This is a genomic window from Pseudundibacterium arcticum (assembly GCF_042646465.1).
Lineage (GTDB): Bacteria > Pseudomonadota > Gammaproteobacteria > Burkholderiales > Burkholderiaceae_D > Undibacterium_A > Undibacterium_A arcticum.
On record NZ_JBHRTP010000008.1, the window covers coordinates 226,481 to 284,151 of the forward strand.

Below are 57,671 nucleotides of genomic sequence, written 5' to 3' on the forward strand. Positions count from 1 at the left end.
CATTGTTGGCGAGACCTTATCTGAGCATGCCGGAATCATGTCGGGCCGGTCCACGCTCAGCCCGTAGCTAGAACGACCAGGTGATAGATCGCGGTAATGAACAGAAATGACAATAATAGCGCTTCTCATACCGATGACCCCGGTCAACCGTGTGTGTCAAACCAGCACAAAGACAGGTTCCCAGCCGTCCTCGAAAAAAATATCACGCGCAGGGAAAGCGCAATCATTGACGATGAAGCAGCCGTGCTAAGCCGCGAGAAATTGGCCACGGCACGAGAAGATGCCGCCCATTTGCGTGAAAATGCTGCCGACTTGCGTGACGACGCTGCTTATCTGCGCGAAGGAAAACTCACCTCGCGCGAAGACGCTGCCGATTTGCGCGAAGGGAACGCCACCTCGCGCGAGCAGGAAATTCGCGCGGCAGGCGCAATACAGGCAACGTCCGACGATCACATGATTATGTTGCAGCAAGCGAACACGCACTTGGTCATCGCTACAGTTGAAGCACACAAACTAGCCGAAACGGCGACAGCCCAGCTGTATCACTTGGCCCATCACGATGTTCTCACCGGTTTGCCTAATCGCATGCTGCTGCAATACCGGCTCAGCCAGGCGATCAAGTTGGCTCGTCGTCAAGGCGGGCAACTTGCGGTGATGTTCATGGACCTGGATCGATTTAAAAACATCAACGACTCCCTGGGGCATGCGGTGGGCGACCAACTGCTGCAGTCGGTTGCAAAACGCCTGGTGGGTTGTGTGCGTCACTCGGACACCATCAGTCGCCAGGGGGGCGATGAATTCGTGCTGCTGCTTTCCTCGATTGAGCATGCAGAAGACGCGGCGCTCTCTGCGCAAAAGATACTCGCGGCGCTCTCGCTGCCTCATCACATCGACCGGCACGATCTCCATATTGGCGTGAGTATTGGTATCAGCATCTACCCCGACGATGGTCAGGATGCGGAAACCCTGATCAAGAGTGCGGATACCGCGATGTACTATGCCAAGGAAAACGGCCGCAACAATTGCAAATTCTTCGAGCAGGACATGAATGCGCGGGCCGTCCAGCGGCAATCCATTGAAGCCAGTCTGCGCCGCGCCCTGGAACGGCAGGAATTTGTGTTGCACTACCAGCCGAAGATAAATCTGCAGAGCGGCACGATTGTCGGCGTTGAGGCGCTCATCCGCTGGCAGCATCCGGAGCGAGGGCTGTTAGCACCAGCGCAGTTCGTGTCCATCGCCGAAGACTGTGGCCTGATCCTGCCGATTGGCCGCTGGGTGCTGCGCGAAGCCTGTCTCCAGGCCAAGGCTTGGCAGCTGGCTGGCTTGGCGCCGATCATCGTCGCCGTCAATACCTCCGCGCTCGAGTTTCGCGCCAAGGATTTTCTTGAAAATGTACGTGCGACCCTCGCGGATACGTGTCTGGAGCCGCGCTATCTGGAACTCGAACTGACCGAAAGCGTCCTCATGCGGGATGCCCAGTCTACCAATTGCGTGCTGCATGCGCTCGCAGACATGGGTGTAAAGCTGGCGGTCGATGACTTCGGCACCGGCTATTCCAGCCTAAGTTATCTGAGGCGGTTTCCGATCGATACGCTGAAGATCGACCAGTCGTTCGTGCACCAGATGACCAGCAACCCGGACGATGCCACCATCGTCAGTGCCGTGATTAGCATGGGTAAGAGCCTCAAGAAACGCGTCATTGCGGAGGGCGTGGAAACACCAGAACAGTACGCATTTCTTCTGGCCCAGCATTGCGACGAGGGCCAAGGCTACTATTTCGGCCGTCCGATGGTGGCGGAGGCGCTCGCCACCTTACTGCAAACTGGCATATCACTCACCCTTCCCGATTGACCCAAGCATTTCCCATGCCGATCGGATTGCGGCCTGCAGTGCCCCGACAACTAGCGTGACGCCCGGCGTGTGGCGCATCATTTTTGACAAGGGCAACGAAGTCTGCGATTGCGTCAAACCCTGATCCCATTTCAATCACGATTTAACAACGATGTAATAACGCAGTAATAACGATCCACCAACGATGACCACGACCACCATGACAGTACTTGAAACCGAGCGACTCATTTTGCGCCGCATCACGCAGGGCGATGCCGAGTTCTACCTCGCCCTGTTGAACGAACCGTCGTGGCTGCGCTTCATCGGCGACAAGGGTGTGCGCACGCTGGAGCAGGCGCACGCCTCGATTGTGAATGGCCCGCTGGCGATGTACGAGCGCCACGGCTTCGGCCTGTATGTGACCGCGCTGAAAGCCGATGGCACGCCGATCGGCATGTGCGGCCTGATTAAACGAGACGGGCTCGATGATGTCGATATCGGTTACGCCTTTTTCCCGCGCTACCGGGGCCAGGGCTATGCGCTGGAAGCCGCTGCAGCGGTGCAGGCACACGGCAAGTCGGCGTTTGACCTGAAACGACTGGTCGCCATCACCAACCCCGACAATCACGGTTCGATCAGGCTGCTGGAAAATATCGGCATGAAATTCGAGAAGATGATCAGTCTGAGCGAAGACAAATCAGAGATCAGGCTATATGCCTATCAATATTGACCAGGAGCCTGTCGAAGTTAGGGAAGCGGAGCCGCGTCGCCAGCTACTCGGTATGGCGCCCGGCCAATTCGGGGATCGGCCGACAGACCCGGAGGGCGCACAGCACTGGTCGTCGCCGTGCCCCTGATGTGTCTGATGTGCCTGGCGCCAATGATGCTGTCGAGCGGTGGCCAGCGGCAAATCCAGACCACGTCGCGTAGCGATGCCTGCGACTGCTTCAGCCGCAGAGCGTCGGCCGGCGCACTTACTTTGGCATCGACCCGATCAGACCATAGACGCTGTAACCGATCATATAAGGCAGGCGATAGTCGGGAAAATCGGTCACAAAGCGCTGTTCGATCGCCTGATAGTGGGCGCCGGCTGTCCGCGGATCGTCCAGCTCGTTTTGGCGCGGGCCCAGTTCCTTGACATAGGATTTCACCAGTTGGTCGGCACGCGCCAAATAGCGCTCCTCCTCCCGTACTGCGTCGCCCACCGCAACAAATGCGCCGCGGCCGCCATACACCTTCGCGTCTGGCTTATCGCCGGCCAGGGCAGGCAATTCGGCTACCGCTGCGCTCCATTTGCGCAGATCGGCGTTGGGCTTGCCGTCCACCAGTCCGCCTTCGATCCACAGGTGGGCCTTGTTATGCACCAGGTCGCCGACGATCAGGTCGCCCGTCTTGTCGACGCGCACGACCACCTGCTTATTGGTCACGCCGGGATTTTTCAGCTCGAACAGGCTCAGCGTTTCACCCGACTGCAGGGAAATCGTAGTCTGACCAATGAAGGTTTTTTTGACATTCTCGAATGCCGGATAGGTGCCGGGCTTGAACATCTTTGCCACGTTGACCCAATAATTTTCCTTGTACGCATGCACCACGGGCATTTCGCGCGACACTGCAGCGCTCGTGATCGACTCTACACCGAGCTTGTGGAGGTAGGCCAGGCCATTGTATTTGTCCGGATTGGCGTGGGTAACGATGACGCGCGTGATCGGCGATGCGGTGCTGCTTTTGACTTGCTGCACCATCGCTTCGGTCAGCTGCGGAACGAACTGCGTGTCGATCAGTGTCACTTCCTTGCCGTCGTCGTACCAGAAGGTGTGGGTGTCAAAGCCTTTCTGGTCGGAAGTATAGACGCCAAGCGTGCCGCATTGTGCATCAAATGACGCGAGTGCGATGAGTACGGCAACGGTTTTCGAAATTAGATGGTTGGTGATCGGTTTCATGCGGGTTTCCTGTTTGTTGTCCGTGCACTACCGGACGCGATGTTGAAATGGTAGGGACTGCTTGCATGTATTCGCGCCGCCGGCAGCGACGACGCATATACCGCCGCGGTCCCCCGAATATCGCAGCCATGGATTACCGGCCGCGACCGGTGCAGCCGGGATCACGCAGGCCGTGGTCGTGTCAGGCGCGCCTGAATCAGGAGCGCACAGACCACCAGAAGCGTGCCGGCAATTTCCATTGCGTGCGGCATCGAGCCGCGGAACGCGCTGATCGCCAGCGCCGATACCGGCACAAAATTGATGAAGACAATGCCTTGGGTGGCGCCGAGCTGGCGTACGCCTTTGTTGAATGCCAGCGCGGCCAGCACGGTGGCAACAACGACGATATATGCCATCGCAGGTGCCACGTGTACCAAGTTATCGACGCTGGGTTGATGTGCCCAGCCAATCATTGTTGCCAGTACGGCCAGCAGGAAGAGTGCGGGCAACGCCAATACTGCAGTAAAGGCGGTGTATTCGATCACGCTTAGTTGCGGCAGCTTCCCTTGGCCTCGGGTATAGGTAACCCAGCCCAAAGTCCCGAACAGCGCCACCAGATCGCCGTAAATGGTGGCCGTGTGACCGCCGGACGCGGTCGGAGCGGAAAGAACACCTGAGACCAGGACGACACCGACAATCGTCAACGACACGACGCCCCATGCCCACCACTGCGGCCGCTGGCGCTCGAAGGCCCAGCGCAGGAACAAGGTAGTCACCGGCATCGTCGCCATGATGACGGCGCCATGCGACGGCACCGAATGATCCAGTCCGACAAACACCAAGATCCCAAACATGCCGTATCCGAGAATTCCGTAGTACAGCAAACGAACCCAGTGTTGACGCAACAGCTGCCAGCGCACCTCGCCGCGGCTATACAGGATCACGAGCAGGAGCGCTGCGGCCCCTGTGTAGCGGATCAGCGTAAACCAAAACGGGTCGAGATTGGTCAGTGCCAGTTTGCCGACATGAAACAGCCCGCCCCACGCCGCCGTCGCTAATACCAGTGCAAACGCCGCACTCCAGCGAGAATATTTTTCCATTACTTGTTCCAATGATGTGATTGATAAATTCCAGCGCCTACATCCTGCTGTCGCGACCTATTTGACATTGGCGACTGATGGTCGATGTGAACTCCGATCGTCATGCATGCGCGAGATCCGCGGCATGGAGAGCGTTCATGGCATCCAGGACCGGCCAATTGCGTATGCGCGCGACCTGCTCCAGCGCGCTATCACCGGCCACCACATACGACATGCCCACCGCCTCCAGCATCGGCAGATCGGTGATGTGGTCGCCGCAGGCCACGCAGTGCTGCAGCTCGAGAGAGTGCGACCGCGCGTATTCCAGCAGCGCCTGCGCCTTGCCGTTGCCGATCACTTGCGGGGGCAGGATTTTTCCGGTATAGAGTCCGTGCTGCACCTCGAGCCGTGTCGCCAGGCAATGATCGAACGCAAGGTGCCGCAGCACAGGGGTCAATATTTCGTGGCAAGAGCCGGACACGGCAACCAGCAGGTATCCCCGGGCCTTCAGGCGGCGCGCCAAATCGAGCGCGGCGGGCAGCCACAAGCGGCCGCCGTGTTGCTGCAGCAGACTGGCAAACCAACGTTCGGCAAGCGCGCTCACATCCGCCTGGCGCCTGCCTTCATAGCTCTCATAGAAAAATCTGTTCAGCGCCAGCCGGTCATCCCGTTGCGGATAGCTGTGCAGCAGTTCGACGAAGTGGGCATAAGAGTCGCCCCGGCCGCGCCACTGTTGCGGCGCGTGGGCATAAAAATACTCCTGGAACGAAAACATCGATTTCAGATTAAGCAGGGTATTGTCGATGTCGAAGAACGCGGCGCGTGGCTTAGGCTGCATACAATAGTTTCTCTTCCTGCGTGGACACAGCGGATATGGCGCTCTGTGCATCGAAATGGCAATTTGCAAAATAGCGGACGATGTCGTCGAAGGACCAGGATTTCGACGACAACGCGCAAAATCCGTCCGGCCGAACCAGAATCATGGCTTCCCGGTATTCGTTCAATGCATTGAATAGGCTGCCCAGCCGATCGTCAATCAGGTCGCAACCGGCCGGCATCCTGTCTTGCCACAGTGCCGTTTCGCGTGCGATCACGGTCAGTTGCAGAAACGGGAAGCGACTCCTGTTGCTGGCATTCCAGAACTGCCCGAGCGCTGAAAGCGATTGCTCGTCAAGCCGATTTATCACGAGAAGCAACGTGAACCTGGTGCCATGGATCAAGCTTGCCAATGGCCTTTGCGCCTGCCCGCTCGGCAGCCAGGCATGCGGCAAACGACTGCCGGCCTGCGGTAATCCGGCCGCGGATAGGCCGGACAGCGCGGCGTCCGCACCATAGCTTTGCATCAAACCGGCGAGCATTCGCGGCAACGCCGTTTGAACTCGTTCGGTACGGTTGTACCAGGTGGTGGCGTAGCGACGCAGCAGCCGTTGCGGCAGCGATGTCGCGGTAATGTAGCGTGTGGTCTTCGTGGTGACTGCTGCGATCCGGCGCGCAATTGCCTCGCGCTCGTCCTTGTAAGAGTGAAGCAGCTGGGGATCGGCCCAGCCCTTTTCGATAAATGCCAGCTTCCAGCCCAGATTGAAGGCGTCCTGGAAGCCGGTATTCAACCCCTGCGCTCCGAGCGGACTAAATAAATGGAAGGCATCGCCGACCAGCACTATCCGGTCTTTGACCGCCGTGTCGGCCAGCCGGTGATAAAACGGTGCGCACGTCAGCCATTGCGGCGAATGCACGCGCAAGTTGCCCGGCCCGTTCCGATTGACGATTTGTTGGAGTTCCTGCAGCGTGGTCGCGGGGCGCTCACCTTGCTGGAAGTCCTCGTAAGTCTGGTCGGTCTGCGCGATGATGCGGTGCATCCCATTGGGCATGGGAATCAGCAACAAATATCCTTTGCCGGACAGGAAAAACTGAAGATCATATTTTGGGCCATCCCAGTCAATTTTCACGTCGCCCAGAATGAACGCATTGCCGTAGTCGCCACCGGGGAAGGCAATCTTCGCCATCTCTCTCACGGCACTGCGGCTGCCGTCCGCGCCGATGAGCCAATTGCATGAAATCGTTTGTTCGACGCCATCGGCGTCTTGCACGCGCACGACAGCCGGTGCGTCCGGCATGCCGGGGTTGCCGCAGCTGGTGATGCCTGTCAGATGCGTGCCCCATTCAACGCTGCCTCCGAGCTCTTGAAAACGCGCCAGCAAGTTCTGCTCGGTACGGCTTTGCGGCAGACCGAGCACGAAGCTATACGGGGACCCGATGTTGCTGAAACCGGCCGCCATGATGGTGCGCCCGTCTTCCACCAATCGAAACTTGTGCATCGGATGGCCATCGGCAATCAATTGCTCGGTCAGTCCAAGTGCATGCATGCTCTCCAGCGTACGGGCGTGAATCCCGATCGCCTTCGAATACGGAGTCGGGCCCTTGTTCTTTTCAATGATGCGGACTGCGACACCGTGCTGGCGCAATAGAGCTGCAGTCGCCAGTCCGACCGGGCCGGCTCCGACGATCAGTACGGACACGTGGTTTGTCTTCATATCAAGCTATCAACCTTAATCATGCGATAATTTTCGCGGCCGGATTTCGGGACGTCGGCGCCGACGCCACAACGACCGGATGGATCAATCTTCCGGATCAGTTTCTTCAAATTTCAGTTCATTTCACATGAAAACAACCAGGCAAAAATCCATTGATTTGAATCTATTCAAGGTTTTCTCGGCCGTCTACAGCCTGAAAAATCTGACACACGCCGGCGACAAGTTGGCAATGACACAGCCCGCCGTCAGTCGCGCGCTCGATCGGCTCTATCATCTTTTCAACGAGCGCCTGTTCTACCGGACCGAGGGCGAAATGCGCCCCACTCGCACCGCGGAAATCCTGGCGCCACTGATCCTTGAAGGACTCGCTTTGCTGGAAACCGCGACCCTGACGACGAGCGACTTCAATCCCGCGGAGCTGGCAGTACAATTTAAACTTGGCGCGAACGATTACGTCTCCGCCGTCATCCTGCCGCAATTGGTCGCCCTCATTAGCCGGCGCGCCCCTTCGATCTTTTTGTCGACTGCCGCCTGCACCTACCTGGACGCGGCCCATCTGATCGAACATACCGTGATCGATTGCGCGATCATTTCTTCGCTGCCAACCGATGAGCAGATCGCCGCGCACCCGTTGTTTCGCGAGGACTATGTGGTCATCAGCGCGCGCGACCATGTGCTAATCCGGGAGCGACTGACGCTGGACGCGTATCTCGCGTGCGATCACGTCCTGGTTTCATACACTGGCAGCAAAGACGGCTGGGTCGACGAGCGTCTGGCGGAGATGGGGCACCAGCGCCGAGTCATTGCGGCCGTACACATGTTTCTGGCGGTTCCGCAGATGATCATCAATCAACCGTATCTATGCACTTTGCCGCGCCGCCTGGCCCGACAATTTGCACAGGCTTACGCTATCCGGATTCACGAACTCCCTTTCGAGAGCCAATCGCATCTATTTCATCTGGTCTGGCCTCGCCGTCAGTCCAAGAGTCCTATCTCGGCCTGGCTGCGGAGCCAGATCATTGAAACCTGCCAGGATCTGAGCCCCTCGCAGTCTGCAGAAGCGTGCGAACTCAGGCGACCAGTGCACCTTCTGCCGACTGCCGCATTGCGTTCGACCTGATCTGGCTCAGGATGCCCTGCGCCAACTTCTTTTCCTTCGCTGACAGAATGGTTTCGACGATCGCCATATAACTGACGTCGACCTCGCACACGCGCTCCCCGGCCTGATAGAACGCGATCTTCGCGCTCGCCGAAAGGCGCTCACTGCGGCTGTCATCCGCTTCAAGCAACTCAAAGTGGATTTCGGTCGGCAATGGGAATACGAATTTCAGATAAGTGACATCGAATTTGTTGATCGCGAAGTAGTATTTCCCGGTGTCAGGCAGCAAGAACCGCTCCGTCACCGCCAGGAAGGCCTGGCGTGCCGCCTCGATCAACACCATGCCTTGCAAATGATGTCCGCTCACGTGATCCGACATGATTTCGCAATCATCATCGACCGACAGCAACATCCGGTAATCCTTGGGTCCGACGTGTTGCGGATCGGTAATCAGCACATTGCGCCGCTGCCATTTGTGGCAAAAACGACGTCCAGTACGCTCGCTGATTTGCCGCTCTCCGGAAAACTGGATGGGCAAACTATGCGTAGCCACCCGGTTTTTTAAATAATTCAGCCAGCTCTCCGAAATACCCTGTCCAAAAATGACATGCCGCGGCATTTCATTCTCGGGAACCAAGCCATCGATCATGTTGGCCAGTTTCGATACCGTAATCGCACCGTCCAGTGCGCCAAATTCCGAAAATTTATCGCCAACCACGACAACTGTTCTGTGTTCCATGTTCATCCCTTTGCTCGTATTTTGCTGATTGGACCGGCCCTGACCTGGTCCGAGCCTGGGCGTCTATGCCGCTTTCAATTCGCCGAAAACGGATTTGTGCGTGTTCATGAACGCTGCAAAGTTGTTGGCAGGATGTCCCGTCACCTGCTTTACCGTGTCACTAAACACGGCCGCGCCGTAGCCGGCCCGATAAATGGAAAACAGCTCCAGAAAAGCCACCACCAGCCAATCGCCCATACCGCTCGCGCGCATCGAATCACGAGCCACCTCCAACGAAACATCGATGTACTGGACTGGCGCATTCAATGCATTGCCAATCGTTTCTGCCATCTGTGCGTAGGTCAGCGCCTCCGGTCCGGTGATGTCGTAGGCCTTTCCTTCGTGGCCAGCCTGGCTGATGGCAGCGACGATGACGCTGGCAATGTCGTTGACATCGGTGAGGCTGATCGCACCATTGCCGGCCGGGGCGTAAATCGCACCGTCGTCACGAATGGTTTCAGCGGAACCCAACAGCGCTTGCATGAAAAGATTCGGTCGCACGAAGGTATGCGCGATACCCGATGCGACAATCCTGCGCTCGATCTCATGGTGCAAGCGCGGCAATCGGATCGGCGCGTCGGGACTGGCTCCGAGGCCGGACAGTTTGACGATGTGTTTGATTCCAGCAGCTTTGGCGGCGTCGATAACAGCGCTTTGGTGCTCCAGCATGTCGGCATGCGCTGGCGAAATCAGCACCACTTTCTCGACTCCCTGCATCGCCCGCGCCAGACTGGCCGCGTCGTCAAAGTCACCCTTCACCCATTCGACTGTTCCGACCTTGCCGTCAGCCGGCAAATTGCGCGTCATCGCGCGAACAGCAATATTTCTTTCGGCCAGACGACGCACCACTTGTGTGCCGACGTTGCCGCTTGCGCCTGTAACTAAAATCATTTTGCTTTTCCTCAAAAAATTAATTGATTGACTTGTCCGACCAGCCGCATCACTTGCATCACTTGCGTCAATTCATCTATCGCGTGGCAGCGAGCAGCGGGATCATTCCCTTGATGCCGTTGGCGAACAACTCCCGCAGATTGAAGGCCACCGTTTTCTCGTCGATACCTGCGGGAACCGTGTACCAGGCTTTCCACACCAGTCTGGTTTGTCCGTCACCGACCTGAATCAGACGAAATTCCGAGCGGTAGTCCTTGATCGGTAACGGGCCGCTCTTGATCGTGTAGGTGAAAGCGTGATCGCCATGCGAATACTCTTCCAGGCGTTCCGTGAAGCTGGTGTGATCATGCATTCCGACGATCCGATAGATGCCGTCCTGACGTTCCTCGACAACGCAGCTGGCGACCAGCGATTGCCATTCCGCGATGGCGCAGAAGCGGCCCAATTTCCCCCAGGTGGTGTCGACAGACGCGTCAAATTTATGCTCGACTGTTACCTTTGCCTGCTCCGGCTCGGCATGGGCCGCGGCAGTAAGCAGACTCAAGCAACTGACGATCAACCAGGCTACTTTTTTCAATTTCCCACCTTTCATTTATTTTCAAAACCAATCTACTTGCCGGGGTGCCAGAACCAAGCGCTCTGGGAAGGTTTGGCGAAACACATTCGTCGCGTGCATTGTTCCTACCAGACGACGACGTGATATTACTCAAGGAACCCGCCAAGTCTGAAATGATTAGTTTGCATAGTTACTATGAATGAGTGCGCGATTGCGAACACTTAAGGGCGCTCTTGCCCGACAAGTTGGAGCGACGCCGACGACAGAGCACAAGCTGCGGCGCGGCGCTTCCAGGGCGAGCGTGCACTATGAAAATGGACCGGATACCGGGGCGGCGACACGCTGCAAAGCGGTGTGCCGAGCGCCAGGGAAACTGGAGATCGATGGCTCCAGAAATGCCGGCATGGCACTATCAATTCGCTGAACGAACCTGTCAAAGTTGACAGGTATTCTGTCCGCCAAATGGAGGCGAATTGCAACATCGAACCACACTGCAAAGCTGGCGCGTGGACGTTTGGCGCCCGATGCTTGAGTGCGGGGAGAAACGCAGGCCGTCGTTTTCACGACCTTCGCAGCAGCTTTGTGCATCTGAGCGCGTCGGTGATGGGCGCCAACGCCAGTGCGGTGTGAAGCCCAGCAGATGCGCTAGTTCCCCACAAGACCCCAGCGCGTTACTGCAGATCCGATGCGCGGTATTGAACAGTCGGAGATCGACAACCATTCGACCGACGGGACCCAAACCTGGAAGCCATATACGATTCCATACTTCGCTCGCCGCGTAATCCCATGGTGTGTAACAGAGATTTCTTAAATTCCAGGAAAACCGCTCATGGAGAAAAATTTGCTTTCCACTACGGTCCACGCGCACCGCGTTCGATCCCCCGATAACCCACCGAGGTGCGCGTTTTTGGTGCAGTGCAAGACGGAAGTGTCTTGTGATCTGAATATTTTCTTCCTATACTTGCTTCCTCGCCTCAACCGTTTCCCCCGTTTTTTGATCCCATCTGATTCTTTCTGTTAACTCCCCCCAATGTGGTTCGGGGTGGCATGTACTAACAATGAAGGAGACAAAATGCTAACAGCTACTTACGCTCTGATCAGTCTTTCAGTGGAACAAAAGAGGGCACATAAGCTCTTATCTACGGCCCAACAATTAGTTCAGGACAGCGCAGCGGACAAGGGGCACATCGACCCCGTGATTCTTGAATCGATCGTCAGTCAGCTTGCCAAACTCGATGAGTCTTGTCACAGACGCAAAGTCGAGCTTTACGTGATTCCCGCCATCCAGAAAGCAACAAAAGAAGCCGATTCGCTCCTTGCCGAGCTGGAATCGTTAAGTGCCATGGGGCTGCGTATTTTCGGATCAGTCAGAGAGTGCGTGCGGCAAGCTTTTGATCAAGGGGCGGTTGCAGTAAAAGAGTTGTATTCATCCATCGAACTCTATTGCAATAACCTGCTGCAACGATTAACCAAAGAAGAAGATGAGTTGTTGCCGCTAGCACAACGGGTCATATCGAGCGACGAGTGGTTTGCCATTGGGGCTCAATTTCTGTCACTTGACGCAGAAAATAAAGCGCGCCGGCAATCCGTGGGTGCGGTGCGGCGACCATCAGCGTCGATCCCGGTCTTCGCTTTCAATCCAGCCGCTTGTCAGCCGGCAAACTTGGCATCCGTTTTTCGCAACGAAATGTCCGCGCCACGCTAGATACGCCAATCGGTTTTAAGCGTCACCGTTTTAAAACACAAGGCCAGCAGCATGGCAGGAATTGCATTAGCCACTATGATATGGTGGCTTCCGATCGGGCGCTGCAGCGCGCGCCCGCGATGGCAGCGATATGGCGCCGAGCGCGGTGGTAGCCATGAGTTCGCGTTATTCAAGACATGCCCGCACTGAGTGCCTTGATTGCCGCAGATGCGCGAATCTAATACGTCGTTTTGAATCCTTGGTGAGGTGAACCCGAACTTGGTCCGATTCACGCCATTCGCCTCATCCTACTTTCCAGCTCGGCGTCCGCTTCTCGACCAACGCCTGCACCCCTCCAGCGCCGCCTCATCCATCATGTTGCAGGCCATGGTCTGTCCGACCGCGTCTGTCCGACCGCGTCTGTCCGGCCGCGCCAGATCCCGATTTTTTTGAATCCTTATTACCAGACCTCTGGGCGACCATGCTCTTTGCCCAATACATGCTCTTTGCCCAATAATCAGGCAGGCACACCCAGTATCACATGGCTAGCCTTGATCAAAGCCGTGGCCGCCACGCCTTGCTTCAGTCCCAGTTCAAGAACCGCCTCGTTGGTGATTACCGCATGAATGACCGTACCGCCGGGCAATTCGATGCCGACCTCGGCATTGACCCCGCCCTTGGTCAGGCTCGTCACCTTGCCGGCGAATTGATTGCGGGCGGAAAAACGGACATCGGCATCGCCGACCAGCACCATGACCCATGGTGCCTTGACATAGGCGACGGCCTCCTTGCCGACCGCCAGGCCCAGAGACTTGACGCTGCCTTCGGTGATGATGGCGACAATCGTGTCGCCGCTCGCCGTGGTGAGTTCGACTTCTGCATTCACTGCGCCGTCGACCAGGGCTGTGATCTTGCCCTTGAATACATTGCGTGCACTAACTTTCATCTTGTTCTCCTTGAAACAGTGACTCGGCTGGCGCTGGTTTTCGCCATATCCCCGCTATGTCCCATTCGATAGAGCGATTCTGGTTGGGGATGGGAACAGTCTAGGATAACCCACTGCGCAATAACAGCCATAACGCTTGCCAAATTTCCTGGCGAATAGGCTCAAATCGAGTTATTATCGCCACCGTTATATACAATACAATATTGCGACAAATATGGAACAAGACCGACATCGCCTGCGCGGCAAGCTCGAAGTCGATACCGAGTTCGGCACCTTTCTAGGGGATACCCGGATACGCCTGCTGGAAGCAATCGAAAGTCACGGCTCGATCACCCAGGCCGCCAAGGCCGTTCCCCTCTCGTACAAGGCTGCCTGGGATGCGATCGACGCCATGAACAACCTGGCCGACCATCCTTTGGTGATCCGCTCGGCAGGCGGGCGCCATGGCGGCGGCACATTACTGACCGATTACGGGCGCAAGGTGGTAGCGTTATACCGGGCGCTGGACACCGAATACCAGGGCGCCCTTGACCGCCTGGTGGAGAGTATGAACAACGACCAGGCCGGGGATTTCAAGCAATTCCGCCAACTCTTGAAGCGCATGTCCATGAAAACCAGCGCCCGCAACCAGTTTGCCGGGACGGTTATCGGCCTGCGGGAAGGCGATATCGATTTCGAGGTGCGGCTGCGGCTGGGCGCAGACGACGAACTGGTCGCCATTATCACGCGGGAATCGGCGGAAACCCTCGGCCTGCAGATCGGGATGGAAGTCAATGCCTTGGTGAAATCCTCGTCCGTCCTGCTGCTCACCGACCCCAACCTGAAAACTTCCGCCCGCAACCACCTGTGGGGCGAGGTTACCCGCATCCTCGACGGGCCGGTCAACTGTGAAATCACCCTCGTCATGCCCGGCGGCAAGACCGTCTGTGCGGTGGTGACCCACGACAGCGTGCAAAAGCTCGGCCTCGCCATCGGCGAACGGGCCTGCGCCGTGTTCAAGGCCTCGTCCGTCATTCTTTGCCTTTACACCTGATCCAAGGAGAAATCTCATGACCCGCCTCACCGCCCTGCTTTCCGCGCTATGTTCCGCGTTTTTGCTCACTGTTGCTGCCCATGCCGACGAAGTCCAGGTCGCCGTCGCCGCCAATTTCACAGCACCCATGCAACAGATTGCCGCCGAGTTCGAGAAGGATACCGGCCATAAAGCGGTGCTCGTCTTCGGCGCCACCGGCAAGTTCTACGCCCAGATCAGCAATGGTGCGCCGTTCGAAGTGTTCCTGGCGGCCGATGACGCCACCCCGGCGAGACTGGAAAAGGAATTACTGACCGCTCCCGGCACCCGCTTCACCTACGCCATCGGCAAGCTGGTGCTGTGGTCGGCGAAAGAAGGCTACGTCGACGGCAAGGGCGAGGTCCTGAAAAAAGGTGAATTCAAGCATCTGGCGCTGGCCAACCCGAAGACCGCGCCTTACGGTGCCGCTGCCGTCGAGGCATTGAAAAAGCTCGGCGTGATGGAGGGCATCCAGCCCAAGTTCGTCCAGGGCGAGAACATTGGCCAGACCCACCAGTTCATCGCCAGCGGGAATGCCGAGCTCGGTTTCGTCGCTCTCTCGCAGGTGTTCAAGGATGGGAAAGTCACCTCCGGCTCCGCCTGGATCGTGCCAAGCAAGCTCTACGCCCCCATCCGCCAGGATGCAGTGGTTCTCGCCAAAGGCCGCAACAAGCCGGCGGCCATCGCGTTAGTGGACTATCTCAAGACGGACAAGGCACGCGCCATCATCAAGTCTTATGGTTACGAACTATGAGGCACACCTTCAGCAAGCTTCGCCCCGTTATTTCGCGTAACTGATATGGATAATGCCGACCTTGGCGCCCTCTGGCTGACCCTCAAGCTCGCCAGCGCGGTGACGGTGCTGCTGCTCCTGATCGGCACCCCCATCGCCTGGTGGCTGGCGCGCACGCGCTCGCGTCTGAAGGGCGTCATCGGCGCGGTCGTGGCACTGCCGCTGGTGCTGCCGCCTACCGTGCTCGGCTTCTATCTGCTGGTCGCGATGGGGCCGAAGGGACCAGTCGGGCAACTGACCGAAGCGCTCGGGCTGGGCACCCTGCCGTTCACCTTTCCCGGCCTGGTCATCGCCTCGGTGTTCTATTCCTTGCCCTTCATGGTGCAACCCGTGCAGAACGCGTTCGAGGCCATCGGCGAGCGGCCGCTCGAAGTCGCCGCCACCTTGCGCGCCGGTCCCTGGGATACTTTCTGGTCGGTGGCCGTGCCGCTCGCCCGGCCGGGATTCGTGTCCGGCGCCATCCTCGGTTTCGCTCATACGGTCGGGGAATTCGGTGTGGTGCTGATGATCGGCGGCAATATCCCGGACAAGACCCGGGTCGTTTCGGTCCAGATCTACGACCACGTCGAGGCGCTCGAATACGCGCAGGCCCACTGGCTGGCCGGTGGCATGCTGGTTTTCAGCTTCTTCGTCCTGCTGATGCTGTATACCCATCAGCCGCGAGCAGGGAGGATAGGGCAATGAGCCAGAACATTCACGCCCGCTTCCGCGTCGACCGTGGCGACTTCAGTCTCGAGATCGATCTGGTCCTGCCCGGCCGCGGCATCACGGCCCTCTTCGGCCCTTCCGGTTCGGGCAAAACCACCTGCCTGCGCGCGATGGCCGGATTAGAACGCGCGCCGGGCGGCCTGTTCACCATTGATGACGAAGTCTGGCAGGACGACCAGCGCGGCGTTTTTGTCCCGACGCATCGCCGGGCGCTTGGCTACGTTTTCCAGGAGGCCAGCCTGTTTCCGCATCTGTCGGTGCGACGCAACATGGAATTCGGGCAAATTCGCGGGCAAAAACGCGCAGCGGACACCGCACAGCGTTTCGACCTCGCCGCCGTCGCCGACCTGCTGGGCATCGCCGGCCTGCTCGAACGCATGCCAGCCATCCTTTCCGGCGGCGAGCGCCAGCGCGTTGCCATCGCCCGCGCCCTGCTGACGGCGCCGCGCCTGTTGCTGATGGACGAGCCGCTGGCGGGGCTGGACCTCAAGCGCAAGCTGGAAATCCTGCCCTATCTGGAGCGTCTGCACGACGAGCTTTCCATTCCGGTGATCTATGTGAGCCATTCCCCGGACGAAGTCGCGCGCCTGGCCGACCACCTGGTCCTGCTCGATGGCGGCCGGGTGGCGGCAAGCGGGCCGCTGAGCGAAACCCTGGCCCGCGCCGACCTGCCGTCGGCTTTCACCGACGACGCTGGCGTGGTGCTGGAAACCACGCTGTCCGGGCACGAGGCCGACAATCTCTCGCAACTCGATTTCGCCGGCGGCTGCATCCATGTCGGCCGCCGCCCGGAAGCGCCGGGCAGCCGGCTGCGCTGCCGCATCCATGCCCGCGACGTCAGCCTGGCGCTGGAGCGGCCACGGGCTTCGAGCATTCTCAACATCCTGCCCGCCACGATCACCGCTATCGCAACCACCGACAGCCCGGGCCATGTGCTGGTGCAGATGCGTGTCGGCGCCACCCCCTTGCTCGCCCGCATCACCGAGCGCTCATGCCGCGAACTGGGAATTACTCCTGACCAGCCGGTTTGGGCGCAGATCAAAGCTGTCGCTTTGCTTGCTTGAAAAAAAGACGATGAATCTCCAGTCCGCATCCCGTTCCGCCCATCCATGCCACTGTCACCGCTCGGAATCTGCCACCCTGACTGGCAGCGATCCCTGCCCACCGAATGGCGGGCGGCAGTCATCACGCCGCTGAGCGTCTCTACCTACCGCGAATATGAAATGTCCCCCTCGCGCAGCCTGGGTATGAGTGCCTGAAACTAAAACACAGCACCAGCCACTTCGCCCTTCGCACAAAGCTCTTTATCAAGGCAACCCAGCAAGCCAATGGCCGGCTTCAGGCATTGCGGGCTGCGTAACATCAGTTTCTATGTAAAAACGTAGGAAGCCGTACCCGATATACCAAAAAAAATAACTTTACCAACCAGGGAATTACACAATGAAAAAATCACTTGTTGCAATTGCAGTATTGAGCGCCTTTTCAGGAATTGCTTCTGCGCAATCTTCCGTCAGCATCTATGGTATCGTCGACGCCGGTATTGTGAATGAGCGCGGTGGCGTTGCCGACTCCGTTACAAAATTGACCAGCGGCGTGGCTTCTGCTTCGCGCCTGGGTTTCCGCGGCACGGAAGATCTGGGCGGAGGTTTGTCTGCAAACTTCGTGCTGGAATCCGGCGTTAAAATCGATACCGGTGAATCGGATGTGGCCGGCTCAATTTTCAATCGCCAGGCCTTCGTCGGATTAAAAAACGGCTTCGGTGCGGTGACGCTGGGTCGTCAATACACACCGCTTTACCTCACCGTCAGCACGGTTGCTGATCCGTTCGGTGCCGGCTATGCAGGCAGCGCCAAAAACTTGTTCCCTACTGCAGGCAACAACACGCGTACCAGCAACACCATCCTGTACACATCGCCAAATGTGAGCGGTTTTTCTGGCGAACTCGCCTATGGCCTGGGTGAGCAAGCCGGCAGCAACTCCGCTGGCCGTCAGTTTGGGGCCGCATTCGCTTACGCAAATGGCCCGTTGAATGTCCGCCTCGCCTACAACAACCGAAATAGCGATATCACCGCCGCTGCCGGTGTTGCTGCCGTTCCGGCCGTCGCTGCGTCGAGCAAGGACATCGGCAGGAATACGCTGTTGGCCGCGAACTACAACTTCGGCGTGGCAAAGGCATTCCTGGCATACGGTATCGATAAGGGCACAAACAGCGCCGCTTTACCGAACACGACGAATCCCTTCGGCGGTGTTAAACCGACTGCGTCTACCGACAGCAGGGATTTCCTGGTCGGTGTCGCAGTGCCGTTTGGCGCCAGCACGATCCTCGCTTCGTATATTCGCAAGGACGACAAAACCAGCTTGAATCAGGATGCTGACCAATGGGCACTCGGCTATACCTATGCCCTGTCCACTCGTACCAGCCTCTATAGTTCTTATGCGCGGATCAAGAACAAGAATGGCGCCGGTTACACCGTCGGCAACAATGCTGAAGTCGGTACTGGCGACAAGGCATTCAACCTTGGCGTGCGCCACAGCTTCTAATAAAAATTAGTTAGCCGGCAACAAGAGACTCAAGGGGCAAAAGACGCCAACGTCCACTATGCTGATTCGTGAACTTTCTGTTGCCGGCATTCACAAATTCGCACCATTTAACATAAGCCCCTTGCACGAAAAATGACTGCTCCACAACAGAAAGTCAGCACTAACAAAACGCTGGCTTTTTGTTTTTGCGTCGGAAAATCACCGTTTATTGAACATATAGGCCTCACGCCGCATGTTCGCTGTCCATAGCGACGAAATGTAGCTCATGACAAGAATCAAGACGATTCACCTCGCACGAAGCGAGGTGAACAACAGCGCTACTTGAGCGTCGAATAACAGGGAACCGACGGATAACTTAGCATCGACTTTTCATCGGGTAACGCTATAAGAGTTGATCGTAGCCGTTCCGGCGAACGCACGATTCTAATGCGCCGTTTTGATTCCTTGGGAAGTGAACCCGAACCTGGTCCGATTCACACCATTTACCCGCTTCACACTTTCCAGCGCGGCGTCCGCTTCTCGATAAACGCCTGCACCCCCTCCAGCGCCGCTTCGTCCATCATGTTGCAGGCCATGGTCTGTCCGGCCAGTTGATACGCCGCCTCTATCCCCATCTCGGACTGCTGGTAAAACAGGTGCTTGCCCATCGCCACCGCGACAGCCGGCTTGGCGGCGATGCTGGCACACAGCTTGCCGACTTCGGCATCGAGCTGATCGATCGGCACCACGCGATTGACCAGTCCGCGCGCCAGCGCGGTGCGGGCATCGATGAAGTCGCCGGTCAGCAGCATCTCCAGCGCTTGCTTGCGCGTCACATTGCGCGACAGCGGCACTGCGGGCGTGGCGCAGAACAGACCGACGTTGATGCCCGATACCGCGAAGCTGGCGCTATCGGCCGCGACGGCCAGATCGCACATCGCGACCAGCTGGCAACCGGCGGCCGTCGCCATGCCCTGCACCCGTGCGATGACCGGCTGCGGCAATTTCTGGATGGTCAGCATCAGCTTGCTGCATTGCTTGAACAGGGTCTGGTAATAGTCGATGCCGGGTTGGGCCCGCATTTGCTTGAGGTCGTGGCCGGCGCAGAAAGCCTTGCCGGCCGCCGCCAGCACCACCACGCGCGCCGATGGGTCCTGCGCCAGCGTGTCCAGTTCCGCCTGCAGGGCGGCGATCATTTCCTCTGACAGCGCATTGAATTTATCGGCGCGATTGAGGGTCAGCGTGACGATGCCGCCGCTGTGCGACTTGACGACGATGGCATCGGCGTTGCGCGATTCCGGGTTGCTCATGGGTTCTCTCCGCTTGAATTGATTGCCTTGGTCCCTGCCATGCGGCCGTACGAAGATTCAGCTACCGCGCTTGCCGATGGCGGCCGCGGCCGCCTTCTCTGCTGCGAGCGCTGCCGTGCGCTGGGCCTTGTCCTGTTGCTGTTGCTGATGTGCCGCCAGCGCGACCTGGCGGGTTTCCGGCGTCTCTAGGCTGATCCGTCCGAGCGCGCCGCTGCGATAATCGAGCAGCAGCGTGTGGGCCGCCTTTTCAAAATCACTATCGCCGCCCTTGAGCCGGAAGCCGCGTCGCTCGGCGATGCCTTCGATCACGCCGACGCCATCGATGTGCTCCATGTTCAATTTGTAGCGCGCCGCCACCAGTTGCGGGTAGCGCGCCAGCAACAGCTCGGCCAGGAACGTGGCGACCTCTTCCTCGATCACCGCATTGGTGCCGACCGCGTGGCTGGCCGCCAGCATCAGGCCATCACCGATCAGCTCGATCTTCGGCCACAGCATGCCGGGGGTGTCGGTCAGTGTCATGTTTTTGCCCAAATACAGGCGCTGCTGCGACTTGGTGACGGCCGGTTCATCGCCGACCTTGGCGACGCGCTTCTTGAGCAGCGCATTCATCAGCGTCGACTTGCCGACGTTGGGGATGCCCATGATCATCATGCGCAGCGGCTTGGTCGGTACGCCGCGATGCGGGGCCAGGCTCAGGCACAGGGCCGGGATCTTCGCCACATCGGCCGGATTCTTGCACGACAGCGCGACCGCGCGCACGTTCGGCTGGCTGTTGTAATAGGCGATCCAGGCCTGGGTCGCAGCCGGATCGGCCAGATCGCTCTTGTTCAGCAATTTCAGGCAGGGGCGCTGCCGGTGCAAGCGCAGTTGCTCGACCATCGGATTGCAGCTGGCCTGCGGCAGGCGCGCATCCAGCACTTCGATCACCAGATCGGTGACCTCCATGGTTTCCGCCGCTTTCTTGCGGGCGGCGTTCATGTGGCCGGGGAACCATTGTATCGACATGCTGCCTTCTTGGAGATGGTTGCGCAATGCGGCGGAGATGCCGACTGATGCACTATATTGATTAAGCACGCTATTTTACGGACTTGGACGGCGCCTGTCAGGCTCGATTGACGGCATGTCGCTTGGCGCGACGGCAACGGCGCGGCCCCGGGGAAATCAGGGATGAATCTAATTACGACGGAGTATGTTAATTATGTGATTTAGTTACGTGCGGATTGAACATGAATGCGATGGAGTATATTTTTGTAGTAGACGCTCAATCCAGTTCCGCCAGCACCTTCACATGTGCGACCACGCTGCGCCCCAGCGCCGACAGGTTGTAGCCCCCTTCCAGGCAGCTGACGATGCGCCCTTGCGCATACTGCTTCGCGACTGCCATCACCTGTTGCGTGATCCACGCATAATCGGCTTCGACCAAGCCCATCTGCCCGAGATCATCCTCGCGATGGGCATCGAACCCGGCCGAGATGAAGATCATTTCCGGCCGGTGCGCGTGCAGCGCCGGCAGCCACTTTTCGGTCACCAGCTGACGCACCACGTCGCCCTTGGAATACGCAGCCACCGGGAGATTGACGCAGTTGGCACTCGGATGGTCGGTGCCGGTAAACGGATAAAACGGGTGCTGAAAGAAACTGACCATCAGCACCCGGGGTTCGGCGGCAAATGTCTCTTCGGTGCCATTACCATGATGCACGTCAAAATCGACGATGGCGACGCGCTGCAGGCCATGCACCTCGAGCGCATGACGCGCCGCGATCGCGACATTGTTGAACAAGCAAAAACCCATCGGCATGCTCGGCCGTGCATGATGACCGGGTGGCCGGATCGCGCAGAATGCATTGTCGATGTCGCCGGCGATCACCGCATCGGTCGCCGCCACCGCCGCGCCGGCCGCGCGCAGCGCCGCCTGATAGCTGTATGGGTTGAGCGCGGTGTCGGGATCGAGCCAGTAATAGCTGTCATGCGAACCGGGCGGGCTCTGGGCGGGCGGCAAATGGTCGCGCACCAGCGCGATTGCATCGGCATTGTGTACGCGGCCGATGTCGGTCAGCTGCGCCAGCGGCGCCTGTCGATGGTCCAGAAATCCGTCGATGCGGCTCAGGATCAACTGGTCTTCGATGGCCTGCAGGCGCGCCGGCGATTCGGGGTGCAGTTCGCCCATTTCATGGCGCTTGCAATCGGGATGGGTGTAGATGGCGGTCGTCATGGTAATTGGTACGCGGCGGCGGCGCGTTCTCGCATAGAATTGTCAGGAGCCTGTCGGACTTGCGGAATCGAAGCGAAAAATTAGTTGAACGAGGACAGATTTCGCCGGATTTGCAGTGTCAATAGCGAGCTATTGACCAAAAAGCCGGTGACACTGTACCGCTCAGGGACTTTAACAGCCGATCTTCCATAAGTCCGACAGACTCCTAGTGTAACGAAGAATGCGGGCGACCGGCTCAACCAACCACAACACCATCAATTACACCTGAAAAAAATCCATGTTCGCCAAAATTCACGCAGTCGCCCAGCAAGTCGGCCAGATCGTCGTCGGCAAGGAAACGCAGATTCGCCAGTCGCTGGTCTGCCTGCTGGCCGGTGGCCATCTGCTGATCGAAGACGTGCCGGGTGTCGGCAAGACCACGCTGGCCCACGCACTGGCGATATCGCTCGGCCTGCAGTTCAACCGGCTGCAATTTACCAGTGACCTGTTGCCGGCCGATGTGGTGGGGATTTCAATTTTCGACCGCGAAAAAAACGGCTTCGTGTTTCACCCCGGTCCGGTATTTACCCAGGTATTGCTGGCCGACGAAATCAACCGCGCCACGCCCAAGGCGCAATCGGCGCTGCTGGAGGCGATGGAAGAACGGCAAGTGACGGCCGATGGCGTCACGCGCGACTTGCCGGTGCCTTTTTTCGTGATCGCGACGCAGAACCCGACGCACCAGGTCGGCACCTTTCCGCTGCCCGAGTCGCAGCTGGACCGCTTCCTGATGTGTCTGTCGCTCGGCTATCCGGATGCCGCCGCAGAACGCGCCTTGCTGATGGGCGACGACCGCCGCAGCATGCTCAAGTCATTGCCGCTGGCGATGCAGCCGGCCGAATTGCTGGCGGCGCGCCACGCGCTCAGGCAGATTCACGCGGCGCCGGCGCTGATCGATTACCTGCAGGCGCTGGCGCAGGCCTCGCGCCAGAACGGCATGTTTGCCGAGGGCATGAGCCCGCGCGCCGCGATCGCGCTGTTGCAGGCGGCGCGCGCCTGGGCGGCGCTGGAAGGACGCAATCATGTGATCCCCGAGGACGTGCAAGCGGTGCTGGTGCCGGTCTGTGCGCACCGTCTGCGCCCCGTCAAGGCGGCCGGCGGCACCGTGCTGGCCAGCCGCGACCTGCTGCTGCAATTGATGAAATCGGTCGGCGTGTAAGCGCGCGGCCCGATACCAGCCATCATGTTGACCACATTGCGCACGCGCTGCCACAGCAGTTACCGGCGCTTTCTGAACAAGTGGCTGTACCGACTGCGGGACGCCGAACCGGGCGAGGTGTTTCTCAACCAGCGCCGCGTGTTCATCGTCCCATCCGGCGCCGGGCTGATGTTCGGCGTGATGCTGGTGGTGCTGTTCGTCGCCTCGGTCAATTACTCGCTGAACCTGGGTTTCGCGCTGACTTTCCTGATTGCGGCCTGCGCGGTGATCGACATGTATCTGACCTTTCGTAATCTGGCCCATCTGCATCTGGCGCCGGGACGGGTCAATCCGGTGTTTGCCGGCGAAGAGGCGCAATTCGAGCTGCATGTGATCAACCGTCGCAACTATGAGCGCTTTGCGCTGTGGCTTGGCTTTATCGGCGAAGGCCAGAACCACCCGGAACAGCCGCTCGATATCGCCAGTCACGCCAGCCGGTCCGTCACGCTGTCGGCGCCGAGCATCACCCGCGGTCGTTTGCAGGCACCGCGGGTGCGCCTGCAGACGCGCTTCCCGCTCGGTCTGTTGCACGCGTGGAGCTACTGGCAGCCGGATGCAACCGCCCTGGTCTATCCGCTACCAGAGCAGAACGCGCCGGCGCTACCGGTCGCCGGCGACGCCAAGGACGATGACTTCTGGCGCGCTGGGCGCGCCGGGCGCGACGACTTCGGCGGCATCCGCGGCTATCAGGATGGCGATGCCATGAAACATCTGGCGTGGCGCCAAATTGCCCGGATTCCGGCCGATCTTGGCGGTCAATTGCTGACCAAATACTTTGAAGGCGGCGCGGCCAGCGAATTGTGCCTTGATTTTTCGGCGCTGCCGCCTGCGCTCGATACCGAACTGAAACTGTCGCGCCTGACGCGCTGGGTCCTCGAGGCGGAGGCGCGCGGCCTGCCCTATGCGTTCCGACTCGGCGCCAACGACTTCGCTGCCGCGGTCGGCACTGCCCATCGCGCGGCCTGCCTTCAGGCCTTGGCATTGTACGAGGCGAGCTGATGAGTCGGTTCAAATCCGCTGCCATCGCGGCCATCAGCGGTCGCTTTAGTACCCCCCTTGCGCGCGACAAGGCCGATACCCTGCTGTTGATGCTGGCCTGCGTGCTGGTGTTGCTGCCGCATACCGCGCACCAGCCGCTGTGGATCAGCGTGGCTTGCGGCGCGATTCTGTGCTGGCGCGGCTGGATCACGTGGCGCGGCAAACGCATGCCGCCGCGCTGGCTGCTGCTGCCGGTCGCGCTGGCGGCGATGGTCGGCGTCAATGTCACTTTCAAGACTTTGTTGGGCCGCGATGCCGGCGTCGCGATGCTGGTGCTGCTGCTCACGTTCAAGCTGCTGGAGATGCACGCGAAGCGCGATTTGTTCGTGGTGATCTTCCTCAGTTTCTTCCTGATGCTGGCCAGCTTCTTCTATTCGCAAACCATGCTCAGCGCGCTGCTGACGGTGGTCGCGGTGATCACGATGCTGACCGCACAGCTGTCGTTTCAGTATACCGGTCGCATGCCGCCGCTGCGCCGACGCCTGCGGCTGACGGCCGTGATCGTCGGGTTGGCGGTGCCGCTGACGCTGGTATTGTTCCTGCTCTTTCCACGGATCCAGGGGCCGTTATGGGGTTTGCCCGGCGATGCCCATGCCGGACGCAGTGGCTTGTCCGACAGCATGTCCCCCGGCAATATCTCGCAACTGGCGCTGTCGGAGGAAATCGCATTTCGCGTCAAATTCATCGATCCGGCGCCACCCAAGTCCCGGCTATATTGGCGCGGCGCGGTACTCGGCAACTACGACGGCCGTAGTTGGACCCCAATGCACTTTCAATCGGCAGGTCATCAAGGTTCGGTGGTGGTGTTGCGGCCCTACGGCAAGCCGATCCGGCATCAGGTAACACTGGAGCCGAACGGCCAGCGCTGGTTGTTTGCGCTCGAACTGCCGCGGCAGGCGCCCAACGTGGACGGCATGCTCAGCAGGATTGGCGCCGATCGCGAGCTTCTGGGCAGCGAGGCAATCGAGCAACGGATCCGTTACGACGCGGTGTCGTATCCGAGCTATACCCTCGACGCCGACGCCTCGCCCGACGAACAGCAGAACTGGCTGAGCTTGCCGGCCGATTACAACCCACGCACGCTGGCCTTCGCGGCCAAGCTGCACCGGCAGGCATCGGACCAGCGGCAACTGGTCAATCTGGTGCTGCAATATTTCCGCCGCGAGAGTTTTCGCTACACGCTGGAGCCGCCCCCGCTCGGCAAGCACGCAGTCGACGAATTCCTGTTCTCGACCCGCGCCGGCTTTTGCGAACATTATGCGAGCTCGTTCGTGGTGCTGATGCGCGCCCTCGGCATTCCGGCGCGGGTCGTGACCGGTTATCAAGGCGGCGAGATGAATCCGATCGACGGCTACATGACGATCCGCCAGTCCGACGCCCACGCCTGGGCCGAAGTCTGGCTGCCGCAGCGCGGTTGGCTGCGCGTCGATCCGACTGCCGCGGTGGCACCGGAGCGGGTCGAACTGAACCTTCGCGGCGCGATTCCGCGCCATACGCTGGCAACCCTGCTCGGCCTGCATGCGGGCCAGGATTCGTGGGGCGCCGGCCTCGGGCTGAACTGGGATGCGATGACCAATTCCTGGAACCAATGGGTACTTAATTACAACCCGCAACGACAAAGGAATCTGTTGCGTTCACTCGGCTTCGACGATCTCGACTGGCAAAGTCTGACCGCGTTGATGTTTGGCCTCGGCACCATCGCGATCGCACTGGCAGCCTTGCCGTTGCTGCTAAATCGGCCGCGGCGCGACCCGTTCGATGCGATATACTCGGCGTTCTGCCAGCAGATGGCACGTCGCGGTACAGCGCGTGCCATCCATGAGGGTCCGCGCGCTTATGCGGCGCGCCTGAAGACCAGCCTGCCCGCTGACAAGGTGGCCGCGGCAGAACGCTTTTTGATGCTGTATGAACACATTCGATTCGGGTCGGGCAGCACCGCGCATGTCAAGGAGCGCAGCGCTGCGCTGGCCAGACTCAAATCACACTTAGCCGACTGCCGATGAAACTCTCCTGTCTTGCCAAACGCATTGCCCTATGCGCCTCCTTGCCGCTCTTGATCAACGCCGGGATCGCCACCGCCGGCGAGGCACCGCCAAACGGGACGGCGAAAGCCGACAAGCCGCGCAAGATTGCACTCGAGCGCAACCGCTACGACCGCCAGGAGCAACAGGACAACGTCGGGGAATTTGCCAACTTCGTGCAATGGAAAGCAGTCTCCGACTTCATCGATCAGATGGTCGCGAAACATGATTTCAGTCGGCCGGAACTGGAAGCGATACTGGGCAAGGTACGTTACGTCGATACCACGATCCAGCTGATGAAACCGGCGCCGGCCGGCAAGCCGAAGAACTGGCGCGCCTACCGCGCCCGCTTCGTCGAGCCGGTGCGGATCGAGGCCGGCGTCCGATTCTGGAACGACAATGCCGATACGCTGGCGCGTGCCGAACAGCAATACGGCGTGCCAGCCGACATCATCGTCGGCATCATCGGCGTCGAGACCGTGTACGGCCGCAACACCGGCAATTTCCGCGTGATGGATGCCGTGACCACACTGGCCTTCGACTATCCCGACACACCGACGCGGCTGGCGCGCATGACCTTCTTCCAGGGCGAGCTGGAAAACACGCTGCTGTTTGCACGCGAATCCGGCATCGATCCGTTTTCCCTGCTCGGCTCGTATGCGGGTGCGATCGGCTGGCCGCAATTCATGCCGAGCAGCATCCGGCAATACGCCGTCGATTTCGATGGCGACGGCAAAATCGACCTGCGCAATTCCCAGGCCGATGCGATCGGCAGCGTCGCCAATTTTCTGGTGCAACACGGCTGGCGGCGCGGCGAACCGCCGGTGTTTCCGGCGACCGTCGACAGCCGCAATCCGTCCGACGGCAACGACGACATCGGCTCGAATTCATGGCAGGCCTTCATCGGCCAAGGTCTGGAAGCGAAATTTTCTCTCGATGCATTGAAAGCCGGCGGCGTCAGCCCGGTGGTCGAGCCGCCGACCGACATGACATTCGGGTTGGTGGACTTGCAAAATGGATTCGAACCGGCCGAATACTGGTTGGGCGGAAACAATTTCTTCGCCATCACCCAATACAACCGCAGCTTCTTCTATGCGATGTCGGTAATCGACCTCGGCCGTGCGGTCCGGACAGCGCGCAGTCAATACTAGGGATGGATTCGGCAGCACGAGTTGCGTAATGGCATGACGCCATTCAGACGCGGCACCGCCATGGATGATTCCGCTTCTTGGCTTTTCCCAAGGCTCAATTTGCCGGAGTATATGTCATACCTCCAATATTTATTGGTGGAAATGGCCGGCATGACTAGCCAGTATATGTGTCCCATCATCACCCACACGCTCGCTTCGGCCGAGATTCCTATTTTTATTTCAATAATTTCTTGCCATAGATGAACTATTGCAAGAATCGCCATCTAACCTAGTGTGGTGTGCTTTGCAATTGATTGAATATCAACGCCAGTGCTTTCCTGCCTGAGTTGGCGAGAAATTTCGTTACCTTGGTAACCTCAGACCATTGCAAAGCACGCCATTACAGCAACGGATTGCAAATAAAAATTGCGCTTTATCAATATGCCGCCTCGATGGCTACATAGAATCAAATTGTTAGAGAAACAATTTTTTACCGTTCGCTGCCGCGTTACTCGAGATATGGATTACACCGGGCAACGCCGCAGGTTGGCTCTATTTTTTTCAGAGCGTTAATCAAGTACCAGCGTAGTTGTTTCAAAAAATCATATTTTTTAACAATCTTGTCTTTATGCAAAAAAACTCTAATTGTTATAAAATTGGGTGTATTCCTTAAAAACTTTACGTAAAATCTGTGTACTTACCGTCGCAGTTACCTGTCGCAATCGGGGATTTTATGTTTCTAGAGTAATTTTTGGGTGCGTCCCCGGCACAATGAATCTTACATGGAAGTATCAAGATTATGACTAATCAACCAGACAACAACACCAACGACGAGATGGATAGCGATCAGCTTAAGTACGATCCGAACCGTTTGCTCGATACCCTGATCGAGAAACTGCATCTCAAGAATGATGCCGCCTTGTCGCGCGCACTGGAAGTCGCGCCGCCGGTGATCAGCAAGATTCGCCACAATCGACTGCCGGTCGGCGCATCGCTGCTGATACGCATGCATGAAGTGAGCGACATGAGCATCCGTGACCTGCGTTATCTGATGGGCGATCGCCGCACCAAATTCCGCATCAGCGACAAGCAGTTCAAGCCAAAAGAAGCCACCACGGCGCCGCAATAAGCGGGCGGATTTTCCCGCCGCATGGTTCAGGCATCAGGCAGGGAAAATCCCGGTGGACAGATAGCGGTCGCCGCGATCGCAGACGATGAACACGATGGTGGCGTTCTCGACCGTGCGCGACAGACGCAATGCAACTTCGCAGGCGCCGCCGGACGATATCCCGCAAAAGATTCCCTCTTCTGCCGCCAGGCGCCGCGTCATTTGTTCGGACGCGGCCTGGCTCACATATTCCAGCTGGTCGACTCGCGATTTATCATAGATTTTCGGCAGGTACGCTTCCGGCCATTTTCTGATGCCCGGAATTTGCGAACCTTCTTCGGGCTGCGCGCCGATGATGCGGATCGCCGGGTTTTGCGCTTTCAGATAGCGTGACACACCCATGATGGTGCCGGTGGTCCCCATCGCGCTGACGAAATGGGTGATCCGGCCTTCGGTATCGCGCCAAATCTCCGGTCCGGTACTCTCGTAGTGGGCGCGTGAATTGTCCGGGTTGGCAAATTGGTCGAGGATGATGCCCTTGCCTTCCTTCTGCATCTGCTCGGCCAGATCGCGCGCGTATTCCATGCCGCCGGTTTTCGGGGTCAGGATGATCTCCGCACCGTAGGCCGCCATGCTCTGGCGCCGCTCGACACTGAGATTTTCCGGCATCAACAAAACCATCTTGTAGCCGCCGATCGCGGCCGCCATCGCCAGCGCGATGCCGGTATTGCCGCTGGTGGCCTCGATCAGCGTGTCACCTGGCTTGATGACGCCGCGCTCCTCGGCGCCCCTCACCATCGACATCGCCGGACGGTCCTTGACTGAACCGGCCGGATTATTGCCTTCCAGCTTGGCCAGAATGATGTTGTTGCGCTCGGCCGCTTCGGCGCCCGGCACCCGCTTCAGTTGTACCAGCGGCGTATTACCGATTGTGTCTTCGATGCTGAGATAGGCCATGTTCTTGCTTGATCCGATATACAAGGCACCATTCTAATCCGAGATGCGGCAACGCGTATTTGCGTCGGTTCCGATCACGGATATGGATGATAAAAAAACCCCGCGGTCTGCAACGGCGACCGGCGGGGTTTTTGTGTAGCAAGGACTGATTACTTCGGCGCAGAGGCGGAAGCTGCGCCAGAGGCTCCTGCCTTGGCTGATGCTGCTGCCGGTGCGGCCATTGGCGAAGCAGTCTTGGCCGGTGCTTTTGCCATCGGTGTTTTTGCCATAGGTGCAGCGGCCGGTGCGTCAGCCAGGGCTTGACCATTGACGGTCAGGCCGGCTTGCGACAGCTTGGCTGCATTTTTCTTGCCCACACCCTTTACACGCTTTTCAAAGTCCGGCCAATCCTTGAACGCCCCACCCTTGGTGCGCTCATCGATGATCACCTTGGAAGTTTTCGGGCCGATACCCTTGATGCCGTCCAGCGCTGTCTGGTCGGCCTTATTAACGTCAACCTGCGCGAATGCAAAACCCATCGTTGCGACCAAAGTAGCGACCGCCAGCAGTAATTTCTTGAACATTTGATTCTCTCCGGTTGATTGAATGGCATTTGTGACAACAAGGGCAAAGGATATTTCGTCCCTTGCGTCTGATAACGGCCAGACAACCAAGCGGTTGACAACATTCCCGCATCATACCAAAACGTCAACGCGCCCTAACCAAACAGCTCTTCCTTGGTGACGGTTGCGGTGCCAAGCTTGCCGACCACGATACCGCCGGCCCGGTTGGCGGTGGTGACCGCATCGGCAATCGGCATGCCGGCGCCGAGCATCGCAGCCAGCGTCGCAATCACGGTGTCGCCCGCGCCGGAGACGTCGAACACCTCGCGTGCCATCGCCGGCGTATGCATTACCTGCTGGTCGGTATACAGGCTCATGCCCTCTTCCGAGCGCGTCAGCAGCAAGGCGTCGAGTCCGAGCGACAGCCGCAGCTGCTGGGCCTTGACGGTCAATTCCTGTTCGCTCGACCAGCTGCCGACGATACGCTTCAATTCGGATTTATTCGGCGTCAGCACCGATGCACCGGCATAACGCGAGAAATCATCACCCTTCGGATCGACCAGCACCAGCTTGCCGGCCTGGCGGGCGGTTGCGATCATGTCGGCCACGTTGACCAGGCTACCCTTGGCGTAATCGGACAAAACGATCACGTCATACTGATCCAGCAAGGCATTGTATTGGCTCAGCTTGTCACGCAATACGGTCTCGGTCGGCGCACTTTCGAAATCGACGCGCAGCAATTGCTGCTGGCGACCGATAACGCGCAGCTTGATGATGGTCGAGATCGCGGCGTCGCGCTTCAGATAGCTCTGGATGCTCGATTCGCCCAGGATCTGTTCGACCGTATCGCCGGCCTCGTCCTGGCCGACGACGCCGAGCAAACCGGTCCGGGTGCCGAGTGCAGCCGCATTGCGCGCCACGTTGGCGGCGCCGCCGAGACGCTCTTCGCGCCTCTCGATCCGCACGATCGGCACCGGCGCTTCCGGCGAAATGCGGTTGACCTCGCCGAACCAGTAACGGTCCAGCATCACGTCCCCCACCACCAGGATGCGGACCGTGTCCAGAGCAAGCGGCAGTGTCGGGCTGGTATTGTCCTGGTTCATGATCATGTCCGGGTCAGCACCGAACGGCCGATGCCGTGATATTCAAAGCCTGCATCGGCCATGGCGTCCGGCTCATACAGGTTGCGGCCATCGAAAATGACGGGAGTCTTCAGCTGCGCCTTGAGCTGCGCAAAATCCGGGCTGCGGAAGGTTTTCCATTCAGTCACGATGGCCAGCGCGTCGGCGCCTGTCAAAGCATCCATCGCGTTGTGCGCGAAACGAATCCGCTGCTGGTCGAACGTCGGCCCCAGGTCCAATGCCAGTACCCGCTTCGCTTCTGGCATCGCGACCGGGTCGTAGACCGCCACTGTCGCGCCGCGTTGGATCAGTTCCCGCAGCAGCACACGGGATGATGCTTCGCGCATGTCGTCGGTATTGGGCTTGAATGCCAGCCCCCACAGTGCAAAATGTTTGCCGCTCAGATCGTCGCCAAAACGCGCGACGATCTTCTGGCCCAGCACGTGCTTCTGCTGATTGTTGACCGCTTCCACCGCGCGCAGGATCATCAGTTCCTGGCCATAGGCGCCCGCGGTGCGCTCCAGCGCCTGCACGTCCTTCGGGAAACAGGAACCGCCGTAACCGCAGCCGGCATACAGGAAGCTGTGGCCGATGCGCGGGTCGGAGCCAATGCCGTGTCGCACCGCTTCGATGTCGACGCCGACCTTGTCGGCCAGACTGGCCATTTCGTTCATGAACGAAATGCGCGTCGCCAGCATCGCATTGGCCGCATATTTGGTGAATTCTGCCGAACGCACGTCCATCCAGAAGGTGCGTTCGTGGTTGCGATTGAACGGTTTGTACAAGTTTTTCATCATCGCATGCGCGAGCTGGCCTTCGCTGGTGTCGTCGCAACCGATCACGATCCGGTCCGGCCGCATGAAGTCCTCAACCGCCGCGCCTTCCTTCAGGAATTCGGGATTCGACACCACCGAAAATGTCACAGGGCACTGCTGCGGGTCGGACTGGCGTGCCGTCAGTTCGCCCTCAATCGCCAGCCGCACCCGGTCGGCGGTACCGACCGGCACCGTCGACTTGTCGACCACTACCTTGAAGCCAGTCATATGGCGACCGATATTGCGCGCCGCTGCCAGCACGTATTGCAGGTCGGCCGAACCGTCCTCGTCGGGCGGGGTACCGACCGCGATGAACTGGATATCGCCGTGCGCCACGCTGGCCGCGACATCGGTCGAAAATTGCAGGCGACCAGCGGCGCGGTTGCGCGCCACGATCTCTTCCAGGCCCGCTTCGTGAATCGGGATGCCGCCGTTGTTCAGCATGTCGATCTTGTGCTGGTCGACGTCGAGACAGAACACGTCGTTGCCGAGTTCCGCCAGGCAGGCGCCGGTGACCAAGCCTACGTAACCGGTGCCGATAATGGTAATTTTCATGTGTAATCAGAGTTTGGCATGGCACTGCGACCAGCTGCCATGCATGGTTTCATGGTCGTCGATCGGGCGTCGATTGCTGCTCGCCCAGTCGAAGTTAGTTCATCACATTCAGTTCTTCGGTGCGCCGCGGCGGGTAGGTTTCCCAGTGGTTGCATCCCGGGCATTGCCAATAGAACTGGCGTGCCTTGAAGCCGCAATGGCTGCACTGGTAACGCGCCAGTTTTTGCGCGTAGCCGTGCACCAGGGTTTTCACCATCGACAGCTCCGGCCGCACTTCCGGCCGCGTATTCATCAGCCGCGCCTCCAGCAACTTGTCCAGCCCGAGTAGCGTCGGCGTGCGACGCAATTCGTCGCTGACCATCTGGTTCGCCGCATCGACGCCGTCGTGTTCAATCACTGCCTGGAACAATACCTCCAGCAAGTCGATCGACGAGGCTTCAGACAGATAGGATTTTAATAGATTGATCCCTTCCTGCGGCCGACCGACTGCGCGATAGCCGTCCATCAGTCGCTGTGCGACCAGCGCGACGTGCGGCACACTTTGATGTTCGACCCGGCGCCACGACAGCAGCGCTTTTTCGATATCGCCCGTGACCAGTTGCGCATCGCCGGAGAGGATCGCGGCGCGCACGTTCTTGCGGTCGACATTGAGCGCCTTTTCGAGCAGGGCCAGCGCCGCATCGGGATGGGTATGCACCAGCTCATCTTGCGCCAGCTCGCAATAGAACTGGGCGATTTCCTTCTGCCGGCCGCCGGCGCCGGATTGCTGCAGCGCCTGCGCAGCCTCGATCGCGCGCGTCCATTCTTTTTCGCGCTGGAAAATTTCCAGCAGCGCGCGCCGTGCTTGCGCGCTGTACTGGGTATCGATCAGGCGGTTGAAGGTTTCCTCGGCGCGATCGAGCAGGCCGGCCTTCAGGTAGTCCTGGCCCAGTTCATATTGTGCGTGGACTTGCTGCTCCTGCGGCAGATCGGGCCGCGACAGCAGATTCTGGTGCACCCGGATCGCGCGTTCGGTCTCGCCGCGGCGGCGGAACAGGTTGCCCAGCGCAAAATGCAGGTCGGCGGTTTCCGGGTCCAGCTTGACGATTTCGATGAACGCATCGATCGCCTTGTCCGGCTGCTCGTTCAGCAGGAAATTGAGGCCCTTGAAGTACCCCAAAGGCAGGCTGCGCGACTCGGATACCAATTGCTTGATATCAACACGCGCGGCGATCCAGCCCAGTGCAAAAAAAACGGGAATGCCGAGCAACCACCAGATTTCAAATTCCATGCGCGATATTATTAGAGGTTGTTCGAGGCGTTATGCCGGATGTCTGCCGCAGCAGGCGCAATTCGTTTGGCTATCGGTGCTGTCATTGGTTGGACACACTGTCCGGCTGCGGCGGCTGGTTGCGTGCCTGTTGTTGCGCTTCGCTTTCCTTTTGCAGCGCGTTAATGGTCTTCTTGTGGCGCGTCAGTTCGCGGCGGTGCCGGAACACGGTGGGGGACATCGCGATCACGCCGAGCAAGGCACCGGCCCCGAAAAAGCCGAGCAGGACCAGTGCCAGCGGACTGGTGATCGGGGGGATCAGCAAGAAGTGCAGCTCGACGATCTGGCTGTTCTTCAGCGCAAAAATAAAGAACACCGCGAACAGGCACAGCGCGAGCAATCTGGAGATGAGTTTCATGCGCATTCCTTATTGTTGGAAGTGGTGGTTTGCTGCAATCGGCGTGACTTGAACACTGAATTGAATACGGATAAATAGCAATAACAAGCGAAATTGTACGTGAAAAAAAACGGCATCCGAAGATGCCGTTCCAATTCGATCAAACGACCTGTAGCCCTGTCGGGTAGGAGCGACCCCTTGAAGGGGCGCGCCGTCCGGTTGGCGAGCAGCATGCTGCTCGAAACCCCATCAGTCCTCCATGATCGGCTGACCGACCATGGCGTCGACCCGTTCCCGCAATTCCTTGCCTGGCTTGAAGTGCGGCACCCGTTTTTCGGGCACCATCACCTTGTCGCCGGACTTCGGATTGCGGCCGATACGGGGCGGCCGGCTGTTCAGCGCAAAGCTGCCAAAACCCCGGATCTCGATGCGCTGGCCGGTCGCCAAGGCGTCCGTCATCGCATCGAGTATGGTCTTGACAGCATAATCCGCGTCTTTTGCCACCAGCTGGGTGTAACGTTCAGCCAGACGGGCGATCAGCTCGGACTTGGTCATTGATCAGCTCGACAAACTTAGTTCTTGTTGTCGAATTTTGCTTTGAGCAACGCGCCCAGGCTGGTCGTACCGGAAGCGGCGTTCGAGTCTACCGACATCTTCTGCATGGCTTCATGCGTCTCGGCATTGTCTTTTGCCTTGATCGACAACTGGATGCTGCGTGCCTTGCGGTCGATGTTGATCACCAGCGCTTCGACGGCATCGCCGACTTTCAGGTGCGTACCGGCATCTTCCACGCGATCGCGGGAGATTTCGGAAGCACGCAGATAGCCTTCGACTTCTTCGGACAACTGGATCACGGCGCCCTTCGGCTCAACCGATTTGACCGTGCCGGTTACCAGCGCGCCCTTGTCGTTCATGGCAGCGAAGTTGTTGAACGGATCGCCTTCGAGTTGTTTGACGCCCAGCGAAACGCGCTCGCGTTCAACGTCGATTGCCAGCACGATGGCTTCCAGCTCGTCACCCTTCTTGAAGCGGCGCACTGCTTCTTCGCCGGTTTCGGTCCAGGACAGGTCGGACAGATGCACCAGACCGTCGATGTTGCCGGCCAGGCCGATGAACACGCCGAAGTCGGTGATCGACTTGATTGCGCCGCGGACCTTGTCGCCCTTCTTGTGGGTCACTGCAAAGTCATCCCATGGGTTGGCTTTGCACTGCTTCATGCCCAGGCTGATACGACGACGTTCTTCGTCGATTTCCAGAACCATGACTTCGACTTCATCGCCCAGTTGCACGACCTTGTTTGGTGCCACGTTCTTGTTGGTCCAGTCCATTTCGGAAACGTGTACCAGACCTTCGATGCCTTGCTCGACTTCCACGAATGCGCCATAGTCGGTCAGGTTCGTGACCTTACCGAACAGGCGGGTGCCTTGTGGGTAACGACGCGACAGGCCGGTCCAAGGATCGTCGCCCAGTTGCTTGACGCCCAGCGAGACACGGTTTTTCTCTTGATCGTACTTCAGGACCTTGGCGGTGATTTCCTGGCCGACGGTCAGCACTTCCGATGGGTGACGCACGCGACGCCATGCCAGGTCGGTGATATGCAGCAGGCCATCGATGCCGCCGAGGTCAACGAACGCGCCGTAGTCGGTGATGTTCTTGACGATACCGGTGACCACGGTACCTTCTTTCAGGGTTTCCATCAGCTTCTGGCGCTCTTCGCCCATCGATGCTTCGACCACTGCACGACGCGACAACACGACGTTGTTGCGTTTGCGATCGAGCTTGATGACCTTGAATTCCAGGGTCTTGCCTTCGTACGGGGTGGTGTCCTTGACCGGACGGGTGTCGACCAGCGAACCCGGCAAGAACGCGCGGATGCCGTTGGTCAGAACGGTCAGGCCGCCCTTGACTTTACCGTTGACGGTACCGATGACGATCTCGCCGGACTCCATCGCTTTTTCGAGCGAGAGCCACGATGCCAGACGCTTGGCCTTGTCACGGGACAGGATGGTGTCGCCAAAGCCGTTTTCGAGTGATTCGATCGCGACCGAGACGAAATCGCCAACGACGACTTCGAGTTCGCCGTTGTCGTTCTTGAATTCTTCGATTGGTATGAAAGCTTCGGATTTCAGGCCGGCGTTGACGATGACGAAATTATGGTCAAAACGCACGACTTCTGCGGAGATGACTTCGCCGGAGCGCATATCCTGGCGCGTCAGCGATTCTTCGAACATCGCGGCAAAGCTTTCCATGCCGGTAGGTGTTTCTTGGGAGGTAGCAACAGTAGACATAGGTTTTTGCAGGTTATCCAGCAAGACTCGCACAACGCGACTTCAACTGGGTTAGGTTCTTCCACATCCGAACCGGCGTAGCGCCGGAGCGGACACCAGGTACAACAACTGCATGCAGCTTGGGCCGTCTGCTTTTGAAGTCAACTCTTGATTGCAGTCAACCCTTGCTTGCAGTCAGTTTTTTATTACCGCAAACCAACTCAATACCTGCTCGACTGCCTGATCGGCCGTCATGTCGGAAGTATCGAGTACGTTTGCACCTTCTGCCGGCTTTAGCGGCGCCACTTCGCGCTGGCTATCGCGCGCGTCGCGGGCCTGCAAATCCTTCAGCAGATCATCCATACTAGCAGAAAAACCCTTGTCAATCAATTGCTTATAGCGCCGCTCGGCGCGTGCCTCGGCGCTGGCGGTCAAAAACACCTTGAGCCTGGCGTGCGGGAAAATCACCGTGCCCATGTCGCGGCCGTCCGCCACCAGCCCGGGCGCCTTGCGGCAGCCCAGCTGCAGGCCGTATAGCGCCTTCCGCACCGGCGTCAGGATGGCGATCTGCGATGCCGCATTCCCGACTTCCTCGGCCCGGATCGCGGCCGTCACGTCTTCTTGCCCCAGCAGGATGTGCTCGCCCTGGAAGCTGCACGGCAGTGCCGCCGCCAGCTTGGCCAGCGCATGTTCGGCGCCGAGGTCGATGCCCTTGCGCAGTGCCGACAGCGCGGTCAGCCGGTACAGCGCGCCGGAATCGAGGTAATGAAAACCGAGGCGGGCGGCGACGCGCTGCGCCACCGTGCCCTTGCCGGAAGCGGTGGGGCCGTCAATCGCGATGACCGGGATGCTGGGTGTTGGCATTTTTGTATTTTATTGGGAGTATAGGGGAAAATAGGGCATGTCCCGCCAATAAAACGCGGGCCTTGAAATATACACTAGGCAGTATATATTTGTTCGAGTCAGTCCTTCCAGTTCCACCATTTCAGTTTTTCGGGCTCGGGATGATCCGTTTCGGCAGCATAGATGATGCAGCGCGCCACGTACAGCCAGCAGCGGTCGACGTGGCCGCCCTGCAGTGCGCATTGCCGCTGGTATAGCGCCTGCGGATCGCAGCGCCGTAACTGGTCGATCCGCCGAAAACCCTGATCGACCAGATCGCGCGCGATGCTGGGACCGACGCCGGGCAGACGCTGCAGTTCCTTCAGCGCTGCGGCGCGTTCAGCGTCGTGCTCAGAACAGGTCGACGCTGTTCTTGGCGATTTGCGCGAAGGCATCGAAATACTCGGGGAAGGTCTTCGCGACGCATTGTGGGTCGTTGATCCGGATCCGGCTGCCATTGCGCGCGGCGCCGTCGAGCGTGGCCAGCGAGAAGCACATCGCCATCCGGTGATCGTCGTAGGTATCGATGCTGGCCGCCAGGATCTGCTGCGGCGGCGTCACGCGCAGGTAATCGGCGCCCTCTTCGACGATCGCACCGAGCTTGCGCAATTCGATCGCCATCGCCGCGATGCGGTCAGTCTCTTTCACCCGCCAGCTGCCGATATTGCGCAGTGTGCTGGGACCATCGGCGTACAGCGCGGCGACCGCGATCGTCATCGCCGCATCCGGGATGTGATTGAAATCGGCATCGATCGCCTTCAGCACGCCATTCGACGTCGCCTCGATCCAGTTGTCGCCCAGCGTGATGGTGGCACCCATTTGCTGCAAGGATTCGGCGAAGCGGACGTCGCCCTGGATGCTGTCGCGGCCGACGCCCTCGACCCGCACCGGCCCGCCGGCAATCGCGCCGGCTGCCAGAAAATACGACGCCGACGACGCGTCGCCCTCGACCTGGATGGTGCCAGGGCTGCGGTAACGCTGGCCGGCCGCGACAGTGAACGCCTGCCAGCCATCGCGCTCGACGGTCACGCCGAAGCGGCGCATCAGGTTCAGCGTGATCTCGATATACGGCCGCGAAATCAGCTCGCCGATCACTTCGATCGTGACGCCATGGTCGCGCGCCATCAGCGGCGCCACCATCAGCAAGGCGGTCAAGAACTGGCTGGAGACATTGCCGCGCACGCTGAGTCGCTGCGCATGGATGTGACCGCGCCGGATATGCAGCGGCGGAAAGCCGGCCACGCCGGTGTAGTCAATCTGCGCGCCGACCGCGTTCAACGCCTCGACCAGGTCGCCGATCGGACGCTCGTGCATCCGTGGCACGCCATGCAGCGTGTAATCGCCACCGATCACCGCCAGCGCCGCAGTCAGCGGCCGGATCGCGGTGCCGGCATTGCCCATGAACAGGTCGGCCTGGTGCACCGGAAAGACGCCTCCGGCGCCGTCGACCCGGTAGTCCTGGCTGACGCCCTGCTGCTGCCACGGCACACCGAGTGTATGCAGTGCGTTCAGCATCACCAGTGTATCGTCGGACGCCAGCAGGTCGATGATCTCGGTACTGCCGCTGGCCAGCGCAGCCAGCAGCAGGGTGCGGTTGGAGATGCTCTTGGAGCCGGGCAGGCGGACGGTGCCGGCGACGCGGGCGATCGGCTGCAGATCGATATGGGGTGGGAAATGTTTGTGCTGCTGGCTCATGATTTCTGTCCTGTGCGGGCTATCTCGTTTGCTTGATCGTTGCTTGATCATTTCTTGATCGCTACTTGATCATTGCTTGTTCGACTTGATCGCTATTTGATCGTTATTTGATCGTTGTTTGATCGCTACTCGGCCTGCAATATTAGCCGCAACTGTAAATTCCGACGGTCGTCCCAGTGAACGCTGGGACCCAGTGTCTTATGTCGCACCTTGTTGGTGGTGATTTGGCTCCACGTTCGGCGTTACGGCATGCAACATACGCCGCTGGGCCCCAGCGTGCGCTGGGGCGACAGTAATATTTGACCTTATTAAGGTTGCAATGACCGCCCACATGTTGCCAGGTCTGCTTTTTAAACTATCTGCATCTTTACGCATGCATCTGGGCATGCCGCAGCCCCACATTCTGGCACCACTAATCTCCACCTTCGCGACTCTGCTGTTCGGCCGCCTCGATCGATCGGATCCAGGCATGCCGGGCCTGCTGCGCGTTGGCGAATACCGCCTCGAGCCCGACGCCGTCTGCATTTGCCAGCAGGCCGCGCAACTGCGCCAGCTGCGACACGTATCCATCGAGCTCGTCCAGCAGCGCCGCCCGATTCGCCAGGCTGATATCGCGCCACATTTCGGGCGACGAGCCGGCAATCCGGGTGAAGTCGCGAAAGCCGCTGGCCGCGTACTGAAACAGCAGCTCGGCATGCGGCTTGTTGGCAATGTCGTCGACCAGTGCGTACGCCAGCAAGTGCGGCAAATGGCTGACCGCCGCAAACACGCGGTCGTGCTCTTGCGGCGTCAACTGATGAATGATGGCGCCACACAAGCGCCAGGCGTCGGCCACCCGCGCCACCGCGTGCGGCGCGTTTTCCGGCAACGGCGTCAGCACCGCTTTTTTGCCGGCGTACAGGTCGACGATGGCGGCATCCGGTCCGTTTTGCTCGCGCCCGGCGATCGGATGACCGGGTACGAATTGCGCGATCCGGTCGCCCAGCGCGCGGCGCGCGGCCGCCACCACATCGGATTTGGTGCTGCCGGCGTCGGTCACCACGGTGCCGGCTTGCAGATGCGGCTTGATCGCGGCCAGGATCGTTTCCGTCTGCGCCACCGGCGCAGCGATCAACACCAGATCGGCATCGCGCAGCGCCTCGGGCACGGAAGCGCCGATGACGTCGATGATGCCGAGCTGGTGCGCGCGCGCCAGCGACGCCGCGCTGCGCCCTACGCCGACCACTTGCCGCACCGCGCCGGCCCGTTTGAGCGCCAGCGCGAACGAACCGCCGATCAAGCCGACACCGAAAATTGCGATCTTTTTGAACACGGATCAGTACTTAGAAAATGATGGTTGATAATGGTTGATATTGGCGGCACGACCACGACAGCGTGCGTCACAACGCGTCTGCAAAAAATACTCCCCGGGCAATACCCTCTATTCCGCAAATAAATTGCGCGGATTCATGGCATACAAGGGGAGAGTATTTCCAGGTTTCGCCTTTCAGCTCAAAGCCTTTTGCAACGCGGCGATGAACGCCGCATTCTCTTGCGGCAAGCCGATCGAGATGCGCAGCCATTGCGGCAAGCCATAACTGGCGACCGGACGCACGATCACGCCCTGCTTCAGCAAGGCCAGGTTGACGCGGGCGCCGGCGCCGTCATCGTGGCCGACCCGGACCAGCACGAAATTGCCGCAGGACGGCACGTATTCCAGATCGAGTGCGTCGAACGCCGCGGTGAGCTGAAGGTAGCCGTCGGCATTGAGTTGCGCGCTCTTGTTCAGAAATTCGGTATCGTTGAGTACCGCGATCGCGGCCGCCTGCGCCAGCGAATTGACATTGAACGGCTGGCGGATGCGGTTCAGCAGGTCGGTGATCGCGGGTTGGGCAATCCCGAAGCCGACGCGCAGGCCGGCCAGGCCGTAGGCTTTCGAGAAGGTGCGCGACACCAGCAGATTCGGGTATTGCCGGACCCAGGCGGTCGACTCGTACTGCAGTTCGGGCGCCAGGAATTCGTTGTAGGCCTCGTCCAGCACCACCACCACTTGCTGCGGCACTTTTTTCAGGAAGGCCTCAATTTCAGCGGCCGGGACGAAGGTGCCGGTCGGGTTGTTGGGATTGGCGATGAACACCAGCTTGGTATCGGCGGTGATGGCGGCCGCCATCGCCACCAGATCGTGACCGTAATTTATTGCCGCCACCTCGATCGCGCGACCGCCGACCGCCTGCGTCGCCAGCGGATAGACCGCAAACGAATATTGGGCATAGACCACCGCCTGGCCCGGCTGCACGAAGGCATGCGCGGCCAGTTCCAGGATGTCGTTGCTGCCATTGCCGAGCGTGATCCAGTCTTGCGGCACGTCATATTTGGCGCTGAGCGCAGCCTTCAGGTCGAAACCGTTGGCGTCGGGATAGCGCGCGATGTCGCTCGCCGCGGCCAGCATCGCCTGTTTGGCTGACTCCGGGATCCCGAGCGGGTTTTCATTGGAGGCCAGCTTGACGATCGACGCTTCGTCGAGGCCGAACTCGCGCGCGACTTCGGCAATCGGTTTGCCGCTCTGATAGGGGGCGATGGCACGAACGTAATCGGGACCGTATTGAATAGACATGATGGATATCTTGAGTAAGTTTATAAACTGAGCGGATAGGAGCCAAGCAGCTTGAAGAAGGCGGCATTCTGCTTGAGTTCGCCCAGCGCGGTGGCGACCTTGGCGTCTTGCTGATGCCCTTCGATGTCGACGTAGAAGTAGTACTCCCAGGTCCCCATCCGCGCCGGACGCGACTCGAAGCGCGTCATCGACACGCCATGGACTGCCAGCGGCGCCAGTAATTGATATACCGCGCCGGCCCGGTTGGGCACCGCCAGCACCAGCGAAGTCTGATCGCGCCCGCAGGGGCTGGGCTGCATGCGTCCGACCACCGCAAAGCGCGTGCGATTGTGCGGATCGTCCTGGATATGCGCCTTGACCACGCCCAGCGCATAACGCTGGCCGGCGATCTCGCCGGCGATCGCGGCGGCCGTCGGGTCTTCGCTGGCAATGCGCGCCGCTTCGCCGTTGGAGGCGACCGCATGGCGTTCGATGTTCGGATAGTTCTGGTTCAGCCACGCCTGGCACTGCGCCAGCGCCTGTGAATGGGCGCAGATGCGGGTCACGCCGTCCATTGAACCGGTCTTGCTCATCAGGCTGTGATGAACCGCAATCGACAATTCGCCGCTGATCGACAGCGTGGTTTGCAGCATCAGATCGAGGGTGCGGTTGATCGCGCCTTCCGATGAATTTTCGACCGGCACCACGCCGAAGTCCGCCGTGCCGGCCTCCGCGGCACGGAACACTTCGTCGATCGAGGCGCAAGGCAGGCCTTCGACCGCATGACCGAATTGCTGGTAGACCGCCTGCTCGCTGAAGGTGCCGGCCGGTCCCAGGTAGGCGACGATCACGCGCCGTTCGAGCGCGCGGCAGGACGACATCACTTCGCGGAAAATCGTCTGTACGTCGCCGCTAGCGAGCGGCCCGGGATTGCGATCGGCCAGTTGGCGCAGGACCTGCGTCTCGCGCTCGGGGCGGAACACCGGCGCATTGGTCTCGGCCTTGACGTGGCCGACCTGTTGCGCGACACGCGCGCGCTGGTTCAGCAGTTCGAGAATTTGGGCGTCGATCGCATCGATCTGCTCGCGCAAGGGTTTTAGTTTGTTGTCCATCTTATGATCACGTAGTCATTTCACTCCTTCCCCTTCCAGGGGGAAGGCCGGGATGGGGGTGGGTTTCGGTCGCGATGACACGAAACCCATCCCCACCCTAACCCTCCCCTTGAAGGGGAGGGAACGCTCTAGCCGTACTAGTCATACTAGCCGTACTTCTGTTCAAATTCTTTCAGATAGTCCACCAGCGCCTGTACACCCTCGATCGGCATCGCGTTGTAGAGCGATGCGCGCATGCCGCCGACCGACTTGTGGCCTTTCAGCTGCAGCAGGCCGTGCGCCTTGGCGCCGACCAGGAATGCTTCGTTGAGTGACTCGTCGCGCAGGAAGAACGGCACGTTCATGCGCGAGCGCGAATCTTTCGCAATCTCATTGCGGTAAAACGCGCTGGCGTCGAGATAGTCATACAGCAACGACGCCTTCGCGATATTGCGCTGCTCCATCGCGGCCACCCCACCCTGCCGCTTGAGCCACTGGAATACCAGTCCGGCGATATAGATCGCATAGGTCGGCGGCGTGTTGTACATCGAGCCGTGCTCGGCCACGATTTTCCAGTCGAACGCCGATGGGCAGCAGGGCAGCGCATGACCGAGCAAATCCTCGCGCACGATCACGATGGTCAGCCCGGCCGGCCCGATGTTTTTTTGCGCACCGGCAAAGATCACGCCGTATTTCGCTACGTCGATCACGCGCGACAGGATATGCGACGACATGTCGGCCACGATCGGCACGTCGCCGGCGTCGGGGTTGAAATGATATTCGACGCCGTCGATGGTTTCGTTGGTGCAAACGTGCAGATAGGCAGCGTCGCGGTGCAGATTCCAGCCCGCCCGCTTTGGCACCGCATGGAAGCGGCCATCCGGCGCGGCCGCCGCGATACGCACATTCGCGTATTTCTTTGCTTCGTTGATCGACTTGGCGGTCCAGGAACCGGTGTGCACGAAATCGATCGTCGCCGGCTGCGGCTTGCGGCCGACCAGGTTCATCGGGATGATCGCATTTTCGGCCAGTGCGCCACCCTGCATGAACAGGATCTTGTAGTTGTCGGGCACCGCCAACAGCTCGCGCAAATCGGCCAGCGCCGTCTCCAGGATCGACATGAATTCGGCACCGCGATGGCTCATTTCCATCACCGACATGCCGCTCCCGTGCCAGTCCAGCATCTCGGCGGCGGCTTGTTGCAACACTTCCTTCGGCAACACCGCCGGGCCGGCGGAGAAGTTATATATCTGCGTCATCTTGGTTTCACTTGTCTTGCGTCAATTCTGCAGCTTCAAACCTGCTGCATCACACGCCATTACGCGCCATCACACACTTCCGGTCACTCTTCTTCGCTGTCGCCGTTATCTTCTTCGACATCGGATTCGACGATGCGCTGCAGACCGGACAGCTTGGTGCCGTCCTCGACCGCGATCAGCGTCACGCCCTGAGTGGCCCGTCCCATCTCGCGGATTTCGGAGACGCGGGTGCGAATCAGCACGCCGCCGGTGGTGATCAGGATGATCTCATCGCTCGCTTCGACCAGAGTCGCGGCGACCACCTTGCCGTTGCGCTCGCTGGTCTGGATCGCGATCATGCCCTTGGTGCCGCGGCCGTGACGCGTGTATTCAGTGATCGGCGTGCGTTTGCCGAAACCGTTTTCGGTGGCGGTCAGCACCGATTGCTGCTCATTTTCTGCCACCAGCAACGCGATTACCTGCTGACCTTCGTCCAGGTTCATGCCGCGTACGCCGCGTGCGGTGCGGCCCATCGGACGCACGTCGTTTTCGTCGAAACGCACCGCCTTGCCGGAATCGGAGAACAGCATCACATCGTGCTTGCCGTCGGTCAGCGCGGCGCCGATCAGGAAATCGCCGTCATCCAGCGCAACCGCGATGATGCCGGCCTTGCGTGGATTACTGAAGTCCGACAGCGGTGTCTTCTTGACCGTACCAAGGCTGGTCGCCATGAAAATATAGCGATCTTCCGGGAAGCTGCGGTTCTCGCCGGACACCGGCAGGATTACGGTGATTTTTTCACCGTCCTGCAGCGGGAACATATTGACGATCGGCTTGCCGCGCGAACTGCGCGAACCTTGCGGCACTTCCCATACCTTCAGCCAGTACATGCGGCCGCGATCGGAGAAGCACAGGATGTAGTCGTGGGTATTTGCGATGAACAGGTAGTCGATCCAGTCGTCGTCCTTGGTCGCCATCGCCTGCTTGCCGCGGCCACCGCGCTTTTGCGCGCGGTATTCCGAGACCGGCTGCGATTTCATGTAACCGGTATGCGACAAGGTCACCACCATGTCCTGCGGCGTAATCAGATCCTCGGTCTCCAGATCGGTCGCATTCAGTTCGATCTGCGAGCGGCGCACGTCCTTGGCACCGATGCCATATTCGTTGACGGCGGCGTTCAGCTCGTCGGTGATGATGGCGGTCACGCGCTGCGGCTTCGACAAAATATCCAGCAGGTCGGCGATTTCCGCCATGACGTCCTTATACTCGTTGACGATCTTGTCCTGCTCCAGACCAGTCAGGCGTTGCAGACGCATCTGCAAAATTTCCTGGGCCTGGTCGTCGGACAGCTTGTACAGGCCGTCTTTCTGGATGCCGTAATGCTTCGGCAGGCTCTCCGGACGGAAGGCTTCGATGCCGGCCGGATTGTCGGCACTGGTGCGCGTCAGCATCTCGCGCACCATCGACGAGTCCCAGGCGCGGGTCATCAATTCCTGCTTCGCGATCGGCGGCGTCGGTGCGGCCTTGATGATCGCGATAAAGTCGTCGATATTGGCCAGCGCTACCGCCAGACCTTCCAGCACATGGCCGCGTTCGCGCGCCTTGCGCAGTTCGAATACGGTGCGGCGGGTGACCACTTCGCGGCGGTGCGACAGGAAGCATTCCAGCATCTGCTTCAGGTTCAGCAGCTTCGGCTGGCCGTTGACCAGCGCCACCATGTTCATGCCGAAGGTATCTTGCAACTGAGTCTGCTTGTACAGATTGTTGAGCACGACTTCCGGTACTTCGTTGCGTTTCAGCTCGATCACGACCCGCATGCCCGATTTGTCGGATTCGTCGCGGATGTCGGAGATGCCGTCGAGCTTCTTGTCGCGCACATTCTCGGCGATCCGTTCCAGCAAGGACTTCTTGTTGACCTGGTAGGGCAACTCGTCGACGATGATCGCGGTGCGCCCTTCCTTGCCGAATTCCTCGAAATGCGTCTTGGCGCGCATCACTACGCGGCCGCGGCCGGTGCGGTAACCGTCGCGCACGCCGGACACGCCATAGATGATGCCGGCGGTCGGGAAGTCCGGCGCCGGGATGATCTCGATCAGTTCGTCGATCGTGCAATCGGCATTGCGCAGCACGTGCAGCGCGCCATTGATGACTTCGGTGAGGTTGTGCGGCGGGATATTGGTCGCCATGCCGACCGCAATGCCGGAGGCGCCGTTGATCAGCAGGTTCGGAATCCGGGTCGGCAATACCGACGGCTCCTTTTCCTTGCCGTCATAATTGGGCACGAAATCGACCGTGTCCTTTTCGATATCGGCCAGAATCTCACTGGCGATCTTGTCCAGCCGGCACTCGGTATAGCGCATCGCCGCGGCGTTGTCGCCATCGACCGAACCGAAGTTGCCCTGCCCGTCGACCAGCATGTAGCGCAGCGAAAAGGGCTGCGCCATCCGCACCAGCGTGTCGTAGATCGACTGATCGCCGTGCGGGTGATATTTACCCATGGTTTCGCCGACCACGCGTGCACATTTGACGTACGGACGGTTCCACACGTTGTTCATCTCGTGCATCGCAAACAGCACCCGACGGTGCACCGGCTTCAGGCCGTCGCGCACATCGGGCAAGGCACGGCCGACGATCACGCTCATCGCATAATCGAGATAGCTCTTGCGCATCTCTTCTTCGAGAGAAATCGGTATTGTTTCTTTAGCGAATTGATCCATTGGCGGGGCGATTGGTCTTTAGCTTGGGTTGACTGATAATTTGCGTCGGCACAGGCGTTGGCGCGGCGACTTCACAGCGCATGATTCTAGCATGCAGCCCACCTGCGCCCGAATTTACCAGCGTACCCGGTCGGACCACGACCATCAAATAAACTTGCAATGAAAAAATATGTTTTAAATAAATCCCCGCAACGTCAAAATGGCGCTTTACTGCGTTTCGATAACAAAAGGATCCATATGCTGAACAAACTTGCCATCGGCGTCGTGATTGGCTCGCTTGCAAGCGGTATTTCGGCGCAAACGGTGACGGATATACCAGCCGCCAAACTGAACAGCGCCTACGCGCAGGATGCGCGTGGCACCATTGTTCGCAATCCCTACGGCCTGTGCTGGCGCACCGGTTACTGGACGTCAGCCGATGCGGTCGCCGGTTGCGACGGCGAATTGGCGCCGCCGATTCCCAAAGCGACGGCACCCGAGTTTGCCGCACCGACCACCGTGGCGACGGCCCCGGTCAGCGTCACGCCGCCAGCGACGACAGCGTGCGATTTCAGTGCGATACTGGAAAACGACCAGACTTTCCCATTTGCCAAGGCCCAGCTGAGCGGCGCCGCAAAGAATCGCATCGATCAGGACCTGCGCAACAAACTGGCCGGGTGCGGCACCATTCGCAGCGTGATCGTGACCGGCCATACTGACCGCTTGGGCGCCACGGGCACTAATCAACAGCTGTCTGAACAACGCGCTGCGGCCGTCGCCGCTTATCTGAAGAGCGCCGGAGTCGCCGCGCCAGTCACCATCGTTGGTGCCGGCGAAACAGAGCCGGTCAAATCATGCGACACTAAGATTTCCAGAAAGAAACTAATTGATTGCCTGGCACCAAATCGTCGCGTTGTCATCGATGTCAAGGGATCGTCGAAATAGCGCTTGCCGGGGGCAACGACTATCTCACCTAGAATTTTTGTTGCGACGCAGCATCTTTTTTGCCGAAGCCGTTGCGAAAACGCTACATCACGCCAAAAACGAGCCATTGATCGATTGACAATCATCGATGGCGACATCGCTGTGGCAAAATGATGAAAAGCACATTGCATCTGCACAATTGTTCACATGTGATGTCTGAAGTGCATGTTATGATGTTACCCATGTAGTAAATATGTTGCGCAGTCAATTCTGCGGATATCTCACCCGAGAGGAAAAATATGAATAAATTAGTGAAACTCATCTTTGCTGCGTCCGCAGTAGTTGCCATTTCTGCATCTGCACAAGAAATTACAGATATTCAAGCGCTCAAGCCAACCAGCGCTTACGTACAAGACGGCCGCGGCGTCATCGCTCGTGACCCGTTCGGTCTGTGCTGGCGCACCGGCTACTGGACCCCGGCCGATGCAGTCGGCGGTTGCGACAAGGAAATCGAGAAGCCGGCTCCAGTTGTTGCAGCAGCTCCAGAACCAGCTCCAGCACCACCACCACCACCGCCAGCTCCTGTTTCGGAAAAAGTCACGTTCGCTGCTGACGCATTCTTTGATTTCGACAAAGCTGTTCTGAAGCCAGAAGGCAAAGCCAAGCTGGACGACCTGGCATCGAAACTGGAAGGCATGAACCTGGAAGTCATCATCGCTGTCGGTCACACCGACGCGATCGGTAAAGAGGGTTACAATCAAAAACTGTCGGTACGTCGCGCTGAAGCTGTGAAGGCTTATCTGGTCTCGAAAAACATCGAAGCCAACCGCGTCTACACCGAAGGCAAAGGCAAGAACCAGCCAGTTGCTGACAACAAGACAGCCGCCGGCCGTGCCAAGAACCGTCGCGTAGAAATCGAAGTTGTAGGCACCCGCACCAAGTAATCAATTGCTCTGCAATAGTTCGCAGTAGTTAAAGTTAAGCGATACTTAGCGAGCAATACTTACTAAGCAATATTTAAAACCCTGCTTCGGCAGGGTTTTTTTACGGCCGTGTTTTGACATAGTGAGCTTATCGGCAACCTCCGCGCCACAGCCATGTCAATCCTGTTGCCTGAATCACAGGCTGGCGAATTTCCAGCTATCATTCCACTATGAACGCCGATCCATTAGAACTGCAAAAATTTAGTGACCTCGCCCATCGCTGGTGGGATCCGACTTCCGAATTTCGCCCCCTGCATGAAATCAATCCGCTGCGGCTGGAATGGATCAATGCGCGCGCCGCGCTGGCCGGCAAGACCGTGCTCGACATCGGTTGCGGCGGCGGCATCCTGGCCGAATCGATGGCACAGAAAGGGGCCAAGGTCACCGGCATCGATCTGTCCGAAAAGGCGCTGAAGGTGGCCGACCTGCATAGCTTGGAATCGGGCGTGCCGGTGCGCTACGAGCTGGTCGCAGCGGAAGACCTTGCGGAGCGCGAGCCCGGCAGTTACGACGTTGTGACCTGCATGGAAATGCTGGAACATGTGCCCGACCCGGCTGCGATCGTGCAAGCCTGCGCGACGCTGGTCAAACCCGGCGGCCATGTATTTTTCTCGACTCTGAATCGCAATACCAAGGCATATTTGTTTGCGGTGATCGGCGCCGAGTACCTGCTGCGCATGCTGCCCAAGGGAACGCATGACTACGCCAAATTCATCACGCCGGCCGAATTGTCGCAATTCATTCGCGATGCCGGCATGACAGTCGACGCCCTGAAGGGAATGTCATACAACCCATTGACGCAAATCTACAGTCTGAATCAGGACACCAGCGTCAACTATTTGGTGGCCTGCACTGGCCCGGACTAGCACCGCGGCCGCGTCGTCGATTTCCGCGTAGAATGGCCAGATACGAATAGTATGTAGTAATTTCCCAATGTTTTTAAGCGGAATGCGATATACGACAAGAGAGTATATACACATCCGACATCTCTTGGGCTGGTCACCGGTTCATGCTGCAAGCACCCGGCGTCCGACCGACTCCCAGCAAACAAGCTCATCACCATCATTGCCCATGACCAACTCCTATTTCCTGCCGAAACCGCGCGCGATCCTGTTTGACCTTGACGGCACGCTGGCCGACACCGCGCCGGATCTGGCGGCCGCAATGAATCGGCTGCGGATGGTGCGCGGCCTTGCGCCCACCCCTTTCGAACAACTGCGGCCGATGGCGTCGGCTGGCGCACGCGGCATGATAGGCGTGGCGTTTGGCATGCAGCCCGGCGACGACGGCTACGAAGAGCTGATGCTCGGATTTCTCGACAACTACGCGGCGGCACTGGCAGTTGAGAGCAGTTTGTTCGATGGCGTGGCCGACCTGCTGCGAACCCTGAGCCGACAAGGGCTGGCTTGGGGCGTCGTGACCAACAAGGCGGCCCGTTTCACCGAGCCACTGGTGCAGCAAATCGGCTTGCAAGGCGCCGCGTGTGTGGTATCCGGCGATACCACTGCGCACGCCAAGCCGCATCCGGCCCCGTTGCTGGAAGCAGCGCGGCGACTTGCGCTGAAACCGGATCAATGCTGGTATGTCGGCGACGATCTGCGCGACATTCAGGCCGGCCGCGCCGCGGGCATGCCGACGGTGGCTGCGGCCTGGGGCTATTGTGGCCACGCCGAGCCAGCCGGCTGGGGTGCCGATGCCTTGGCGGAAACGCCGCTGCAACTACTCGAACTCCTGGCACGATAGGTAAGGCAATCCATAACCGCGCGTTGCAATCGCGACAGGCGGCACGCAATGTCATTGCAGCACGTCAGTAAGGAATCATGATGACGCAACCCCTCAAGCGATCCGGCATCGCGCGCGCATTGCGCTGGCTCGGCATTTTCGTCGGCGCCATCTTAGTGCTCGCCCTGATCAGCTGGCTTGCCCTGCCATCGCTGGTGAAACGGCTCGCAACCGAACAGGTGCAAGCCCAGATCGGCCGCAAGCTCGCGATCGGCGACCTGCAGTTCGCCCCCGCCACGCTGACGCTGACCGCATCCGATGTCACGCTGTACGAGCCGGACCAGCGCACGCCGGCGTTCGCGACCAAGACCCTGATCATCAATGCGTCCGCCGCATCGCTATGGCACCGTGCGTTGGTGCTGGACGAGGCCAAACTGGTTGCGCCACAGATCCATCTGGTGCGCACCAGCGCCGACGGTGTCGGACGTTACAACTTTTCGGACATCATCGACCGCATCCAGGCAATGCCCAAGAGCAAACAGTCGGCGCTGTTCGCGCTGGCCAACCTGCAAGTCGAGAATGGCAGCGTATTGTTTGACGATCAGGTATTGCACAAGCAGGTCAAGCTCGACGCGCTGACGATCGGCCTGCCCTTCCTGTCCAACCTGCCGTCGGATATCGACAGCTTCGTCACGCCGCGATTGTCGGCCACGGTCAACGGCACGCCGATCGCGCTGAAGGGCCGCAGCAAGCCGTTTGCCGGATCACAGGAAACCACGCTGGCGATCGATTTTGACAAGCTCGACCTGGCCAGTTATGTCGATTTTTCGCCGATTGCGCTGCCGGTCGGCATCAAGAGCGCGAAGCTGAGCAGTAATCTGGACCTGGCCTTCATCCGCGCCAAGAACCAGCCGGAGGTGGTGCTGTCGGGCGACGCCAGCCTGAGCGATCTCGTCCTCACGGACAAGGCTGCCGCACCGCTGATCAGCGCCCGCGTCATCAGCACCAAAATCGGCAAACTCAATCTGCTGACCGGCAACGCAGTGATCGATCAAATCAGGTTCGATACGCCGGAAGTCTGGACTGCGCTGGATGCCAAGGGCGAACTGAACTGGGCGCGCCTTGCGGGGCCGCAACAGGCACCGCCCGCTGGCGCCAAGAACGCGGTGACCGCACCACCGCCGGCAACCGCAAAGGCGAACGACAGCAAATCCAGCCAAACGCTGCGCGAGTTGATCATTGCCAACGGCACACTGCACTGGAGCGACGACGCCAACGCAAAGCCGCGTCAGACCCTCCAATTTAACAAGCTGGCGCTGAACGCCAAACAATTGTCCACTGCGCCGAACGCGGGCCCGGCCAATGTCACGCTGTCGGCCAGCGGCAGTGGCGCCGAGGCGCTGCATTTCGCGGGCCAGATCACGCCGTCCAAATCCGCGATTGCCGGTCAGATCACGCTGGCGGCGCTACCGCTGGGCCAGTATCAGCCCTACGTCAACCGCGCCCTGACGGCCAATATCGCCGGTAATGTATCTTTAAAGACGCTGATCGTGGCCGATGCCGGTCGATTCACGCTGAAGCAACTCGGCGTCGAGATCGACCAGCTTCAGCTCACCCCGGACAAGGCCAGCGGCGCCGGCAGTATTGCGGCCAGCAAGATCGCACTCGACAACGCCAGCATCGATAGCGAAGCCCGTGAAATCAGCGCCGACAACCTGCAACTGACAGGCCTGCGCGGCGATATCAGGCGCAATGCACAGGGCAAACTGAACCTGATGCAGATGCTGGTGCAGGACGCTGCCCCCGCCAAGACTGCCAAGGCCGTCACGGCCACGCATAAGCAGGGCACGCCCGATTGGCAGGTCGATCTGAAGAACGCGTCATTGACCGATGCCGGGCTGCTGCTGGAAGACCAGAGCGTGACTCCGGGCGCGAAGCTGCACGCCGACGCGATCAAACTGACGCTGGGCCCGATTTCGACCCGCATGAAGGACCCGGTAAAACTCGATCTGCAGGCCAGACTAAATCAGTCCGGCAATCTGTCGGTCAACGGCAGCCTGATGCCGTTGACCAAAGCGGCGGAACTGACGCTCGACGGCCGCAATCTGCCGGTAGTGCCGTTTCAACCCTATTTCAGCGACTATGTGCGCGTCAGCCTGACCAAGGGCCAGATCAATGCAAAAGGAAAACTGTCGATCCTGCCGGTCAAGGCCGGACAACCGTTTGCGTTCAACTACAACGGCGTGGCCAACCTGAGCAATTTCAGGATCATCGACAAGACCACGGCCAACGAATTCATGAACTGGAAATCGCTGTACTTCACCGGCATCAACGCCAAGGTCGGCGGCAAACAGCCTGACATTAGTCTGGGCAAGATCGCACTGACCGATTTTTACGCACGCGTCATCGTATCGCCGGAGGGCAAACTCAACCTACAGAACATCATTGCCGGCAAGGAACCGCCGGCCGGTGGACCGGTGGTAACGGTGGTACCGGATCAGGCCAGCGCCCCCGCTGAAAAATCGACAGCGACCGTACTACCCGGTGGCGTAAGCGCCAAAAACATCGCTCCACCAACGCCGTCCGGCAAAGAGGCGCTGATCCGCATCGGGCAAACCACGCTGCAAGGCGGCAACATCAACTTCACCGACAATTTCGTCAAACCCAATTACAGTGCCAACCTGACCAACATGGGCGGCAGCATCGGCGCGCTGTCCTCGCGCAATCCACAGCCCGCCGCGATCGACCTGCGCGGCCGCATCGACAGCGATGCGCCGGTGCAAATCAGTGGCTCGCTCAATCCACTATTCAAACCGCTGTTTCTCGATGTCAAGGCGAGCGCAAAGAACATCGAACTGACCCGTTTGACACCGTACGCGGCAAAGTACGCCGGCTATGCGATCGACAAGGGCAAGCTGTCGATGAACGTCGCCTACCACATCGAAAACGACACGCTGACCGCGCAGAACCACCTCAATCTCGATCAACTGACGTTCGGTGAAAAGATGGACAGCCCGGACGCCACCAAACTGCCGGTACATCTGGCGGTCGCGCTGCTGAAGAACGGCCGCGGCGAAATTGACATCAATCTGCCGGTATCGGGTACGCTGTCGGACCCGCAGTTTTCGATCGGCGGCATCGTGTTCCGGCTGTTCATGAACCTGATCGCGAAAGCCGTGACCTCGCCGTTCGCGCTGCTCAGCTCGGCCTTCGGTGGCGGCGAAGAACTGGCGTATGCCGAATTCACGCCCGGCTTGGCGACGCTGACGCCGGCCACCCAAACCAGGCTCGACACTCTCACCAAGGCGCTGAAAGATCGGCCGGCGCTAAGACTCGATATCACCGGTTGGGTCGACCCGCAAGCCGATCTGGAAGGTATCCGCGAGGCGATCCTGTCCCGCAAGATCAGGGCCATGAAACGCAAGGATGCCAGCAATCAGAATGACGACGCCGAGAGCGATGATCTCAACGTGCCCGAGGCCGACAAGGCGCACTATCTGGAGCGCATCTACAAGGACGAAAAGTTCGCCAAACCGCGCAACCTCATCGGCTTCGCGAAATCCTTGCCACCGAACGAAATGGAAAAATTGATCCTCACCAACATGAAGGTCACGCCGGAACAAATGCGCGCCCTGGCGAACCAGCGCGCCGCCAATGTGCGCGATTACCTGGAACAGAAAGGTGAAATCGCGCCGGAACGCCTGTTCCTGATCGCGCCCAAACTGACGGCCGAGGAGATCAAGGACAAGGGCAGTGCCAGCCGGGTCAATTTCGCATTGAAATGACCCGCGTGGCGCCAGTCATGACGGCCCGCCACGCGTCATTCCCGCGAGGGCGGGAATCCCGGTATTTTGCGCTGGCGGAGCGCCAATTAACGTGGGTGTCAGGGTTTTTCGTCGTGGTTGAAGCGAACCCGCTCACCGCACCAGATTGGGCTATAATGAAATTCTGTTTTGGGGACGACCTGGTTTCGACAGGGGTTGCAAAGCAGCGCAGGGCATACCGAGGCCTGGTTACCTCGTAAATACACCCAGAAATTTATAACTGCAAACGATAACTCGTACGCATTAGCAGCTTAATTGCTTGCTAACTCTACACCGTCTCTTCCCTAGGGCGGGCTGGCAACAGCAGTAGAGTCATTCATAGGGAATCGTCTCGAGTCGGGTCACTTGGCTTGGGATTAAACAATAGGTGACTCGCTTGATCGCAGCGTGCGCGTCCGCGTCGTTCAGGTTAAATTAATTGGCAGCGCTAAGTATGTAGAACTGTCTGTAGAGTGCTTCTGGACGCGGGTTCGATTCCCGCCGTCTCCACCATAAACCTTATAACCCGTTGATGTTTAACGGGTTATTTCATTTTCAGGACTAGTTTTTTAGGTGGTTCGCACTTTTGGATGTAATTAAGTGTGTTTTTGGGTGTTGCCGGTATTCAGCGAGTGGCGAATACGCCCAATTGTTTGGCGAATATTTATCAAAACGGATGAGATAAGTGCTTATTTTGACGCTGTTTGCGGAGAATGCACATTCTATTCTCCGCAAATATAAAGTCGAATAACTTGACCATGCGGAGATTAATATTCATAATCTCCGCATGAAAAGCGGAAATAAAATTTATGTGTGGCAGCGCTCTGACTGGCCCCACTGGCGCTTTGACGCTTCCACGTTGGCCACGCCACTGGCTGACGTACACCGTGCACAAGGCAGATTGCTGGGCCGCATGGAAAGCTTGGGCTATGCGCTACGAGATCAAGCCACGCTGCAGGTGCTAACCGAAGATGTACTCAAGACCAGTGAAATTGAGGGCGAACGGCTCAGCCCCGATGCCGTCCGCTCTTCTATTGCGCGTCGTCTGGGCGTCGACATTGGCGCGTTAGCGCCGGCCGACCGTCATGTGGATGGTGTAGTCGAGATGGTGCTTGATGCAACTACTCAGTTTGCAAAACCACTGACACAAGAACGGTTATTTGGGTGGCATGCCGCACTATTCCCGACCGGCTACAGCCGTCTCTCTCCGATTCGCACGGGTAGCTGGCGTGATGATGCCGCAGGACCGATGCAGGTGGTCTCTGGCCCGATCGGTCGGCAGAAAGTCCATTACGAGGCTCCGCCGGCCCATTTACTTAGTACAGAAATGTTAAATTTCTTGCTATGGTTCAACGTATTACAAGACACCGACCCCGTTCTCAAAGCAGGCCTTGCGCACCTATGGTTTGTGACCATTCATCCATTTGATGATGGCAATGGCCGGATTGCGCGAGCCGTGGGCGACATGGCTTTGGCGCGATCCGAACAATCGCCGCAGCGTTTTTACAGTTTATCAGCGCAGATCCAGCGTGAGCGCAAGGACTACTACGACCTTCTCGAGCGCACACAAAAAGGCACGCTGGACGTGACCGATTGGCTGAGCTGGTTTCTAAGTTGTTTGCAACGGGCAATCGACGGGGCAGAAGTCACGCTGTCCGCCGTGATGGTTAAGGCAGATTTTTGGAGGCGCTGGGCAGGCACCCCCCTTAATGCCCGACAGCTCAAACTAATCAATCGATTACTCGATGGCTTCGACGGCAAGCTAACCAGCAGCAAATGGGCGGCCATCGCCAAGTGCTCGCCAGACACGGCACTGCGCGATGCCAACGATCTGATCGCACGTGGCTTGATGCGCAAATCTGAATCCGGCGGCCGCAGTACGCACTATGAATTGGCCACGGAATGAAATTGCACGAGTCAGTTGAGCGACGTCGATCCCGTTTTTCGCACGAATCCCCGGCACCCCGCGCACAAAATGGCCCGATGTCGCGCGTAACTATCGCTGGGCGATGATGGCCGACGGCTTGATTGCACCTGCCGGCAAGGGGCGCGAAACCAGGTGGGTCAGCATCATCAATCAACAGAAATTACAGGAATCCGGATGCCCACACTGAATTGGATCGGCAAAGAAGTCGTCGTCAAACACCACAATCAAGTGCCGTTCCACCTGCTGGAGCCACTGCCGGAACTGTCCTGCGGCGCTGCCGATCTGCAACGGGAGACGCTGGATTTCATCGCGTATCTCGAACAGCGCTACCGCATTGCACCGACCACACCCAGCCGGCTGAAAACCGAAGCATTTATCGCGCGCTTTGCCGGCTGCGTCGGCGATGATTTTCCGGGTGATATTGACGATGTCGACTTGGCAAGCGATACGCTGTGGGAGCCGCTCGAATGAAAGGCTTTCCACTGGTCACCCGCAATGTGTCGGAGTTCACTCGCGTTCTGGGCCTGACGGTCGAACACTGACAGGATGCCACATGATGCTTCAATGACTCTCGACTACGCCACCCTCGCCCTGCTGCGCCAAAGCCATCCCGCCTGGCGGCTGTTGCGCTCGGATCACGCGCCGCTGGTGGCGAGTTTTTTGCAGCGCGTGTTCATCGCGCCCAACGTGCGGTTGATGGCGCAGGCGGATTTGGCTGAGGCGCTTGAGGATGAACTGTTCGCCCTGCGCGAGCGGCTCGGCGCGGAGGCATTCCCGAAGCCGGCGCTCGACTACCTCAACGACTGGACTGGCGCCGACAAGGGCTGGCTGCGCAAGTTCTACTTACAGGGTTCGGACGAGCCGCATTTCGATCTGACCCCGGCCACCGAGAAGGCGATTGCGTGGCTGGAAACGCTCACCGCGCGCAGTTTCGTGGGTACCGAGTCACGCTTGCTCACGCTGTTCGAGCTGCTCAAGCAGATGAGTGAGGGCAGCGAAACCGACCCGCAGGCGCGCATGACGGAATTGCACAAGCGGCGTGACGAGATCGACCTTGAGATTGCCCGGGTGGTCGCCGGCGACATTGCGCTGATGGACGACACCTCCCTGAAAGATCGCTTCCAGCAGTTCATGGCGCTGGCGCGCGAGCTGCTCACCGATTTTCGGGAGGTGGAGCACAACTTTCGCGGGCTGGATCGGCGCGTGCGCGAACGCATCGCACTGTGGGAGGGCGCAAAAGGTGCGCTGCTGGAAGAGATCATGGGCGAGCGCGATGCGATTGCCGACTCCGACCAGGGCCGCAGTTTTCGCGCGTTCTGGGATTTTCTGATGTCCAGCAGCCGGCAGGAGGAACTTTCGGCGCTGCTCGAGCGCGTGTTGACCCTGCCTCCAGTGGCCGAACTCAAGCCCGACGCCCGCACCCGTCGCGTGCACTACGACTGGCTGGAGGCCGGCGAACACACCCAGCGCACGGTGGCGCAACTGTCGCAGCAGTTGCGACGCTTTCTGGACGACCAGGCCTGGCTGGAGAACCGTCGCATCATGGACATCCTGCATGGCATCGAAGCCAAGGTACTGGCACTGCGGGAGTCACCGCCATCGGGGGCGGTGATGGCCATTGCCGACACCGCCGCCGACATCGAGTTGCCGATGGAACGACCACTCTACACCCCAACCATCAAACCGTTGATCGCCGATATCGAACTGGAGTCGGGCGACGCAGAGGTGGATGCAGCGGCGTTGTACATGCAGGTGGTGATCGACAAGGCGCAGTTGATCCGGCATATCCGCCAC

51 protein-coding genes and 1 other RNA gene (2 of these 52 running past the window's edge) are annotated in these 57,671 nt (G+C 59.2%); 24 read left to right on the forward strand and 28 right to left on the reverse strand.

All coding sequences use genetic code 11. The features are described 5' to 3' along the window. Positions 1-67, forward strand: the end of a protein-coding gene (locus ACFOFO_RS04035; RefSeq protein ID WP_390326498.1) for an ATPase domain-containing protein. 287 nt of this gene lie to the left of the window's left edge; the window shows 67 of its 354 coding nt (coding positions 288-354); the start codon falls outside the window, past its left edge; its stop codon occupies positions 65-67. A gap of 179 nt (positions 68-246) precedes the next feature. Here ACFOFO_RS04035 and ACFOFO_RS04040 read toward each other — a convergent pair whose 3' ends face one another. Next, entirely contained in the window at positions 247-453 is a 207-nt protein-coding gene (locus tag ACFOFO_RS04040) for a hypothetical protein (RefSeq protein WP_390330898.1), read from the reverse strand. On the opposite strand from ACFOFO_RS04040, the gene ACFOFO_RS04045 reads away from it, so the two are divergent. Next, positions 454-1,851, forward strand: a complete 1,398-nt coding sequence (locus ACFOFO_RS04045; RefSeq protein ID WP_390330899.1) for a putative bifunctional diguanylate cyclase/phosphodiesterase — start codon at positions 454-456, stop codon at positions 1,849-1,851. Positions 1,852-2,035: 184 nt separating this feature from the next. Then, positions 2,036-2,560 carry a GNAT family N-acetyltransferase gene (locus ACFOFO_RS04050; protein WP_390330901.1) on the forward strand — a complete coding sequence of 175 codons (525 nt, stop codon included), beginning with the start codon at positions 2,036-2,038 and terminating at the stop codon, positions 2,558-2,560. A gap of 244 nt (positions 2,561-2,804) precedes the next feature. Here the strand turns inward: ACFOFO_RS04050 and ACFOFO_RS04055 are convergent, their stop codons facing one another. From ACFOFO_RS04055 to ACFOFO_RS04070, 4 genes are all read right to left on the reverse strand, one after another. Next, complete coding sequence (locus ACFOFO_RS04055) at positions 2,805-3,770, reverse strand: MBL fold metallo-hydrolase (protein WP_390330902.1); 966 nt, start codon at positions 3,768-3,770, stop codon at positions 2,805-2,807. Between the two features lie 161 nt (positions 3,771-3,931). After that, positions 3,932-4,849, reverse strand: coding sequence for a DMT family transporter (locus ACFOFO_RS04060; RefSeq protein WP_390326514.1), 918 nt, complete (start codon positions 4,847-4,849; stop codon positions 3,932-3,934). A gap of 100 nt (positions 4,850-4,949) precedes the next feature. Beyond that, entirely contained in the window at positions 4,950-5,666 is a 717-nt protein-coding gene (locus ACFOFO_RS04065; RefSeq protein ID WP_390330903.1) for an HAD family hydrolase, read from the reverse strand. Then, positions 5,656-7,359 carry an FAD-dependent monooxygenase gene (locus ACFOFO_RS04070; RefSeq protein ID WP_390330905.1) on the reverse strand — a complete coding sequence of 568 codons (1,704 nt, stop codon included), beginning with the start codon at positions 7,357-7,359 and terminating at the stop codon, positions 5,656-5,658. Before ACFOFO_RS04070 ends, ACFOFO_RS04065 begins: the two co-directional genes overlap by 11 nt. A 127-nt stretch (positions 7,360-7,486) precedes the next feature. Here ACFOFO_RS04070 and ACFOFO_RS04075 point away from each other — a divergent pair, with 127 nt between their 5' ends. Next, positions 7,487-8,479 (forward strand): LysR family transcriptional regulator, encoded by a 993-nt coding sequence (locus tag ACFOFO_RS04075; RefSeq protein ID WP_390330906.1) that lies wholly within the window; start codon positions 7,487-7,489, stop codon positions 8,477-8,479. On the opposite strand, the gene ACFOFO_RS04080 is transcribed toward ACFOFO_RS04075, so the two are convergent. The 3 genes from ACFOFO_RS04080 to ACFOFO_RS04090 all read right to left on the reverse strand — a co-directional run bounded on the left by ACFOFO_RS04080 (position 8,430) and on the right by ACFOFO_RS04090 (position 10,704). Then, positions 8,430-9,197 (reverse strand): AfsA-related hotdog domain-containing protein, encoded by a 768-nt coding sequence (locus ACFOFO_RS04080; protein WP_390330908.1) that lies wholly within the window; start codon positions 9,195-9,197, stop codon positions 8,430-8,432. The two genes, ACFOFO_RS04075 and ACFOFO_RS04080, sit on opposite strands and share 50 nt — an antisense overlap. Before the next feature lie 63 nt (positions 9,198-9,260). Then, a complete protein-coding gene (locus ACFOFO_RS04085) occupies positions 9,261-10,127 on the reverse strand; it encodes an SDR family oxidoreductase (protein WP_390326529.1) in 867 nt (288 codons plus the stop codon). Between the two features lie 76 nt (positions 10,128-10,203). Next, entirely contained in the window at positions 10,204-10,704 is a 501-nt protein-coding gene (locus ACFOFO_RS04090) for an SRPBCC family protein (RefSeq protein ID WP_390326531.1), read from the reverse strand. A 1,051-nt stretch (positions 10,705-11,755) separates the two neighbouring features. Here ACFOFO_RS04090 and ACFOFO_RS04095 point away from each other — a divergent pair. Beyond that, positions 11,756-12,388, forward strand: coding sequence for a hypothetical protein (locus tag ACFOFO_RS04095; RefSeq protein WP_390326534.1), 633 nt, complete (start codon positions 11,756-11,758; stop codon positions 12,386-12,388). Positions 12,389-12,884: 496 nt separating this feature from the next. Here the strand turns inward: ACFOFO_RS04095 and ACFOFO_RS04100 are convergent, their stop codons facing one another. Further along, entirely contained in the window at positions 12,885-13,313 is a 429-nt protein-coding gene (locus tag ACFOFO_RS04100; protein ID WP_390326536.1) for a TOBE domain-containing protein, read from the reverse strand. A 214-nt stretch (positions 13,314-13,527) separates the two neighbouring features. On the opposite strand from ACFOFO_RS04100, the gene ACFOFO_RS04105 reads away from it, so the two are divergent. The 5 genes from ACFOFO_RS04105 to ACFOFO_RS04125 all read left to right on the forward strand — a co-directional run bounded on the left by ACFOFO_RS04105 (position 13,528) and on the right by ACFOFO_RS04125 (position 18,406). Beyond that, positions 13,528-14,346: a TOBE domain-containing protein gene (locus tag ACFOFO_RS04105; RefSeq protein WP_390326539.1), complete on the forward strand. Its 819-nt coding sequence runs from the start codon at positions 13,528-13,530 to the stop codon at positions 14,344-14,346. 16 nt (positions 14,347-14,362) lie between these two features. After that, positions 14,363-15,118, forward strand: coding sequence for a molybdate ABC transporter substrate-binding protein (gene modA, locus ACFOFO_RS04110; protein WP_390330910.1), 756 nt, complete (start codon positions 14,363-14,365; stop codon positions 15,116-15,118). A gap of 45 nt (positions 15,119-15,163) precedes the next feature. Continuing rightward, positions 15,164-15,841, forward strand: a complete 678-nt coding sequence (gene modB / locus ACFOFO_RS04115) for a molybdate ABC transporter permease subunit (protein WP_390326543.1) — start codon at positions 15,164-15,166, stop codon at positions 15,839-15,841. Further along, entirely contained in the window at positions 15,838-16,929 is a 1,092-nt protein-coding gene (modC, locus tag ACFOFO_RS04120; RefSeq protein WP_390326545.1) for a molybdenum ABC transporter ATP-binding protein, read from the forward strand. Before modB ends, modC begins: the two co-directional genes overlap by 4 nt. A gap of 376 nt (positions 16,930-17,305) precedes the next feature. Then, the gene (locus ACFOFO_RS04125; protein ID WP_390330911.1) at positions 17,306-18,406 is read left to right on the forward strand and encodes a porin; all 1,101 of its coding nucleotides are present in this window, start codon (positions 17,306-17,308) and stop codon (positions 18,404-18,406) included. 491 nt (positions 18,407-18,897) lie between these two features. Here ACFOFO_RS04125 and ACFOFO_RS04130 read toward each other — a convergent pair whose 3' ends face one another. From ACFOFO_RS04130 to ACFOFO_RS04140, 3 genes are all read right to left on the reverse strand, one after another. After that, positions 18,898-19,695 carry an enoyl-CoA hydratase gene (locus tag ACFOFO_RS04130; RefSeq protein WP_390326547.1) on the reverse strand — a complete coding sequence of 266 codons (798 nt, stop codon included), beginning with the start codon at positions 19,693-19,695 and terminating at the stop codon, positions 18,898-18,900. A 57-nt stretch (positions 19,696-19,752) separates the two neighbouring features. Continuing rightward, the gene (gene ylqF / locus ACFOFO_RS04135; protein WP_390326549.1) at positions 19,753-20,700 is read right to left on the reverse strand and encodes a ribosome biogenesis GTPase YlqF; all 948 of its coding nucleotides are present in this window, start codon (positions 20,698-20,700) and stop codon (positions 19,753-19,755) included. A gap of 256 nt (positions 20,701-20,956) precedes the next feature. Beyond that, the gene (locus ACFOFO_RS04140; RefSeq protein ID WP_390330912.1) at positions 20,957-21,907 is read right to left on the reverse strand and encodes a histone deacetylase family protein; all 951 of its coding nucleotides are present in this window, start codon (positions 21,905-21,907) and stop codon (positions 20,957-20,959) included. A 277-nt stretch (positions 21,908-22,184) separates the two neighbouring features. Between ACFOFO_RS04140 and ACFOFO_RS04145 the strand changes: the two genes are divergently transcribed. The 5 genes from ACFOFO_RS04145 (at position 22,185) to ACFOFO_RS04165 (ending at position 28,462) form a co-directional block, all read left to right on the forward strand. Next, on the forward strand, positions 22,185-23,105 hold the full coding sequence (locus tag ACFOFO_RS04145) for an AAA family ATPase (protein ID WP_390326551.1): 921 nt from the start codon (positions 22,185-22,187) through the stop codon (positions 23,103-23,105). A gap of 24 nt (positions 23,106-23,129) precedes the next feature. Continuing rightward, positions 23,130-24,143 (forward strand): DUF58 domain-containing protein, encoded by a 1,014-nt coding sequence (locus ACFOFO_RS04150; RefSeq protein WP_390326553.1) that lies wholly within the window; start codon positions 23,130-23,132, stop codon positions 24,141-24,143. Then, the gene (locus tag ACFOFO_RS04155; protein WP_390326554.1) at positions 24,143-26,185 is read left to right on the forward strand and encodes a transglutaminase TgpA family protein; all 2,043 of its coding nucleotides are present in this window, start codon (positions 24,143-24,145) and stop codon (positions 26,183-26,185) included. Before ACFOFO_RS04150 ends, ACFOFO_RS04155 begins: the two co-directional genes overlap by 1 nt. After that, positions 26,182-27,354 (forward strand): lytic murein transglycosylase B, encoded by a 1,173-nt coding sequence (mltB, locus tag ACFOFO_RS04160; protein WP_390326557.1) that lies wholly within the window; start codon positions 26,182-26,184, stop codon positions 27,352-27,354. The genes ACFOFO_RS04155 and mltB overlap by 4 nt, the downstream gene beginning before the upstream one ends. Before the next feature lie 778 nt (positions 27,355-28,132). Beyond that, the gene (locus ACFOFO_RS04165) at positions 28,133-28,462 is read left to right on the forward strand and encodes a hypothetical protein (RefSeq protein ID WP_390326559.1); all 330 of its coding nucleotides are present in this window, start codon (positions 28,133-28,135) and stop codon (positions 28,460-28,462) included. A gap of 33 nt (positions 28,463-28,495) precedes the next feature. Here the strand turns inward: ACFOFO_RS04165 and cysM are convergent, their stop codons facing one another. The 16 genes from cysM to gyrA form a co-directional block, all read right to left on the reverse strand. After that, complete coding sequence (cysM, locus tag ACFOFO_RS04170; RefSeq protein ID WP_390326561.1) at positions 28,496-29,398, reverse strand: cysteine synthase CysM; 903 nt, start codon at positions 29,396-29,398, stop codon at positions 28,496-28,498. 149 nt (positions 29,399-29,547) lie between these two features. Then, positions 29,548-29,961: a ComEA family DNA-binding protein gene (locus ACFOFO_RS04175; RefSeq protein WP_390326563.1), complete on the reverse strand. Its 414-nt coding sequence runs from the start codon at positions 29,959-29,961 to the stop codon at positions 29,548-29,550. Positions 29,962-30,095: 134 nt separating this feature from the next. After that, positions 30,096-31,043 (reverse strand): D-glycero-beta-D-manno-heptose-7-phosphate kinase, encoded by a 948-nt coding sequence (rfaE1, locus tag ACFOFO_RS04180; RefSeq protein ID WP_390326566.1) that lies wholly within the window; start codon positions 31,041-31,043, stop codon positions 30,096-30,098. Positions 31,044-31,045: 2 nt separating this feature from the next. Beyond that, on the reverse strand, positions 31,046-32,431 hold the full coding sequence (locus tag ACFOFO_RS04185; protein WP_390326568.1) for a UDP-glucose dehydrogenase family protein: 1,386 nt from the start codon (positions 32,429-32,431) through the stop codon (positions 31,046-31,048). A 94-nt stretch (positions 32,432-32,525) separates the two neighbouring features. After that, positions 32,526-33,701 (reverse strand): lipopolysaccharide assembly protein LapB, encoded by a 1,176-nt coding sequence (gene lapB, locus ACFOFO_RS04190; RefSeq protein WP_390330914.1) that lies wholly within the window; start codon positions 33,699-33,701, stop codon positions 32,526-32,528. An 82-nt stretch (positions 33,702-33,783) separates the two neighbouring features. Next, positions 33,784-34,098, reverse strand: a complete 315-nt coding sequence (locus ACFOFO_RS04195) for a LapA family protein (protein ID WP_390326570.1) — start codon at positions 34,096-34,098, stop codon at positions 33,784-33,786. A gap of 228 nt (positions 34,099-34,326) precedes the next feature. Next, a complete protein-coding gene (locus tag ACFOFO_RS04200) occupies positions 34,327-34,632 on the reverse strand; it encodes an integration host factor subunit beta (protein WP_390326571.1) in 306 nt (101 codons plus the stop codon). Positions 34,633-34,649: 17 nt separating this feature from the next. After that, complete coding sequence (rpsA, locus tag ACFOFO_RS04205; protein WP_390330916.1) at positions 34,650-36,365, reverse strand: 30S ribosomal protein S1; 1,716 nt, start codon at positions 36,363-36,365, stop codon at positions 34,650-34,652. A gap of 174 nt (positions 36,366-36,539) precedes the next feature. Then, on the reverse strand, positions 36,540-37,208 hold the full coding sequence (gene cmk, locus ACFOFO_RS04210) for a (d)CMP kinase (protein ID WP_390326572.1): 669 nt from the start codon (positions 37,206-37,208) through the stop codon (positions 36,540-36,542). Positions 37,209-37,306: 98 nt separating this feature from the next. Further along, on the reverse strand, positions 37,307-37,621 hold the full coding sequence (locus tag ACFOFO_RS04215; protein ID WP_390326574.1) for a helix-hairpin-helix domain-containing protein: 315 nt from the start codon (positions 37,619-37,621) through the stop codon (positions 37,307-37,309). Further along, positions 37,578-38,921, reverse strand: a complete 1,344-nt coding sequence (gene aroA, locus ACFOFO_RS04220; protein ID WP_390326575.1) for a 3-phosphoshikimate 1-carboxyvinyltransferase — start codon at positions 38,919-38,921, stop codon at positions 37,578-37,580. The genes ACFOFO_RS04215 and aroA overlap by 44 nt, the downstream gene beginning before the upstream one ends. A gap of 412 nt (positions 38,922-39,333) precedes the next feature. Then, on the reverse strand, positions 39,334-40,233 hold the full coding sequence (locus ACFOFO_RS04225) for a prephenate dehydrogenase (protein ID WP_390326577.1): 900 nt from the start codon (positions 40,231-40,233) through the stop codon (positions 39,334-39,336). Positions 40,234-40,407: 174 nt separating this feature from the next. Further along, on the reverse strand, positions 40,408-41,514 hold the full coding sequence (gene hisC, locus ACFOFO_RS04230) for a histidinol-phosphate transaminase (protein WP_390326579.1): 1,107 nt from the start codon (positions 41,512-41,514) through the stop codon (positions 40,408-40,410). 20 nt (positions 41,515-41,534) lie between these two features. Further along, positions 41,535-42,605: a prephenate dehydratase gene (pheA, locus tag ACFOFO_RS04235; RefSeq protein ID WP_390326581.1), complete on the reverse strand. Its 1,071-nt coding sequence runs from the start codon at positions 42,603-42,605 to the stop codon at positions 41,535-41,537. A gap of 146 nt (positions 42,606-42,751) precedes the next feature. Further along, positions 42,752-43,843 (reverse strand): 3-phosphoserine/phosphohydroxythreonine transaminase, encoded by a 1,092-nt coding sequence (gene serC / locus ACFOFO_RS04240; RefSeq protein ID WP_390326582.1) that lies wholly within the window; start codon positions 43,841-43,843, stop codon positions 42,752-42,754. 83 nt (positions 43,844-43,926) lie between these two features. After that, positions 43,927-46,539, reverse strand: a complete 2,613-nt coding sequence (gyrA, locus tag ACFOFO_RS04245; RefSeq protein WP_390326583.1) for a DNA gyrase subunit A — start codon at positions 46,537-46,539, stop codon at positions 43,927-43,929. Positions 46,540-46,776: 237 nt separating this feature from the next. On the opposite strand from gyrA, the gene ACFOFO_RS04250 reads away from it, so the two are divergent. From ACFOFO_RS04250 to ACFOFO_RS04290, 9 genes are all read left to right on the forward strand, one after another. Further along, on the forward strand, positions 46,777-47,463 hold the full coding sequence (locus ACFOFO_RS04250; protein ID WP_390326585.1) for an OmpA family protein: 687 nt from the start codon (positions 46,777-46,779) through the stop codon (positions 47,461-47,463). 278 nt (positions 47,464-47,741) lie between these two features. After that, positions 47,742-48,386: an outer membrane protein OmpA gene (ompA, locus tag ACFOFO_RS04255; protein WP_390326586.1), complete on the forward strand. Its 645-nt coding sequence runs from the start codon at positions 47,742-47,744 to the stop codon at positions 48,384-48,386. 209 nt (positions 48,387-48,595) lie between these two features. Next, positions 48,596-49,291 carry a bifunctional 2-polyprenyl-6-hydroxyphenol methylase/3-demethylubiquinol 3-O-methyltransferase UbiG gene (ubiG, locus tag ACFOFO_RS04260; RefSeq protein ID WP_390330918.1) on the forward strand — a complete coding sequence of 232 codons (696 nt, stop codon included), beginning with the start codon at positions 48,596-48,598 and terminating at the stop codon, positions 49,289-49,291. A gap of 205 nt (positions 49,292-49,496) precedes the next feature. Beyond that, positions 49,497-50,168 carry an HAD family hydrolase gene (locus ACFOFO_RS04265; protein WP_390326589.1) on the forward strand — a complete coding sequence of 224 codons (672 nt, stop codon included), beginning with the start codon at positions 49,497-49,499 and terminating at the stop codon, positions 50,166-50,168. Between the two features lie 77 nt (positions 50,169-50,245). After that, on the forward strand, positions 50,246-53,932 hold the full coding sequence (locus ACFOFO_RS04270) for a DUF748 domain-containing protein (RefSeq protein ID WP_390330920.1): 3,687 nt from the start codon (positions 50,246-50,248) through the stop codon (positions 53,930-53,932). Between the two features lie 170 nt (positions 53,933-54,102). Next, positions 54,103-54,463: a transfer-messenger RNA gene (gene ssrA, locus ACFOFO_RS04275) on the forward strand. A 274-nt stretch (positions 54,464-54,737) separates the two neighbouring features. Then, positions 54,738-55,856, forward strand: coding sequence for a Fic family protein (locus tag ACFOFO_RS04280; protein WP_390330922.1), 1,119 nt, complete (start codon positions 54,738-54,740; stop codon positions 55,854-55,856). Positions 55,857-56,051: 195 nt separating this feature from the next. Continuing rightward, complete coding sequence (locus ACFOFO_RS04285; protein WP_390326596.1) at positions 56,052-56,348, forward strand: hypothetical protein; 297 nt, start codon at positions 56,052-56,054, stop codon at positions 56,346-56,348. A gap of 93 nt (positions 56,349-56,441) precedes the next feature. Further along, positions 56,442-57,671, forward strand: partial view of a DUF3375 domain-containing protein gene (locus ACFOFO_RS04290; protein ID WP_390326597.1) — the 5' portion only. The gene runs 225 nt beyond the window's last position; 1,230 of the gene's 1,455 nt are visible here — the first part of the coding sequence; its start codon is at positions 56,442-56,444; the stop codon falls past the right edge of the window.

Coding starts and splice junctions, on each gene's coding strand:
- ACFOFO_RS04045 (WP_390330899.1), top strand. CDS start 454: ATGATTATGTTGCAGCAAGCGAACACGCACTTGGTCATCGCTACAGTT.
- ACFOFO_RS04050 (WP_390330901.1), top strand. CDS start 2,036: ATGACCACGACCACCATGACAGTACTTGAAACCGAGCGACTCATTTTG.
- ACFOFO_RS04055 (WP_390330902.1), bottom strand. CDS start 3,770: ATGAAACCGATCACCAACCATCTAATTTCGAAAACCGTTGCCGTACTC.
- ACFOFO_RS04060 (WP_390326514.1), bottom strand. CDS start 4,849: ATGGAAAAATATTCTCGCTGGAGTGCGGCGTTTGCACTGGTATTAGCG.
- ACFOFO_RS04065 (WP_390330903.1), bottom strand. CDS start 5,666: ATGCAGCCTAAGCCACGCGCCGCGTTCTTCGACATCGACAATACCCTG.
- ACFOFO_RS04070 (WP_390330905.1), bottom strand. CDS start 7,359: ATGAAGACAAACCACGTGTCCGTACTGATCGTCGGAGCCGGCCCGGTC.
- ACFOFO_RS04075 (WP_390330906.1), top strand. CDS start 7,487: ATGAAAACAACCAGGCAAAAATCCATTGATTTGAATCTATTCAAGGTT.
- ACFOFO_RS04080 (WP_390330908.1), bottom strand. CDS start 9,197: ATGGAACACAGAACAGTTGTCGTGGTTGGCGATAAATTTTCGGAATTT.
- ACFOFO_RS04085 (WP_390326529.1), bottom strand. CDS start 10,127: ATGATTTTAGTTACAGGCGCAAGCGGCAACGTCGGCACACAAGTGGTG.
- ACFOFO_RS04095 (WP_390326534.1), top strand. CDS start 11,756: ATGCTAACAGCTACTTACGCTCTGATCAGTCTTTCAGTGGAACAAAAG.
- ACFOFO_RS04100 (WP_390326536.1), bottom strand. CDS start 13,313: ATGAAAGTTAGTGCACGCAATGTATTCAAGGGCAAGATCACAGCCCTG.
- ACFOFO_RS04105 (WP_390326539.1), top strand. CDS start 13,528: ATGGAACAAGACCGACATCGCCTGCGCGGCAAGCTCGAAGTCGATACC.
- modA (WP_390330910.1), top strand. CDS start 14,363: ATGACCCGCCTCACCGCCCTGCTTTCCGCGCTATGTTCCGCGTTTTTG.
- modB (WP_390326543.1), top strand. CDS start 15,164: ATGGATAATGCCGACCTTGGCGCCCTCTGGCTGACCCTCAAGCTCGCC.
- modC (WP_390326545.1), top strand. CDS start 15,838: ATGAGCCAGAACATTCACGCCCGCTTCCGCGTCGACCGTGGCGACTTC.
- ACFOFO_RS04125 (WP_390330911.1), top strand. CDS start 17,306: ATGAAAAAATCACTTGTTGCAATTGCAGTATTGAGCGCCTTTTCAGGA.
- ACFOFO_RS04130 (WP_390326547.1), bottom strand. CDS start 19,695: ATGAGCAACCCGGAATCGCGCAACGCCGATGCCATCGTCGTCAAGTCG.
- ylqF (WP_390326549.1), bottom strand. CDS start 20,700: ATGTCGATACAATGGTTCCCCGGCCACATGAACGCCGCCCGCAAGAAA.
- ACFOFO_RS04140 (WP_390330912.1), bottom strand. CDS start 21,907: ATGACGACCGCCATCTACACCCATCCCGATTGCAAGCGCCATGAAATG.
- ACFOFO_RS04145 (WP_390326551.1), top strand. CDS start 22,185: ATGTTCGCCAAAATTCACGCAGTCGCCCAGCAAGTCGGCCAGATCGTC.
- ACFOFO_RS04150 (WP_390326553.1), top strand. CDS start 23,130: ATGTTGACCACATTGCGCACGCGCTGCCACAGCAGTTACCGGCGCTTT.
- ACFOFO_RS04155 (WP_390326554.1), top strand. CDS start 24,143: ATGAGTCGGTTCAAATCCGCTGCCATCGCGGCCATCAGCGGTCGCTTT.
- mltB (WP_390326557.1), top strand. CDS start 26,182: ATGAAACTCTCCTGTCTTGCCAAACGCATTGCCCTATGCGCCTCCTTG.
- ACFOFO_RS04165 (WP_390326559.1), top strand. CDS start 28,133: ATGACTAATCAACCAGACAACAACACCAACGACGAGATGGATAGCGAT.
- cysM (WP_390326561.1), bottom strand. CDS start 29,398: ATGGCCTATCTCAGCATCGAAGACACAATCGGTAATACGCCGCTGGTA.
- ACFOFO_RS04175 (WP_390326563.1), bottom strand. CDS start 29,961: ATGTTCAAGAAATTACTGCTGGCGGTCGCTACTTTGGTCGCAACGATG.
- rfaE1 (WP_390326566.1), bottom strand. CDS start 31,043: ATGAACCAGGACAATACCAGCCCGACACTGCCGCTTGCTCTGGACACG.
- ACFOFO_RS04185 (WP_390326568.1), bottom strand. CDS start 32,431: ATGAAAATTACCATTATCGGCACCGGTTACGTAGGCTTGGTCACCGGC.
- lapB (WP_390330914.1), bottom strand. CDS start 33,701: ATGGAATTTGAAATCTGGTGGTTGCTCGGCATTCCCGTTTTTTTTGCA.
- ACFOFO_RS04195 (WP_390326570.1), bottom strand. CDS start 34,098: ATGAAACTCATCTCCAGATTGCTCGCGCTGTGCCTGTTCGCGGTGTTC.
- ACFOFO_RS04200 (WP_390326571.1), bottom strand. CDS start 34,632: ATGACCAAGTCCGAGCTGATCGCCCGTCTGGCTGAACGTTACACCCAG.
- rpsA (WP_390330916.1), bottom strand. CDS start 36,365: ATGTCTACTGTTGCTACCTCCCAAGAAACACCTACCGGCATGGAAAGC.
- cmk (WP_390326572.1), bottom strand. CDS start 37,208: ATGCCAACACCCAGCATCCCGGTCATCGCGATTGACGGCCCCACCGCT.
- ACFOFO_RS04215 (WP_390326574.1), bottom strand. CDS start 37,621: ATGCCTTCGCGCAAATCGCCAAGAACAGCGTCGACCTGTTCTGAGCAC.
- aroA (WP_390326575.1), bottom strand. CDS start 38,921: ATGAGCCAGCAGCACAAACATTTCCCACCCCATATCGATCTGCAGCCG.
- hisC (WP_390326579.1), bottom strand. CDS start 41,514: ATGTCTATTCAATACGGTCCCGATTACGTTCGTGCCATCGCCCCCTAT.
- pheA (WP_390326581.1), bottom strand. CDS start 42,605: ATGGACAACAAACTAAAACCCTTGCGCGAGCAGATCGATGCGATCGAC.
- serC (WP_390326582.1), bottom strand. CDS start 43,843: ATGACGCAGATATATAACTTCTCCGCCGGCCCGGCGGTGTTGCCGAAG.
- gyrA (WP_390326583.1), bottom strand. CDS start 46,539: ATGGATCAATTCGCTAAAGAAACAATACCGATTTCTCTCGAAGAAGAG.
- ACFOFO_RS04250 (WP_390326585.1), top strand. CDS start 46,777: ATGCTGAACAAACTTGCCATCGGCGTCGTGATTGGCTCGCTTGCAAGC.
- ompA (WP_390326586.1), top strand. CDS start 47,742: ATGAATAAATTAGTGAAACTCATCTTTGCTGCGTCCGCAGTAGTTGCC.
- ubiG (WP_390330918.1), top strand. CDS start 48,596: ATGAACGCCGATCCATTAGAACTGCAAAAATTTAGTGACCTCGCCCAT.
- ACFOFO_RS04265 (WP_390326589.1), top strand. CDS start 49,497: ATGACCAACTCCTATTTCCTGCCGAAACCGCGCGCGATCCTGTTTGAC.
- ACFOFO_RS04270 (WP_390330920.1), top strand. CDS start 50,246: ATGATGACGCAACCCCTCAAGCGATCCGGCATCGCGCGCGCATTGCGC.
- ACFOFO_RS04280 (WP_390330922.1), top strand. CDS start 54,738: ATGAAAAGCGGAAATAAAATTTATGTGTGGCAGCGCTCTGACTGGCCC.
- ACFOFO_RS04285 (WP_390326596.1), top strand. CDS start 56,052: ATGCCCACACTGAATTGGATCGGCAAAGAAGTCGTCGTCAAACACCAC.